The organism is Streptomyces sp. NPDC091371 (assembly GCF_040684275.1).
Taxonomy (GTDB): Bacteria; Actinomycetota; Actinomycetes; order Streptomycetales; family Streptomycetaceae; genus Streptomyces.
Genome location: NZ_JBFBFP010000016.1, coordinates 1 through 57671, shown reverse-complemented (window position 1 = coordinate 57671; position 57671 = coordinate 1). Strand labels below are relative to the sequence as shown.

The following is a 57671-nucleotide window of genomic DNA, read 5'->3' as shown; positions in this document are numbered from 1 at the left end:
GCAGCCGTTCGGCAGCGCTGCGAGACCACCCTGCCTGAAGTGCCGCAGGACCTGGGGGCGGCGGGCCGCTGACGCCGGGGCGTGCGTGTTCGGCCGCAGTGGGTCCGGCGGCGTAGGGTCGGCCCCATGCCGCCCGCCAGGAAGAAGCCGCGCACCTACGACCCCGCGAAGATCCGTTCCGCCGTCACCGCGCAGTTCGGGCACGTGGCCGACGCCGTGCGGGAGTTGACCCCGGAGCAGCTGGCGCGGCCCGCCGGGCTCGGCGAGTGGTCCGTGGCCGAACTCTGCGCCCACATCGCCTGGATCGCCGACTCGCTGGCCGGGGGCCTGGCCCGGCCGCCCGCCGCCGTCGCCGAGCTGTCGGCCGTCGAGTGGCCCTTCGCCACCTCCTCCCTCGCCGGGAAGATCTCCGAGGCGGCCCGGGAGACCCTGGCCGGCGCCCCGCTGCCCGAGCTCTACGAGCAGGCCGCCGCCCGGATGGCGCAGGCCCTCGCCGCGAACCCGGGCGACCGGGTGCTCGACCTGTGGATCGGGGACATGACCCTGGCCGACTTCCTGGTCACCCGGACCGTCGAGCTGGTGGTCCACACCGACGACCTCAACAGGGCCGCCGGGCTGGACGTCCCCATCGAACGGCAGGCGCTCGCCGCGTGCACCCGGCTGCTCGCCGACGCCTTCGCGCTGAAGGCGCCCGGCGGGTCGGTCGAGGTACGGGTGCCGCCCTTCGCGGTGGTCCAGTGCATCGAGGGCCCCCGGCACACCCGCGGCACCCCGCCGAACGTGGTGGAGACGGACCCGCTGACCTGGCTCCGGCTCGCGACGGGCCGTACGGGCTGGGCCGAGGCCCTGGACGCGGCGCAGGTCCGCGCCAGCGGCGAGCGGGCCGACCTCTCCGCGCTGCTGCCGCTGATGAGCTGAGGGGCAGAGGGGCAGAGGGGCTGCGGGATGGAACCGCTCCGGAGCCCGGCCCGTCCCAGGGGCATGCGTAGATTCCGGTACGTCCACGCCGGCGCGGCCGCTGCCGCCCTCGTACTCGTCCTCACCGGCTGCGGCCGCGCCGAGGAGGGCGGCACCGCCCCGCTCCCCGACGTCGAGGGGGCCTGGTCGGTCGAGTCCCTGACCACCGGCGGCCGGACCCTGCACGCGCCCGAGGCCGCCCGCGTCGACATCGGGCGGGACGAGGCCACCGGCAACTACGGCTGCAACGGCTTCACGGCGCGGCTCGTGCACGACGGAGTCTCCGCCCTGACCGTCACCCCCGGTGCCACGACCGCCATGGCCTGCGAGGACATCGACTTCGAGACGGCCTTCGCCAAGCTGTTCACGGGCCGGCTGACCATCGACCGGGGCCCCGACCGGCTCACCCTGAAGAGCGCCGACGGGAGCACCATCGCCATGACCCCGAGGCCGCCGGCCGCGGACGCGCCGCTCATCGTCACCGAGTGGACCGTCGACTCCACCGTCAACGGCGACACCGCGGCCTCCCTGCCCGCCGAGGCGGCCGGCAAGGCCCGGTTCACGATCGCCGACGGCACCGTGAGCGGCACCCTCGGATGCAACCGCTTCAGCGCCAAGGCCACCGTCGACGGATCCACCGTCACCTTCGGGCCGCTCACCTCCACCCGGATGGCCTGCGAGGGCCCGACGGGAGACGTGGAGCGGGCGCTGACCGACCTGTTCGGCAGCGGCCCGCTCACCTGGAAGACCAAGGAGCGCACCCTGACCCTCCTCGCCCCCGACGGCAACGGCCTCACCGCGACGGGGGCCTCCGCCGTGGAGTGAGCGCGGCCGCGGTCAGGCCGGGTACGGCAGCAGCCCCGCGTTCACGCCCTCCCAGGCCGCCCGCAGTTCGGCCAGCCGGGCCGGCTCCAGTGCGGCCTTGTCGGCCTGTTCGCGGACGTCGGCGGCCAGGTTGAACAGCTGGTCCCGGCCCGACTTGCCGCGGTAGTACTTCCAGTCGCCGCGGCGCAGCGCCCGCTCCCCGCGCACCCGCCAGAACAGGTTCCGCTCGGCGACCTTCTCGCCGCGCAGCAGGTACCCGGCCAGGCTCACCCCGTCGAGCGGGTACGCCCGGTGCGGGCGGGTCCCGGCCAGTTCCAGCAGGGTCGCCGTCCAGTCGGGGCTGAACACCGGGACGCTGCTGACCTGCCCGCCGTCCAGGCGCGCGGGCCATCGCACGATGTTCGGCACCCTGATCCCGCCCTCCTGGAGCGAGGCCTTGTTGCCGGAGAGGGGCCAGTTGTAGGAGAAGCGCTCGCCGCCGTTGTCGCTGGAGAACACCACGATCGTGTCGCGGGCCTGGCCGGAGCGGTCGAGGGCGCGCAGCACCTCGCCGATGGACCGGTCCAGGTCCTCGACCATCTCCTTGTACTTCTCGACCGAGCCGCCGTCCTGGTGCCACAGGGCGCGGCCCTCGCCCGCCTTGATCCGCCGGACGATCTCGGCGCTCGCCTCGGTGTCCCCGTCGGCGATCCACGGCCAGTGGGGGGTGGTGAAGTTGAGGTTGAGCAGCCACGGCTTGCCGCCGTGGTCGCGGGAGACGTACTCGCTGGCCCGCTCCGTGATGATCCGCGTGTAGTAGCGCAGGTCCTTGTACTCGGCGTCGCCCTCGTAGAGGTCGTACTCGCCGCCCAGGCCGAGCTTGGAGTAGTACTCCAGCGCCCCGCCGAAGTTCCCGAAGAACTCGTCCCAGCCGGACCGGGTGGGGCTGTAGTCCGGCAGGTAGCCCGCATGCCACTTGCCGATCAGCGCGGTGGCGTAGCCGGACTCCTTCAGCAGCGAGGCCAGCGTCGGGTGCGTCGGCTCCAGGCCCACCGACTTGTCGGCGATCGGCTCGGCCAGCCCGCCCTTGGTGCGGCCCGGGTAGCGGCCCGTGTAGAGGCTGAACCGGGTCGGCGAGCAGGTCGCGGACCCGGAGTAGGCGTCGGTGAAGCGGACGCCCTGCCGGGCGAGGCGGTCCAGGTTCGGGGTCTCGATGTGCGGTGACCCGTACGAGGACAGGTCGGCCCAGCCAAGGTCGTCCCCGAGGATGAACAGGACGTTCGGCCGCTTCGACTGCCGCCCCCGCGCGGCCCGGAACTCCCGCTCCTGGGGGCCGGCGTCCCGGTCCGCGGCGGCGGCGGGGGCCGCGCCCAGCCCCACCGCGGCGGTCGCCGCGGTCACTCCGACGGCGCCGCCGAAGGCACGCCGGGACAGCTTGTTCTCGTACGAAGACACAGGTACTCCAAGGCATGGCGGTGCCGCCGGCCGACGGGGGCGCGGAGCGGCGCACGGAGTCGGCGGCAGACGGCAGCGAAAGGCAGAAAGCAGGGGGAGGAAGGCAGCGGAGTCGGCGCGGCGCAGGCGTCGGGGCATGGCCCGGTTGACCGTTGGGGGTCAGGAAGGGGAAGTGCTCAGCCGAGGGTCGTTGCGTCGCGCCGCATGGCTACGCGCGACAGATGGCGCTCGCTACACGGACCAGGTCGACGTGGCGGCGCTCTACGAGGGTGACGGAACGGTCACCGAGAGGCTGCATGGGTCGAGAGCCTGTACGAGCACCCTTGTAGCTGTCAACAAAGCATCCGGATGCCGAGACACCACCCAAAGCGGAGCGCACCGTCACCCTCTGTGCTGTGAGATTTCCCGGCCGCCGCGAATTCGGACCAGTGGTCGATCTCGCCTACACTCGGAGGCGTGCCTCGTGGTGATGGACGACTCAACCACGACCTGCTCCCCGGCGAAAAAGGCCCCCAGGACGCTTGCGGCGTCTTCGGTGTCTGGGCTCCGGGTGAAGAGGTCGCCAAGCTCACCTACTTCGGACTGTATGCATTGCAGCACCGCGGACAAGAGTCCGCGGGAATCGCTGTGAGCAACGGTTCCCAGATCCTCGTCTTCAAGGACATGGGACTTGTTTCCCAGGTCTTCGACGAAACCTCCCTCGGCTCGCTCCAAGGTCATATCGCGGTCGGTCACGCCCGCTACTCGACCACCGGAGCCTCCGTCTGGGAGAACGCTCAGCCCACCTTCCGTGCGACCGCCCACGGCTCCATCGCCCTGGGTCACAACGGCAACTTGGTGAACACCGCCGAGCTCGCCGAGATGGTCGCCGACCTCCCCCGTCAGGACGGCCGTGCCACCCAGGTGGCCGCCACCAATGACACCGACCTCGTGACCGCCCTCCTCGCCGGCCAGACCGACGACGAGGGCAAGCCCCTGACCATCGAGGAGTCGGCCGCCAAGGTCCTGCCTCAGGTCAAGGGCGCCTTCTCGCTCGTCTTCATGGACGAGGGGACCCTCTACACCGCCCGTGACCCGCAGGGCATCCGCCCGCTGGTCCTCGGCCGCCTGGAGCGCGGCTGGGTGGTCGCGAGTGAGACCGCCGCCCTCGACATCTGCGGCGCCAGCTTCGTCCGCGAGGTCGAGCCGGGCGAGCTCATCGCGATCGACGAGAACGGTCTGCGGACCTCCCGATTCGCGGAAGCGAAGCCCAAGGGCTGTGTGTTCGAGTACGTCTACCTGGCGCGCCCGGACACCGACATCGCCGGCCGGAACGTCTACCTCTCGCGCGTCGAGATGGGCCGGCGCCTGGCCAAGGAAGCCCCGGTCGACGCCGACCTGGTGATAGCGACGCCGGAGTCGGGCACGCCCGCCGCCGTCGGATACGCCGAGGCCAGCGGGATTCCGTACGGCTCCGGCCTGGTCAAGAACGCCTACGTCGGCCGGACCTTCATCCAGCCCTCGCAGACGATCCGCCAGCTCGGCATCCGCCTCAAGCTCAACCCCCTCAAGGAAGTCATCCGGGGCAAGCGCCTGGTGGTCGTCGACGACTCGATCGTCCGCGGCAACACCCAGCGCGCCCTCGTGAAGATGCTCCGCGAGGCCGGCGCGGCCGAGGTCCACATCCGGATCTCCTCGCCGCCGGTGAAGTGGCCGTGCTTCTTCGGCATCGACTTCGCCACCCGGGCCGAGCTGATCGCCAACGGCATGACGGTCGACGAGATCGCCACGTCGCTCGGCGCGGACTCGCTCTCCTACATCTCGCTCGACGCGATGATCGAGGCGACGACCATCCAGAAGCCCAACCTCTGCCGTGCCTGCTTCGACGGCGAGTACCCGATGGAGCTGCCCGACCCGCAGCTCCTGGGCAAGCAGCTCCTGGAGAACGAGCTGGCCGGCGGCACGGACGCCGCCGACGCGCTCCGCCGCCCGTAGTCCGCGGCTTCCCCCGCTCAACCTGCGCCGGGCCCTGCCTTTTGAAGCTTCTCCCAGGGCCCGGCACCACATGCAGCAAACGACACGAAAGCTCTCTCCTGTCATGACAGAGAAGACCACCGGTGCCAGCTACGCGGCCGCAGGCGTGGACATCGAAGCGGGAGACCGCGCCGTCGAGCTGATGAAGGAGTGGGTGAAGAAGACGCAGCGCCCCGAGGTCCTCGGCGGCCTCGGCGGCTTCGCCGGCCTCTTCGACGCCTCCGCCCTCAAGCGCTACGAGCGCCCGCTGCTCGCCTCCGCCACCGACGGGGTCGGCACCAAGGTCGACATCGCCCGCCAGATGGGCGTGTACGACACCATCGGCCACGACCTCGTCGCGATGGTCATGGACGACATCGTGGTCTGCGGCGCCGAGCCGCTCTTCATGACCGACTACATCTGCGTCGGCAAGGTCCACCCCGAGCGTGTCGCGGCCATCGTCAAGGGCATCGCCGAGGGCTGCGTCCTCGCCGGAACCGCTCTGGTCGGCGGCGAGACCGCCGAGCACCCGGGCCTGCTCGGCCCCGACGACTTCGACGTGGCGGGCGCCGGCACCGGAGTCGTGGAGTACGACCGGCTGCTGGGCGCGGATCGCATCCGTACGGGGGACGCCGTCATCGCCATGGCTTCGTCCGGCCTTCACTCGAACGGGTACTCGCTCGTCCGGCACGTCCTCTTCGACCGGGCCGGGATGTCCCTGGAGCAGGAGATCGCGGAGCTCGGCCGGACCCTCGGCGAGGAACTCCTCGAGCCGACCAAGATCTACTCGCTGGACTGCCTGGCCCTCACCCGTACGGCCGAGGTCCACGCCTTCTCGCACATCACGGGCGGCGGCCTCGCGGCGAACCTGGCCCGGGTGATCCCGGACCACCTGCACGCCGCGGTCGACCGCACGACCTGGGCCCCCGGCGCGATCTTCGACCTGGTCGGCAAGGCCGGTCAGGTGGAGCAGCTGGAGCTGGAGAAGACCCTGAACATGGGCGTCGGCATGATGGCCGTCGTTCCGCAGGAGTCGGTCGAGGTGGCGCTGACCGCGCTGGCCGACCGGGGCGTCGACGCCTGGGTCGCCGGAGAGATCCTGGACCGCGGCGACCGTACCGAGGGTGCGACCCTCACCGGTTCCTACGCGAGCTGAGCAGCACCGAAACCCGGCCCTGGGCAATGCCCGGGACCGGGTTTCGGTCTTTGCTCTTGGTGCAGACGCCCTGGAGCGTCAAGCGCCGCGACGCTGTGCCGACGGACCGGACTCTTCGTCCTCGTCCTCGTCGTCATCGCTGTTGTACAGATCCGCGTACTTGGCGTACGGGTCGTCGTCGTCCAGATCGTCATCGACTTCGACCGGCTCGCTGATAGGCAGCGGCTCTGTCGGCGATGCGCCCAGCTCATTGGCCAGACGCGAGAGGTCAGTCCCGCCGCTGTTGTACTTCAGCTGGCGGGCGACCTTTGTCTGCTTGGCCTTGGCCCGGCCGCGCCCCATGGCTCGACCCCCTCGGTGACGGGGCTCGACGGCCCCAGAGTCTGACACGCGTTCATGGTTCGGAGCGGGCTCTCCGTGGAGAGACCGTCCGTAGGGGTTTAACGGTACCTGCTTCCGCGGCCATACGGTACGCCGCCCGCATGACGCGCCCCGGTGCAGAACCAACAAGGCGCCCCGTCCTCGCTGGTCAACCGCGATTTTAACGCTTTCCTGGCCCGCGACCCGCCGAAGTGCAGTGAGTTCTGTCTCCCCGCACCCCGGCGGGCGCGCCGAAGTGTGCCGGGAAGGGTCAGACCGCGCGGGCGGCGCGGGCGTCGGCCATCCGCTGCTCGGCGATCCGGTCGGCCGCGGCGGCCGGCGGGATGCCGTCCGACTTCGCGCGAGCAAAGATCTCCAGGGTGGTGTCGAAGATCTTCGTGGCCTTGGCCTTGCAGCGGTCGAAGTCGAAGCCGACCAGCTCGTCGGCGACCTGGATCACGCCGCCCGCGTTGACCACGTAGTCCGGGGCGTAGAGGATCCCGCGGTCTTCGAGGTCCTTCTCGATGCCGGGGTGGGCGAGCTGGTTGTTGGCCGCACCGCAGACGATCTTGGCGGTGAGGGCCGGCACGGTGTCGTCGTTCAGGGCGCCGCCCAGTGCGCAGGGGGCGTAGATCTCCAGGCCCTCGACGCGGATCAGCGCGTCGGTGTCGGCGACGGCGGTGACCTTGCCCGCGTACTTGCCGGTGCTGTGCTTGTCGAGGATCCGCTGCACGGACTCCTCGCGCACGTCGGTGATCACGACCTCGGCGCCGTCCTCCAGGAGGTGCTCGACCAGGTAGTGGCCGACCTTGCCGACGCCGGCGACGCCCACCTTGCGGCCGCGCAGGGTCGGGTCGCCCCACACGTGCTGGGCGCTGGCGCGCATGCCCTGGAAGACGCCGAAGGCGGTGAGCACCGAGGAGTCGCCCGCGCCGCCGTTCTCGGGGGACCGGCCGGTCGCCCAGCGGGTCTCGCGGGCCACGACGTCCATGTCGGCCACGAAGGTGCCGACGTCGCAGGCCGTCACGTAGCGGCCGCCGAGGGACTCCACGAACCGGCCGTAGGCCAGCAGCAGTTCCTCGGACTTCAGGACGTCAGGATCGCCGATGATCACGGCCTTGCCGCCGCCCAGGTCGAGACCGGCGAGGGCGTTCTTGTACGACATGCCGCGCGAGAGGTTGAGCGCGTCCATGACGGCCTCCTCGTCGGAGGCGTACGCGTGGAAGCGCGTACCGCCGAGGGCCGGGCCCAGGGCGGTGGAGTGGATGGCGATGACGGCCTTGAGGCCGGTGGCGCGGTCCTGGCACAGCACGACTTGCTCGTGTCCGCCCTGCTCCGTGCGGAACAGGGTGTGCAGGACGCCGTCGGTCATTTCGGTCACGGTGGTGACTCCCATGGAAGAGATGCGGCGGATTTCACGCCCGCCCTGCGGGTGGGGGAGGGCGTGCTGGGAGCAGCGTAAGACCTGCGGGGCACGCGGAGGTGACCTGTCCAGAGATCGGACCTCTTCCAGCGTACGAGGGGCCGCCCGGAGTACGCCGGGGCCGCCGGGGGGAGGACCACAGCGTGAGCGAAACCCCCGATCCCGCGCTGCCCTCCGTGCGCCCCGCGCCGACCGTTCCGTACGCCTCCTACCTGCGCGTCTACGAGCCCCTCGACGCCTTCCCCGAGGCGGAGCGCGCGCACTGGGCGGACTACGCCCGGCGCGGGGTGGCCCCGACCGCGCAGGACGAACTGCGCCGGTCGCTCACCGAATTGGTGCGGGTGCCCGTGGTGGGGGTGCCGGCCCACGAGAGCGCGGACGCGTTCACGGCGGTGGTCGACGGGGTGCTGCTCGTCTGCCCCTGGCGGACCAGGCTGCGCGGCTGGCTGGCGCTCCAGGAGCTGGTCGAGTGGTTCCCGCTCCCGGTGCTCGACGCGGCGCTGCCGCCGGCGGCCCGCCGGAAGGCCGCCGAGGAGTACGAGCGCTGGCGCGAGCGGAACCCGGACGCACGGCCGTGGATCCGCACCGGGGTGTGGCAGGTCCCGCTGCGCTGGTTCGTGCTGGTGGCCGACGAGGAGCGGGAGTACCTGCCGGGCGAGCTGCTGCGCTACCGGACGCCGATGGTGCAGGCGCGGCGCCGGCTCGCGCGGGCGCTGCGGACGCTGCGGGAGGCGGAGGGCGAGGGCTACGGGCCGCTCGCCGACGGCCTGGTGGAGGTCGGGAGCTGGCTGGAGGAGTTCCACCCGAAGTCGATGGTCGAACTGGACTACGGCGGACTGCTGCACGCCCTGCCGGCGGACCGGCTGGCGGCCGACCGGTCCGCGGGGGAGCTGGCGGCGGGGGTCGCGGCGCTGCGGGCGGGTGACACCAGAGGGGCTGCCGACGCTTATGAAGTGTTGGCGGACCGCTGGAGGGCGGTCCGGGAGAGACTGTTCGCGAATTAGTCCTTCCGGGGGGTCCGCGCGGTTTTCACGCTCCAGAGGGTCCGTACGTACCGCCGCGTATCGGTCGATCGGCCACAACCCGCAGATCAGGGGCCTGATCGTGGCATTCGGGACGTAGTGCCAGGACCTACGTCCCGATACGGGCCATTGGCCCAAGCGTGACGGACCGCACTAACTACACCCTTGCGCCCTTCCCCTACCCTCGTGCCAAAATAGGACAAGGAGTCCGGGGAGGGTTCCTTCCGCCCAACTAAGGGCGGAATGCTCGGCATTGCGCTCTACGGGGGGTCTGACGACTCCTGATTGTGCTGTGACTGATCGTCACAGTGGGGTGACTGTCCGTTATGGGTCGGTCCATCGGCTTCCGCCGCTGATGAACACCTCGGAGGGCAATTCCGTCGGTTTGGCCGTCGCGGCTGGACAGATGGTGTAGTTGTAGTGCCGAGGACAAGCCGTTCGTCCTATAACCGACTCGGCCCGCGTATGTCCATTTCGGGCAACGCGGGCCAAGGTGCAGAATTTAGAGGAAAGAACCGAGATGGTTCGGTTCTCCCGAGGAGGCCGCTCATGACCGCTCGCACCCCTGATGCCGAGCCGCTGCTGACCCCGGCTGAGGTCGCCACGATGTTCCGCGTGGACCCGAAGACGGTGACCCGCTGGGCCAAGGCTGGCAAGCTCACGTCCATCCGCACCCTGGGTGGACACCGCCGTTACCGCGAGGCCGAAGTTCGCGCCCTGCTTGCGGGAATTCCGCAGCAGCGCAGCGAGGCCTGAGCTTTAAGCAGCACCACGCAGTACCCCGCTTAGGGGGCACTCCCGGCAGTAGCCGGGGGAGGGTCTTTCTCGGGTCCCCCAATCCGATGAAACCCACATTGCTTCATACGACGGGTCCTGCCCCAACAGGATCAGGTCGTTCGATCGCGCTGGACTCCGCCGGGTCCAGCGCGATCTTTTTATGCCCAGGTCAGGGTGGAATCAGGCTGATGCGAGGGGCGCCGGCGGGTGGGTGCCATTGCACATATTAAATCGAGCGGGCGTAGGGGTGCGATAAAAGTGCGAGTCTCAAAAACTCGTACGGTGACTCCCGTCACAGATGATCACTCTTGTATTTCCGGCAATGCACCCCGTAAGGGGACGTGCGCCGCGGAGCGCTTCATGCGAACGAGGGATTCTCGGCGGGTACCCCGGCCGGTCCGGCGGCTCCAGGGCGCCGGGTGCCTCCACGGGCCCCCACGGGTCTGTCCGGCCGACTGCGGGGCCCCCAGGGCCCACTACGGGTCCCAAGGGCGGGCCGGGAGGCTCCTGGGTGGCGGCAAGGGCGTACGGGGCGTACGGGCGGTCGTGCCCGTCAACGCGTCAGGGCCCGCATCCCCTGGGGGGATACGGGCCCTGACGTTGTTGCGATCCTGACGGGACTTGAACCCGCGACCTCCACCTTGACAGGGTGGCGAGCTAACCAACTGCTCCACAGGACCTTGATTCGCAGCCGATTGGCGTGGCTGCGAAACAGACTGTACAGCAGCTCAGGGGGTGCGGTCGAACCCGCTCACCGGCCGGGTCACCGGGCCGACGGCGGGGCCGCCGCGTCCACCGCCTTCACGATGCGCTTGTCGGAGACCGGGTACGCCGTCCCGAGCGCGTGCGCGAAGTAACTCACGCGCAGTTCCTCGATCATCCAGCGGATGTCCGTGACCGAGGCCGGTACCGGCCGCCCCTTCGGCAGCTGCTCCAGCAGCCAGGCGTACTCGTCCTGCATCTCGTGGACCTTCTCCATGCGCGTGGTGTCGCGCTGGACGCCCGTGGGCATCTGCTGGAGCCGCCGGTCCGCCGCCACCAGGTAGCGCATCAGGTCCGGCAGCCTGCGCAGCCCGGTGAGCGTCACGAAGCCGGCCGGCATGAGCGCCGCCAGCTGCGTCTTCACGTCCTGGATGTTGGCCACCAGGGCGAGGCTGCTCGTGGACTTCAGCCGCCGCTCGCACGCCTGCCAGGCGGCCAGCACCTGCTGGACCTGGCTCACCGTGCGCACGGTGGTGTCCACCAGGTCGGCGCGGACCGCCTCGTAGAGCTTCCGGAAGCCCGCCTCGTCCCAGGCCGGGCCGCCGTGGTCGGCGATCAGCTTGTCGGTCGCGGCGGTGGCGCAGTCGTCGAACAGCGCCTGGATGGAGCCGTGCGGGTTCCTCGAGAGGGCCAGCTTCTGCTGGTTCGTCAGGTGGTCCGAGGCGAACTTCGCCGGGTTCACCGGGATGTTCAGCAGGATGAGCCGGCGCGTGCCCAGCCACATCGCCTGCTGCTGCTCGGCCTCCGTGTCGAAGAGCCGTACGGAGACCGCCGAGCCCTCGTCCACCAGCGCCGGGTACGCCTTCACCGGCTGCCCCGCCCGCCGGGTCTCGAACACCTTCGTCAGCGTGCCGATCGTCCAGTCGGTCAGCCCGGTCCGCTCCACCGACTCCCCGCCCGCCCGCTCGGCGGTGGCCGCGGCGGCCTTGGAGAGGGCCTGGCGGGCCTTGGGCTTCAGGCGCAGGCGCAGCGCCTCCAGGTCCTTGTCCTCGGCGAGGTTCTTGCGGCGCTCGTCGACGATCCGGAAGGTGATCTTCAGGTGGTCCGGGATCCGGGAGAGGTCGAAGTCCTCGGCGGAGACGGGCACCCCGACCATCCGCTGGAGCTCGCGCGCCAGGGTCACCGGCAGCGGCTCCTGCAGCGGCACCGCGGTGTCCAGGAATCGGGTCGCGAAGTTCGGCGCGGGCACGTAGTGCCGGCGGATCGGCTTCGGCAGCGAGCGGATCAGCTCGGTGACGACCTCCTCCCGCAGGCCCGGGATCTGCCAGTCGAAGCCCTCGTCGGTGACCTGGTTCAGCACCTGGAGCGGGATGTGGACGGTCACGCCGTCCGCGTCCGCGCCCGGCTCGAACTGGTAGGTCACCCGGAACTTGAGCTGCCCCTGCCGCCAGGAGTCCGGGTAGTCGGCCTTGGTGACCCCGGCCGCCTTCTCGGTGAGCAGCATCTCCCGCTCGAAGTCGAGCAGTTCGGGCTCGTCCCGCTTCTTGTGCTTCCACCAGGAGTCGAAGTGCGCCCCCGACACCACGTGGTCGGGGATCTTCTGGTCGTAGAAGTCGAAGAGGGTCTCGTCGTCCACCACGATGTCGCGGCGCCGGGCCCGGTTCTCCAGCTCCTCCACCTCGGTGAGGAGCTTGCGGTTGTCGGCGTAGAACTTGTGGTGGGTCCGCCAGTCGCCCTCGACCAGCGCGTTGCGGATGAACAGCTCGCGCGAGACCTCGGGATCGATCCGGCCGTAGTTGATCTTCCGTTGGGCGACGATCGGCACGCCGTACAGCGTGACCTTCTCGTACGCCATCACGGCCGCCTGGTCCTTCTCCCAGTGCGGCTCGCTGTAGGTGCGCTTGATCAGGTGCTGCGCGAGGGGCTCCACCCACTCGGGCTCCACCTTGGCGTTCACCCGGGCCCACAGCCGCGAGGTCTCCACCAGCTCCGCCGACATCAGGAACTTCGGCTGCTTCTTGAACAGCGACGAGCCGGGGAAGATCGCGAACTTGGCCGACCGGGCGCCCAGGTACTCGTTCTTGTCGGTGTCCTTGAGCCCGATGTGCGAGAGCAGACCGGCCAGCAGCGAGATGTGGATGCTCGTCTCGGGGGCGTCGGCCTCGTTGACGTGGATGCCCATGGTCTTGGCGACCGTGCGCAGCTGGGAGTAGATGTCCTGCCACTCGCGGATCCGCAGGAAGTTCAGGTACTCCTGCTTGCACATCCGGCGGAACGAGGACGAGCCGCGCTCCTTCTGCTGCTCGCGGATGTAACGCCACATGTTGAGGAACGAGAGGAAGTCGCTGGTCTCGTCCTTGAACCGGGCGTGGTTCTGGTCGGCCTGGGTCTGCTTGTCCGAGGGCCGCTCGCGCGGGTCCTGGATGGACAGGGCCGCCGCGATGACCATGACCTCGCGGACGCAGTTGTTCTTGTCGGCCTCGACGACCATGCGGGCCAGGCGCGGGTCCACGGGAAGCTGGGAGAGCTGGCGGCCCATCTGGGTGAGCCGCTTCTTCGGATCCTTCTCGGAGGGATCCAGGGCCCCGAGCTCCTGGAGGAGCTGGACGCCGTCGCGGATGTTGCGGTGGTCCGGCGGGTCGATGAAGGGGAACTTCTCGATCTCGCCGAGGCCGGCCGCGGTCATCTGGAGGATGACGGAGGCCAGGTTCGTGCGCAGGATCTCAGCGTCCGTGAACTCCGGGCGCGCGTTGAAGTCGTCCTCGGAGAAGAGCCGGATGCAGATGCCGTCGCTGGTACGGCCGCAGCGGCCCTTGCGCTGGTTGGCGCTGGCCTGCGAGATCCGCTCGATGGGCAGGCGCTGCACCTTCGTGCGGTGGCTGTAGCGGGAGATCCGGGCGTTGCCCGGGTCGATCACGTACTTGATGCCCGGGACGGTGAGGGAGGTCTCGGCGACGTTGGTCGCGAGGACGATCCGGCGGCCGGTGTGCTGTTGGAAGACCCGGTGCTGCTCGGCGTGCGAGAGGCGCGCGTAGAGGGGGAGCACCTCCGTGAAGCGCAGGTTCTTCTTGATGAGGGCGTCCGCGGTGTCGCGGATCTCGCGCTCGCCGGAGAGGAAGACGAGGATGTCGCCCGGGCCCTCGGCCTGGAGCTCGTCGACCGCGTCGCAGATCGCGGTGATCTGGTCCCGGTCGCTCTCCTCGCTGTCCTCTTCGAGCAGCGGCCGGTAGCGGACCTCGACCGGGTACGTCCGCCCGCTGACCTCGACGATCGGGGCGTCGCCGAAGTGCCGGGAGAAGCGCTCGGGGTCGATGGTCGCCGAGGTGATGACGACCTTGAGGTCGGGGCGCTTCGGGAGCAGCGTGGCCAGGTAGCCGAGCAGGAAGTCGATGTTCAGCGACCGCTCGTGGGCCTCGTCGATGATGATCGTGTCGTACGCGCGCAGCTCGCGGTCCGTCTGGATCTCGGCGAGCAGGATGCCGTCGGTCATCAGCTTCACGAAGGTCGCGTCCTGGTCCACCTGGTCGGTGAACCGGACCTTCCAGCCGACCGTCTGGCCGATCTCGGACTTCAGCTCCTCGGCGATGCGCTCCGCGACCGTGCGGGCCGCGATCCGGCGGGGCTGGGTGTGCCCGATCATGCCCCGGACGCCGCGGCCCAGCTCCATGCAGATCTTGGGGATCTGCGTGGTCTTGCCGGAGCCGGTCTCGCCCGCGACGATCACGACCTGGTGGTCGCGTATCGCCTCGGCGATCTCGTCCTTCTTCTGGCTGACGGGCAGGTTCTCGGGATACGTGACCTCCGGCATCCGCGAGGCGCGGCCGGCCAGTCGCTCGGCGGCCTTCGCGGCCTCCGCGGCGATCTCGTCGAGCACGGCCTGCTTGGCCTCGGGCTTGCGGATACGGCGGGCGCCTTCTAGGCGGCGGCCGAGGCGGTGCGCGTCGCGGAGGGAGATCTCACCGAGAAGCGTCTGCAGGGCGGCGAAGGAAGTAGACATACCTGATCGAGGATCTCACCTGGCCCCTCCGGGTGGCGAACGCATTTGTCGGGCGCACCCGTACCATTTCGGGACGAGTCCCCCGCCCCCCTTCCGTGAGAGGCCCCACGCATGCCGAGCAGGTCGCGCCGCGCCGTGCGGTCCCTGCCGGGGTTGCCGGGGCCTTCCCGCCCCGCCGGCTGGGGGCGGAGCCCACAGTTTCGGGAAGGGGCGGGGTGGGGGAAGGCTCCGCGCAGCGGCCCCGCCCGGCCCGCGCACGGGGTCCGCCGGGGCCGGCCGCGCGCCGGGGCGCCTCCTCGGGCTCCGAACGTTTCCAGGGGTCGGAGGGTGCGGGGTGGCCCAGTTCGGAGCCCTGCGGGGGCACCCCGCCGCACACCCGACCCCGGCGGGGCCGCCCGTCACAATCCGCCGTACACCCGTATCCGTAGTTCTGGAGCACGCACCCGTATGACTTCCGCCAGGAAATCCGTCCGGCCCTTCCTGATCCCCGCCGGGGTCGCCCTCGCCGCCGTCGCCTTCGGGCTCGTGTCCTGGCAGGCCACCGCCCCCGCGGAGAAGGGGGCCCGCGGGGCCGGCGCGTCCGCCGCGCCCCGGACCGACTCCGCCACCGCGCAGCTGAAGGCGCTCGCACGCCGCGAGGCCGGCGACGCGCTCGCCGTGGGCCGTGCCGACGCGCCCGTCGTGCTGATCGAGTACTCCGACTTCAAGTGCGGCTACTGCGCGAAGTTCGCCCGCGACACCGAGCCCGCACTGGTGAAGAAGTACGTGGAGGACGGCACCCTCCGCATCGAGTGGCGGAACTTCCCGATCTTCGGCGCGGAGTCCGAGGCCGCCGCCAAGGCCGCCTGGGCGGCGGGTCAGCAGGACCGGTTCCAGCAGTTCCACGCGGCCGCGTACGCCGAGGGGGCGAAGGAGAAGGGCTTCGGCGCGGAGCGGCTGCTGGAGCTGGCCCGCGAGGCCGGGGTCCCCGATCTGGAGCGGTTCAAGGCGGACTCGGCCGGGGAGCAGGCCGCGGCGGCCCTGAAGAGGGACCAGGACGAGGGCTACCGCATCGGCGTCACCTCCACTCCGTCCTTCCTGGTGGGCGGCAGGCCGATCGCGGGAGCCCAGCCGCTCGACGCCTTCGAGGCCGCCATCGCCCAGGCCAAGGCCGCGGCGAAGCAGTGACCGGCATCGGATACCTGGCCGCGCTGCTCGGCGGCCTCCTCGCCCTGCTCAGCCCGTGCAGTGCACTGCTACTGCCCGCCTTCTTCGCGTACTCGATCGATTCCACCTCGCGCCTGCTGGCCCGTACCGGGATCTTCTACGCGGGACTCGCGAGCACCCTCGTACCGCTGGGGGCGGCCGGTTCGTACGCCGGACGGTTCTTCCACGGCAACCGCGAGGCCCTCGTTCTCGCCGGGGGCTGGCTGATCATCGGGCTCGGGCTGGCGCAGATCCTCGGCCTGGGCTTCGCGCCGAGGCGGATCTCGGAGCTGTCCGGACGGATCCGGCCGACCACCGCCCTGTCCGTGTACGCGCTGGGGGCGGTCTACGGGCTGGCCGGGTTCTGCGCCGGCCCGATCCTGGGCAGTGTCCTGACTGTGGCGGCGGTCAGCGGCAGCCCCGTCTACGGCGGCCTGCTGCTGGCCGTCTACGCGCTGGGGATGGCCGTGCCGCTCTTCGCGCTGGCCCTGCTCTGGGAGCGGTTCGAGCTCGGCAAGCGGCGCTGGCTGCGCGGCCGGGCCTTCGCCGTGGGCCGCTTCGAGCTGCACACCACCTCGCTGCTGTCCGGGCTGTTCTTCGTCACCCTGGGCGCGCTGTTCCTCGTCTACGACGGGGCGAGCGCTCTGCCCGGGCTGCTGGACGTGGACGACTCGTACGCGGTGGAGGCGTGGGTGCGGTCGGTGGCGGACGCGGTCCCGGACTGGGCGGTGCTCGGGCTGGTCGTGGCCGGGGCGGCGGTCTTCCCGCTGGTGCGGGGGCGGCGGGAGTAACGCAAGAAGCCCCGTCCGAGGACGGGGCTTCTTCACGTGGTCGGGGCCGGGGTCGAACCGGCGACCTATCGCTTTTCAGGCGATCGCTCGTACCAACTGAGCTACCCGACCAGGGAACCGTTTCCGGTTCCAGCGATCCTGACGGGACTTGAACCCGCGACCTCCACCTTGACAGGGTGGCGAGCTAACCAACTGCTCCACAGGACCTTGCAATGTGCGAGACAAGTCTCGCACACGGTAATGCGTACCCCCAACGGGATTCGAACCCGTGCTACCGCCTTGAAAGGGCGGCGTCCTGGGCCACTAGACGATGAGGGCTAAAGACCCACCGGGCACTTTCCAGCGCGTCGGGGACGTGAGAAGCATATGGGATCCGGGGAGCTATCGCCAAAACGGTTTCCCCCGGAGGGACAATGGCCCGGTGCTGGAGATGACGCGCGAGGAGTTCGAAGAGCTCGTCGCAGAGGCCCTGGACCGCATTCCGCCGGAGCTGACGCGGCTGATGGACAACGTGGCGGTGTTCGTCGAGGACGAGCCGCCGGCCCACGACCCCGAGCTGCTCGGGCTGTACGAGGGGACCCCGCTGACGGACCGCGGCGAGTGGTACGCCGGGGTGCTGCCGGACCGGATCACGATCTACCGGAACCCCACGTTGCGGATGTGCGAGGACCGGGAGAGCGTGGTGGCGGAGACGGAGGTCACCGTGGTCCACGAGATCGCCCACCACTTCGGGATCGACGACGAACGGCTGCACGCCCTGGGGTACGGGTGACCCGACCGGTCCCCGGCGCCGAGGCGATCGACCCGGACGTCGACCTCCACGTGCCGGCGCAGCGCGCCGAACCGCAGGGCCGGGTGCTCGCGGCGGTGGCGGCGGGCGGGGCCGTGGGGGCTTCGGCGCGGTACGGGATCTCCCTGCTGTGGCCTGCCGGGCCGGGGGACTTCCCGTGGGCGACGCTGGGCATCAACGCGGCCGGGTGCGCGCTCATCGGCGTGCTGATGGTGCTGATCAGTGAGGGCGGGCGGTCCGCGCACCCGCTGGTGCGGCCGTTCGCCGGGGTCGGGGTGCTGGGCGGCTTCACCACCTTCTCCAGTTACGCGCTGGACTTCTCGCGGCTCCTGGACGAGGGCGAGGCCGGTACCGCGCTGGCGTACGCCGGGCTCACGGTGGTGGCGGCGCTGGGCGTGGTGTGGGCGGCGGCCGTGGTGACGCGGCGCGCGGTCCGGGGGCGGGCGCGCCAGGTGCCGGCGCGGTGAACTGGCTACTCGTGGTGGCCGGGGCGGCCGTCGGTGCGCCGCTGCGCTATCTGACGGACCGGGCGGTGCAGGCGCGCCACGATTCGGTGTTCCCGTGGGGGACCTTCGTGGTGAACGCGGCCGGCTGCCTGGTGCTGGGGGTGCTGGCCGGGGCGGCGCTGGCCGGAGCGGCCTCCTCTGGGCTGGTGCTGCTGCTGGGGACCGGGCTGTGCGGAGCGCTGAGCACGTACTCGACGTTCTCCTACGAGACCTTGCGGCTCGTCGAGCGCGGCTGGAAGTTCCTGGCCGCCGCGAACGTCGCGGCGTCGGTGCTGGTCGGGCTGGGCGCCGTGCACCTCGGGTCGCAGGTGGCCCGGCAGCTGTTCGCCTGAGGGCGTGTCCCATACGGGGCAAAGGGAGTTGGGCACATTGACCCGCTAGTGGACGCCGCTAGCGGACCCACTCTCAGGTTCCGGAGGTGCCCCGTGCGCCAGTTGTCCGCTCCCCTCCGACTGGCCGTCACCGCGCTCGCGGTCGCGGCCGCGGCGGGCTGCATGAGCGTCGGTCAGGACGAGGCGAAGCCAGGGCCCTCCTCCTCGGCGGACCGCCGGGGCGGCGCCCCGGCCGGAGGTTCCTCTTCCGGGAAGGGGGCCGGGGTGCACGGCAGCGGGCACGGCTCCAAGGGCGGTACGGGGAACCAGGACGGCAAGGCCGAAGCCGGCGGCAAGGCCTCCGGCGCGACCGGGGCCTCGCCCAGCCCGGGTGCGCCGAGCGGGCAGCCGGGGGTGCCCGCGCCGTCGGCCGGTGCGGGCGGCGGTGCGGGCGGCCAGGGTCCCCAGGAGCCGCCGACGGGCGGAACGGGTGGCTCCGGCGCCTCGGGCGGCTCCGGCGGGTCGGGGGGTTCGGCGGGCACGGGCGGCGGGCAGCAGTCGGCCAGCCCGACACCGCAGCCGCCGGCCACGACCCCGCCTGTGACGGAACCCACTCCGACTCCGACCACCCCGTCGCCGGAGCCCAGCGGCCAGCCCGGCCCGGCGCCGCAGGCCTAGAGCGGGGGCGGCCGCGCCCGCCCCTCCCCGAGGCGTCGGGCATCGTCGCAGGTCAGAGGTGATTTCCCTGGGGCGACTTGCCAGACCCCGGGGAGGGTGCGTATGGTTATAGATCGTTTGATCCCATTGCCCGGCGCCGAATCCGAAGAGCGCCGTGTGGCGCGTACTCTCCCTAGCCGTGGCTGACCGCATTGAGGCGGTCGATTTGCGATTCACGGAGTTTGGGCGCGTGCCGAGACTCCGGAAGGTTTCGCATTTCGCATGTCCATTTCCAGTTCTGACCACGCCGTCATGCCCGAGAACGACTCGAACGAGCTCGTCACCGACGAGATCATCGAGGCGCTTGAGGCCGACGTGACGACCGACCAGTCCATCGACGACGAGGCCGACAACGCCGCCGCCGACGCTTACGCGGACGACGAGGCCGAAGCCGACGACGCCGACGCCGAGCCCACGATCACCTTCGCGGACCTCGGTCTGCCCGAGGGCGTCGTGCGCAAGCTCGCGCAGAACGGCGTCACCACCCCCTTCCCGATCCAGGCCGCGACCATCCCGGACGCCCTGGCCGGCAAGGACATCCTCGGCCGCGGCCGCACCGGCTCCGGCAAGACCCTCTCCTTCGGTCTGCCGACCCTGGCGCGCCTGGCCGGCGGCTTCACCGAGAAGAAGAAGCCCCGCGCGATCATCCTCACGCCGACCCGTGAGCTCGCGATGCAGGTCGCGGACGCCCTCCAGCCCTACGGCGACGTGCTCGGCCTGAAGATGAAGGTCGTCTGCGGCGGTACCTCCATGGGCAACCAGATCTACGCCCTGGAGCGCGGTGTCGACGTCCTCGTCGCCACCCCCGGCCGTCTGCGCGACATCATCAACCGCGGCGCCTGCTCCCTGGAGAACGTCGAGGTCGCCGTCCTCGACGAGGCCGACCAGATGGCCGACCTGGGCTTCCTGCCCGAGGTCACCGAGCTGCTCGACCAGGTTCCGGTCGGCGGCCAGCGCATGCTCTTCTCCGCCACGATGGAGAACGAGATCGGCACCCTGGTCAAGCGCTACCTGTCCAACCCCGTCACGCACGAGGTCGACAGTGCGCAGGGCAACGTCACGACCATGACGCACCACGTCCTCGTCGTGAAGCCGAAGGACAAGGCGCCGGTCACGGCCGCCATCGCCGCCCGCAAGGGCCGCACCATCATCTTCGTCCGCACCCAGCTGGGCGCCGACCGCATCGCCGAGCAGCTCGTCGAGGCCGGCGTGAAGGCCGACGCGCTGCACGGCGGTATGACGCAGGGCGCCCGTACCCGCGTCCTCGCGGACTTCAAGGACGGCTACGTCAACGCGCTCGTCGCCACCGACGTCGCCGCCCGCGGCATCCACGTCGACGGCATCGACCTGGTCCTGAACGTGGACCCGGCCGGCGACCACAAGGACTACCTGCACCGCTCGGGCCGTACCGCCCGCGCCGGCAAGTCCGGCGTCGTGGTCTCCCTGGCCCTGCCGCACCAGCGCCGCCAGATCTTCCGCCTGATGGAGGACGCGGGCGTCGACGCCTCGCGCCACATCGTCCAGGGCGCCGGCGCCTTCGAGCCGGAGGTCGCCGAGATCACCGGTGCCCGTTCGCTGACCGAGGTCCAGGCCGACTCCGCGAACAACGCCGCCAAGCAGGCCGAGCGCGAGGTCGCCGAGCTCACCAAGCAGCTCGAGCGCCTGTCGCGCCGTGCCGTGGAGCTGCGCGAGGAGGCCGACCGCCTCGTCGCCCGCTCCGCCCGTGAGCGCGGCGAGGACCCGGAGGCCGCTGTCGCCGAGGTGGCCGAGGCCGCCGAGGCCGAGGTCGCGGCCGCTGCCGCCGCCGCTGCCGCCGAGATCGCCGCCCAGGAGCGCCGCGAGGAGAACCGCGCCCAGCGCGACGACCGCGGCAACTTCGAGCGCCGCGACAACCGCGGTGGCGACCGCGGCGGTGACCGTGGCGGCTTCCGCCGCGACGACCGCGGCGACCGCGGCGGTGACCGTGGCGGCTTCCGCCGTGACGACCGCGGTGACCGCGGTGGCGACCGTGGCGGCTTCCGCCGCGACGACCGTCCGTCCTCCGGCGGCTTCCGCCGTGACGACCGCCCGTCGGGCGGCTTCAACCGTGACGACCGCGGTGGCGACCGTGGCGGCTTCCGCCGCGACGACCGCCCGTCCTCCGGTGGCTTCCGCCGCGACGACCGCCCGTCCTCCGGTGGCTTCCGCCGCGACGACCGTCCCTCCTCGGGCGGCTTCCGTCGCGACGACCGCCCGTCCGGTGGCTTCAACCGTGACGACCGCGGTGGCGACCGTGGCGGCTTCCGCCGCGACGAGCGCCCGTCCTCCGGTAGTTACAACCGTGACGACCGCCAGTCCTCCGGCGGCTTCCGCTCCGGTGGCGGCGACCGCCCGTTCAACCGCGACCGTCGTGACGACCGTCCGTCCGGTGGCTTCCGCTCCGGCGGTGCCGGCGACCGTCCGTACGGCCGCCGCGACGACCACCGCCCCTCGGGTTCCGGTTCCACCGGCTCCTTCGGCGGCCGCCGCGACGACAAGCCGCGCTGGAAGCGCAACGGCTGACGGTCGGCCTGATCTGATCGCCTGACAGGGCCCCTACGACTCGCTCGTAGGGGCCCTGTCGCGTGCCGACAGGCCGGGCGGCAGATACCCGATCGGCTGACGGGCGCTCTGCGGCTATGCTCTGGGGTGAGCACGTGGAGGGCCATTAGCTCAATTGGCAGAGCAGTGGACTTTTAATCCATTGGTTGTCGGTTCGAGTCCGACATGGCCTACCGCTCCCAGGCCGAGGTTGACCCCTCTGACCTGCTACTCGGCGCCCCGACTGGTTTCGACCGGTCGGGGCGCTTCGTCGTTCCCGGCCCTGCGTGCGCGGCTCGTCCGCAGCCCGTCCGCAGCCCGTCCGCGGCCCGTCCGCGGCCCGTCCGGGACCGGTCATGGCCGGGCGCGGACGGCCGGAATCCATTGTCCGGAGGTCCGCCACAGGGAAATCTCCTCTCTTGTGAACCGCGCCGAGGTTGGAGAGACCATGCCGTCCCCGCTCATACGTTCCTTCTCGCAGCTTGAAACCCTGGACCCGAACCGTCCCGTCGTCACCCTGTTCAGCGGTGGCCTCGACAGCTCGTACCTCCTGCTGCGGCTGCGCCGCATGGGCGTCCGCGACGTGCACGCCGTCAGCGTCGACATCGGCGAGGACGAGTCGAGCCAGTACAAGCGCCAGGTGGCCGAGGCGCTCGGCGCGACGATCCACATCCTCGACCGGCGCGAGGAGTTCGCGGGCCAGTACGTCGCTCCGGCGATCGCGGCGCAGGCCGTCTACCTCGGCATCCACCCCGTCAGCTCCACGCTCAGCCGCCCGCTGATCGCCCGCAGCGCGGTCGACCTGGCCCGCGCCCTCGGCGCCCAGGCCGTCCTGCACACCGCCAACCGCTCGCAGAACACGCTGCGCCGGCTCAACGGCGCGCTGAACCTGCTCGGCTGGGAAGGCGCCTTCGGCAGCCCGTACGACCTCGACCCGGTCACCCGGGACGAGAAGCTCGTCGAACTGCGCTCCGCGGGGATCGACCTGCTCGCCGGACGGATCGTCAGCGGCGACTCCAACCTGTGGTGCCGCGAGTTCGAGTCCGGGATCCTCGACGACCCGGAGCGCCACGCGGTCCCGGAGGAGATGTACACCTGGAGCCGCACCACCGCGCGGCCCGGTGACTCCGAGACGCTGACGGTCACCTTCGAGCACGGCCTGCCGGTCGCCGTCGACGGGCTCCCGATGCCGCTCACCGAGCTGATCGACCAGCTCAACCAGCGGGTCGGCGCCTACGGCCTCGGCCGCTACTCCGGCCTGGAGCACCTCGACCACGGCGAGAAGGTGCTGGAGATCCGCGAGATGCCCGCCGCCCACTTGCTGCTGAGCAGCTACCGGCACGTCGAGAGCGCGTGCCTGGACGCCGAACTCATCCGGGAGAAGCGGCACCTGGAGCAGGTCTGGGTGCGCGAGGCGCTGGAGGGCCGCTGGTTCGGCGATCTGCGGCTCACCGTCCAGGCGTTCATCGACACCTGCGCCGCCCGCACCACCGGGTCCGTGACCTGGCTGCTGCGTACCGGCGGGGCGGACACCAGGGCCATCACCGCCGCCAAGCCGCTGTACCTGAGGGACCGCGAGGCCTGGGAGGAGCGGGCGATCGAGGTCGAGTCCGCGCCGTTCGCCCGCGCCGACACCCTGCTCACCGCCGTCTGAGTCCACGTCGGCCGGGCTTCCTTCTTCTCTTCACCGCCATTCCACGCATTACGGAGCTCACCCATGACCACTGCCGCTTCCACCACGCACCCCGTCGCGCTCGACGCCGCCGCCGCGCTCGCCGGCCCCGGCGGGCACCTGATGCCCTCCGCGGCCCTGTCCGACCTGGTCGACGCCGAGGCCGGCGACTGGGCCCGGTTCGCCGCCCACTGGGACGAGCTGACGCTCGACACGCACATGGCCGACGGCGGCACCTACCGCTTCCGCCGCTACGGCCAGTTCGAGCTGGACTCGGCCTCCGGTGAGCTCAGCCTGCTCCCGCACGAGCCCTACCGCCAGGAGACGGACGTCAATCCGCTCAACGGCGGTGTGGAGCGCGTGTTCGACCCGCTGACCGGCCAGTTCGTCGGCGACCCGCTGCTGCGTTCGGTCCTCGTCGAGCTGGGCCGGATCTTCACGGCGGTCGACGGTACGAAGACCTGGAACATCAAGCTCCACCCGTACCGGATCGTCGCGTCCGCCGACCAGCAGGGCCAGCCCGCGCCCGAGGGCCGCCACCGCGACGGCGTCACCTTCATCACCTCGCTGATGATCGGCCGTACCAACGTCACCGGCGGCGAGAGCGGTGTCTACACGGACGCAGGCGAGCACCTGCTCACCACCACCCTGTCCGAGCCCGGCGACCTCCTGCTCGGCGACGACCGCCGGACCCTGCACTCGGTGACCGCGCTCCAGCCGGTCGACCCCGACGCCGTGGCCCACCGCGACGTCCTGGTGATCGCCTACACCGCTCGCTGAGCCCGTTCTCCCCCCACACCCGAACCACCCCTAGGAGTCGTCCCGATGACCGCCACCGCTGCGGCCCGCCGTGCCTGGCTGACCGATCTGCCCGTCCTGCTGGTCGCAGTGGTGTGGGGATCGAGCTACCTGGCCGCCAAGGGGGTCACCACCACCCAGACCGTGCTGGCCGTGCTGGTGCTGCGGTTCGGGGTGGCGGTGCCGGTGCTCGTCGTCGCCGGGTGGCGCAGGCTCCGCGCCCTCAGCGGGGCGCAGCTGCGCGGCGCGGGGATCCTGGGGCTGATCCTGGCCGGGATCTTCCTGCTGGAGACGTACGGGGTGGTGCACACCTCGGCGACCAACGCGGGACTCATCATCAGCCTCACGATGATCTTCACGCCGATCGCGGAGAGCCGGATCCGGGGGACCGCGCTGCCGCGTTCCTTCATGGCGGCGGCCGGTCTGTCGGTGGTGGGCGTACTGCTGCTGACCCAGGGGGCGGGATTCAGTACGCCCTCGCTCGGTGACCTGCTGATGCTGGGCGCGGCGCTCGCCCGTACGGTCCACGTCCTGGCCATGTCCCGGATGAAGTCGGTGCAGGGCGCGGACTCGATGTCGATGACCACGATCCAGTTGGGCAGCGCGGTCATGGTGTTCGCCCTGCTGTCGCTCTCGCCCGGCACGGGCGGCACCCCGTGGGCGGCCGCCGCCGCGTTCGACGTCTCCGACTGGCTGTGGCTGCTCTACCTGTCCGCGTTCTGCACGCTCTTCGCCTTCTTCACGCAGATGTGGGCGGTGCGCCGGACCTCGCCGTCGCGGGTCAGCCTGCTGCTGGGCACCGAGCCCGTGTGGGCCGCCGTGTTCGGCATCGCGCTGGCCGGGGACCGGCCCGGGCTGCTCGGGCTGGTGGGCGCGCTGCTGGTGCTGGCCGGCACCGCCTGGGGCCGCAGGGCCGCCGACGGGCAGCCCGCGTCCGGCGCCGACGGGGCGTCAGTCGTCGAGCCAGCCCAGGCGGACCGCGCACACGCCGGCCTGGAACCGGCTGGCCGCTCCTAGCCGTTCGGTCAGATCGGAGACGAGGCGGCGGACCGTGCGCTCGGACACCCCGAGCTTGCGGGCCATCGCCTCGTCCGTCAGTCCGCCCTCCAGCATCCGCAGCAGCTCGCGGTGCCGGCCGCTGGGCTGCCAGTCGCCCTCGGTGCCGGGGGCGGCCGTGCTCGTCGTGCTGCCCGCGTCGCCCAGTACGCTCGCGGCCGCCCAGCAGTGTTCGAAGATCCCGCGCAATACGCCGACCAGCGTTTCGCTGCGCAGCACCACGGCGGCGATGTCCCCGTCCACGGGCTCCGGTGCGGGCACGATGGCCAGCGAGCGGTCCACCACGATCAGCCGCAGCGGCAGCGTGTGCGCGGTACGCACCTGGGCCCCGGCGGAGTTCAGCCTCCGCAGGTACGAGCTCATGTGCGGCACGGCGGCCGCCGAACCCAGATGGATCGTGCGGATCTGCACTCCGCGGCCGAGCGCCAGCCGGTCCCGCTCCAGGCCGGCCTCGATCATCTCGGCGGGCAGTGCCCGCCCCGGGTGCAGGGAGAGCACCTCGCGCTCGACGCGCTGCGAGGCGTCTTCCAGGGCTGCCGAGACGTTGGCGGCCCCGCTGACGACCTCCATCTGTACGGAGGACAGCTCCCGGGCGTGCACGGGCTGGAAATCGGCCACGACCTGGGCCAGCGCGGCCCGGGTCTGCTGCACGGCGGAGAGCAGGGCTCCCGTGTGCTGCTCCTCCTCCAGCAGGAGGTTGCGCAGTGCGGTGTCCGGGGCCAGTGCCGTCCAGCCGTTGCGGGTCTCGGGCGAGGGCACGAACAGCCCGAGCCGGTTCAGCAGGCGCAGGGCCTCGGCGAACTCGGTGTCGGCCCAGCCGCGTTCCGCGGTGACGGTCTCCGGCTGCCAGGACGCGTCGTCCAACGCGATCCGGTACAGCTCCTGGGCCCTGGCCCGTGCTTCCACCCCGCCCCCTCGGCTGTGCCAACCACCCCCCGTGGTTCACACCCGCGATCCTAGGAACGGGTCCGGGACACGGCCACCGGGGTCCGGCATGCGGACATCCGCTCAGGTGGGGGCGGTCCCCTGGCCCCGGACGTGTCCGCCCCCGGCCATGGCCGGTCCCGGAACTTCGCATCCGTAGCCGCTGGTGAGGCCGTCGCAGCATGCTGATCCCACACCGATCGAACGCCTTACCGGGGGGTCTCCATGTCTCGTTTCCACGCTCGCGTCCGCGCCGCTCTGCTCGCCGTGATCGCCACCACGTTCGTCCTGGGCGGCTCCGCTACGGCTTCCGCGGCGGAGCAGCCGCCGGCCGCCGCGACCGACTCCTTCATCTGGGGCTGACCGTGACCAGGCGACCGGAAGTGGCGGTCGTCGCCCCGCTGACCGGTCCGCGGGCCGCCTGGGGAGCGGTGCTCCTCGGCCGGGTCGAGCGGGCGAAGGCGGAGCATCCCGCCGCCGCCGACTGGCACGTGCACGACGAGGCGGCGGGGGTCGCGGCCACCGTCGTCGCGGGTGACTACGCGGCGGTGGTCGGACACAGCGATCCGGCCGGGGGCCGGCTCGCGGCCGAGGCCTACGAGGCGGCGGGACTGACCTGCCTGCTGCCCTTCCTGCGCGCCGGGACCGCCGCGCTCAGCTGGGCACCCGACGACGAGTCCCTGGCACGGGTGATCGCGGAGGGAGCGGCCGCACTGGGGGCGGCCGCTCTCGCCACCGTTCACGACGAGGGCCCGCGCTGGGCGGAACTGGCCCGGAGGGTCGCCAAGGAGGCCGCCGCCCGCGGCCTGGCGGAGGTCCCGGCCGGGGGCCCGGGGGAGGCCCTCGCGGTGCTCGCCCCGCAGGAACGCTGCCTGCGCCTCACCCGTGCGGCGGCGCCCCGGGGGCCGGTTCTGATTCCGGTCGACTGCGGGCTCGGCTCCTTCACCGCGCTCGCCGCGCACACGGCCGGCCTCGAAGTCTGGGCCGTCCACGCGCAGGCCTGTGCGGTACGACAGGCCGACAGCGCGGTCACCGCCCTCGCGCGGACCCTGGCCGAGTCCCCGGGCCTGCGCGGCCGGGAGCTGACCGAGGCCGTACGGGCGAACTCGGGCGTGCTGCTGGCCGCCGGGGGCGGACCGCTGGGCGACGGCTGGCGGATCTCCCGGCCGCGCGAGGTGTGCCCGGGGCCCGTACGGCGCTGAAGCGCCGCTGCGCCCGGACGCCCTCCCGGCGTCCTCCCCCGCCTGGCGCAGTCGCCGCCGAACTTCCTGCGGCACCTGTCGGCGCCCCGTCCGGTCCTCCGGTGGGGCGCCGTGTCGTTTCCGGGGCCCGGGAGCGAGCCGATGGTCCGTCATCAGCCCGCCGGCTGAAGGTGCGGATCCGGCCATGGTGCCCGTCCAATGGGCGGAGGTGGCCTTTCAGCCTCAGTCCTCCCAGGGAGTGCCATGAGTGAGACGTCCCAGCGGTCGGGCACCTCGCGTGCCCGGCGGATCGCCGCGAGCGTCGCATCGACGGTCCTGATCACGCTCACCTGCCTGCTCGTCCCGGTCTCGCTCCTCACTGTCTGGGTGCACGACATCGTGCTGGACACCGACAGGTACGTGTCCACGGTCGCCCCGCTCGCCTCGGACCCGGCGATCGAGCAGGCCGCCGCACACCGCATCACCGAGGCGGCCGACGTGCGGGTCGACGGCTCGAAGGTCACGGCGGACCTGGCGAAGTGGCTGGAGGCCCAGGGACTGCCGCCGCGCGTCGGTACGGCCGTCAAGGCGCTCGGCCCGCAGCTGGACTCGGCCGCCGACGCGGCCGTGTCCAAGGTCGCGACCCGCTTCGTGGAGAGCGACCGGTTCGAGAAGCTCTGGACGACGGCCAACCGGGCGGCCCACAACGCCGTGGTGCACGCGCTCACCGGCCAGGGCCGCGGCGCGGTCGACGTCGAGGGCGGCACCGTCACCCTCGACGTCGGCGAGGCCGTGGAGAAGGTCAAGGAGGAGCTGGTGGATGCCGGCCTCTCCCCGGCCGAGAAGATCCCCGACGTCGACAAGCAGATGGTGCTCTTCCAGTCCGACAAGCTGGAGAAGATCCGCAGCACGGTCCACCTCCTGGACGTCCTCGGCAACTGGCTGCCCGTCATCACCGTGCTCCTCGGGGCGATCGGGGTACTGCTCGCCCGACGCCGCCGCCGGGCGCTGGTGACCACGGCCCTGTGCGCGGCCGCCGCCTGCCTCGTCGTCGCGATCGCCCTGGTCGTCGCCCGCCGCTACTACCTCGACCACCTCCCGGAACAGGTCCAGTCCCCGGCCGCGGCCGCGTCGGTCTTCGACACCCTGGTGCGGTTCCTGAGGGTGAGCCTGCGCACCGCGATGGTCCTGGGGGTCGTCGTGGCCCTCGGCGCCTACCTGTCCGGTGCGGGCCGGCTGCCGCGCGGCGTGCGGGGCAAGGCCGACTCCGCCGCCGACTCCGCCGCCGGCTGGGGTGCTGCACACGGGGTGCACACGGGGAGCGTCGGCAGGTGGGTGGAGGCCAATCGGCGCGCCCTCACCGTGGGCGTACTGCTGGTGCTCGCGCTCGTGTTCGCGCTGTGGAACCACCCGACGGTGCTCACGGTCCTGCTGCTGGTGCTCATCCTGCTCGCCGTGCTGGCCGTACTCGCGCTGCTGGCGGCCGGCGGCCGGAGCGATGCCCGGACCGGCAGCCCCGAAGGGCGGTAGGGGCGTACCGTCACGACGTCGGGCGCGGCGGGCCGTCGGGAGTGCGGAGCCAGCGGGCGGGCAGGGGCTCGTGCGCCACCACGTACCCGACGGAGATCGCCAGCGTGATGACGACGAACATCGTGATCAGCCAGGACAGCAGGACGAAGACCGAGCCGAGGCTGCCGAACTCCTGCAGGCTGCGCTCCACGGCGCCGGGCATGTACACGCGTGACGCCAGGGTCAGCAGCTGTTGCCCCACCCCGGCCAGTACCGCTCCGGGCAGCAGTGGCAGCCACGGGACACGGGCGCCGAGCAGCAGGTGCTGGGTCCACCACCACAGCAGGATGGAGCTGGTCGCGGCGAGGAGGAAGCCGCCGACCCAGCCCGTGCCGAAGGCGTCCTGCACCGGCCCCTGGAAGAGCAGGGCGGCCAGCCAGACGCTGAGCCAGGCCACCCACCGCCAGGCCGCGAGCCGGGCCTTGGCCTTGGGCTGGTGCCAGGCGCGCTCGCAGGTCCGCTGGAGGGCGCGGCTGCATGCCGTGGCCGAGGCCAGGGTCACGAGGCACCCGACCGCGCCGCTGCTCGCCACGGCAGCGCCGCCGTCGGCGGAGTACACCGACCGCACCTGCTCCAGCGAGGCGTCCTGGAGCCCCATCGTGGTGCGGATGGACGAGACGAGCTGTTCCTGGACCCAATCGGGGGCGATCGCGCCGATGACGAACAGGGCGGGGATCGCGCCGAGGAAGGCCTGGGCGGCCAGCCTGGTCGCAGAGTCCACCACGTTGACGTACGCGAGCTGCTCGAGGAGCCGGCCGAGCAGCGGGGTGTGCTTGCGCATCCAGTCGGGCACCGCGAGCTTTCGCGTCCCGGATTTCAGTAGAGGCACGTGGGGACTCCTCATGAGGCTCGGCTCGGCTCGGCACGGCTCGGCTCGGGCCGGCTCCCGGCGACTGTGACCACCTTGCACGAGGAGAACGACAGAAAGGGGTATATCCGACATTTCGCGACGATCTGGCACCGTCACCTTCTGTCCCCGGTGAGGAGTCTCCACGAGCTCACGCGCTGACCTGGGGACATCCGCCCGGGCGGCGAACCGGGCCACTCGGGTGGATCATCGAGGGAGCGGAAAGGAAGTGGTCCATGACGCAGCCGCGTGCTCGGTCCGACCAGCCCGACAGCGGTCCCCAGCCGCAGGCGGCGGACGTGCTGCGGAAGATCCTCCGCAGCCCCGGCTATCTCAAGGCCCTCGCTTTCTGCGCCCTCGTCGGCATCCCGGTGTCCCTCGCCTCCTTCTGGCTCCTCGTCACGCTCCGCGAGCTGCAGCACACGCTCTGGGAAGACCTCCCGCAGGCAGCGGGCTGGGACACCGCGCCCTGGTGGTGGCCGCTTCCCCTGCTGCTCGTCGCCGGCGTGGGCGTCGGCCTCGTCGTCACCCACCTGCCGGGCGGCGGCGGGCACATCCCCGCGGCCGGCATGCAGATGGGGGGAAGTTCCTCCGCCGCGCTGCCCGGGGTGCTGCTCGCCGCGTTGCTCGCCCTGCCGTTCGGCGCCGTCCTCGGCCCCGAGGCCCCGCTGATCGCCCTGGGCGGCGGCCTCGCCCTGGTGTTCCGCGACCTCGCGCAGATGCCGGCGACGCCGCAGAGCACCGCGCTGCTGGGCGCCGCCGGAGCCGCGGCGGCCGTCTCCGCGATCTTCGGGAATCCGCTGGTCGCCGCGGTGCTGCTGATCGAGGTGGCGGGCGTGGGCGGGCCGCAGCTGTTCGCGGTCATGCTGCCGGCCCTGCTCTCCAGCGGGATCGGGTCCCTTGTGTTCACGGGCCTCGGCCGCTGGACGGGGCTCTCGGCCGGTGACCTCACGCTGAACCTGACCGGCCCGATCCCGCGGCTGGACGCGGCGGACGTGCTCTGGGCGCTGGTCATCGCCGTGGCCCTCGCCCTCTTCCTGCACCCCGTACAGGCCGGGGCCCGGCTGCTCGCCTCGTACGTCGCCGGGCGACCCCTCGTACGGACCGTCCAGGGCGCGCTGGGCGCCGCGGTCTGCGCCGCCCTCTACGCGCTGGCCACCGGCCGCTCGCCCGCCGAGGTCGCCTCCTCCGGCCAGGCCACCATCGGGGAACTGGCCTCCGACCCGCATTCCTGGAGCGTGGGCGCGCTGATCGCCGTCCTGCTCTTCAAGGGCATCGGCTACGGGCTCTGCCTCGGCAGCCTGCGCGGCGGCCCCATCTTTCCCGCGCTGTTCCTCGGCGCGGCGGCGGGCGTCCTGCTCGCGCCGCTGCCGGGGTTCGGCGTCGTGCCCGGTATGGCGGCGGGCATGGCCGCGGCCGCGGCGGCCACCCTGCGGCTGCCGGTGAGCAGCGTGGTCCTGGTGGTGCTGCTCCTCGGCAGCGCCGCCATGATGCCGGTGGCGATCCTGGCGGCCGTGGTCGCCTTCGTCGTCACCGGGTTGCTGCCTGCCAGGCCCATCAAGCCCGAGGCGGCCGCGGAGCCCGCAGCCGCCGGACCCCCCGCGCCCGCGCCGTAGTCCCCTTGGCCTCGCGGTCGGCTTTAGGGCTCTGAGCTGCTGTGATGTGGGTTTTCCGGTCGGCGGGGCGGTTAATTGGCGGAGTACTCCTCCCGGATGGCGTAGAGTTGTGTTTACCGACGCGGGGTGGAGCAGCTCGGTAGCTCGCTGGGCTCATAACCCAGAGGTCGCAGGTTCAAATCCTGTCCCCGCTACTCAGTACGAAGGCCCGGTTCCCGGATGGGAATCGGGCCTTCGTCGTGTTCCCGTCGTGTGCGCGCCCGTTCCCCTTTCACCCGTACGGCCTCCGCCGGGTCGCCGAACGGGCTCCCGTACCGCCAGCCTTGAGGGGGCGAGGGACCCGGCGGCAGGAGAGCGGCGTGGTGGGGCTGGGCCGGCAGGGCGACGACGGCGACCGCGCGGGCGGAGCGGGGAACGGGCTGGTGGCGCGGCTCCTGCGGGCGCTGCCGGTCGCGCTGATCGGGCTCGGCCTCGTCTTCGACCTGACGACCCCGCCCAGTTTCACCGGATCCCCCTTCTTCTCGGCGGCCCCCCTGGTCGCCGCCCCCCTCCTCACCCTCCGGGGCACGGCCCTGATCGGCGCGCTCGCCTCGCTCACCGTGTTCCTGCTGCACATCCACCACGGCACCACCTGGAAGGTGGCGGCGCTCACCGAGCTCGCCACCGTCATCACGGTCTCCGGGCTGGCGATCCTGATCAACCGGGTGGTGCGGCGCAGCGGTGAACGGCTCGCCTCCGCGCGCGAGATCGCCGAAGCCGCGCAGCGGGCGGTGCTGCCGACGCCCGCGGAGCGGATCGCGGGGCTGTCCGTCTCCGCGCGCTACGAGGCCGCCCGCGCCGACGCCTTCATCGGCGGGGACCTGTACGCGGTCCAGGACACCCCGTACGGAGTGCGGCTGGCGGTGGGTGACGTACGGGGCAAGGGGCTGGGGGCGGTGGAGGCCGTCGCGGTGGTCCTCGGCGCGTTCCGGGAGGCGGCGGAGACCGAGCCGACGCTGGAGGCGGTCGCGCTGCGGCTGGAGCGGGCGCTGGCCCGGGAGGGCGCCCGGCGCGACAGTCTGGACGCGGTCGAGGGGTTCACCACGTGCGTGCTCGGCGAGATCCCGGCCGGGGCGGAGCTGCTGCGGCTGCTCAACCGGGGCCATCCCGAGCCGCTGCTGCTGCACGCGAACGGGGAACCGGCGGTACTCGCCCCGGCGGAGCCCGCCCTGCCGCTCGGCATGGGGGAGCTGGGCGGCCTGCCGGGCAGGGCGCGGGAGTGGGCCTTCCCGGAGGGGGCCACCCTGCTGCTGTACACGGACGGCCTGACCGAGGCGCGGAACGTGGCAGGCGATTTCTACGATCCGGCGGCCCGGCTGCGCGGGCGGATCTTCCCCGGCCCGGAGGAACTGCTCGGCGCGCTCAGCAGCGATGTGCGCCGGCACACGGGCGGCGGGGCGACGGACGACATGGCGCTGCTCGCGGTGGGCCGGCCGGGGCGGGGGCAGCCGAAGCGGCGGAGGACCGTACCGGTGGTGCGCCGCCAGGGCAGGGTGTGACGCTGCGTAGGGGGAGGGGCGCTCTCAGCGAGTGAATTGACGGACCGTCAGGTTCCGGATGTGGCGGAAGAGGTGGGGTGCTGGGCCGAATATTGTCCGGCTTGGGCCCTGTCTGTACTGAAAAGCCTTGGCCAAAGACGGTCGGTGGGTGGCCGATTGGTAGGAACGATCAATCGCAACAGCTTGGAATCACTCCCCTGCGTCTATTACCTTTCGATAACGCAGCGCGGTCGTCCCAGCCGTCGCAAGAGACGGCGCCGTGCGCGTGCGTGTCAATGAGGAGTGTGCCCCGGTGGCCTCCAACTTGCCTGCCCCTGAAGGCATCGAGAACCAGGAGCCGCCCACCGCGGGTGCCTGGGGCGAGTGGAATCCCACCGAGGATTCGGTCCGTCCCGTACGGGGCAAGCACCGCGTCGCCCGGCAGCGCGGGGGACTCGCGCGCAGCTCCACCGTGCTGGGCGTCGGCGTCATCGCGGCCGTCGGGGCGAGCGGCATCGCCACCGCGCAGGACCGGCCCCAGGTCGCGATATCCCTGCCCGCGCTGCCGGACCTGCCCTCCCTGCCCGAGGTGATGGACGGCGACTTCTCCGGTGGCGGGGGCGCCGCGGACGACACGCGCCGGGCGGCCGCCGAGGGCGCGAAGACCGGGATCATCCCGCAGCAGGCCGACCGCCGCGCGGACGCCGGCGAGGTGCTGCGCAACCGCATCCTCCAGCAGGCCGAGTCCCAGCAGGACGCCGCCGAGGCCAAGGCGCAGGCGCAGGCCGAGCAGGCCGCGCGGGACGCCGCCGCGCAGGAGGCCAAGGCCAAGCTGGATGCGGCGCAGAAGGCCGTCGAGGACGCGAAGGCGGCCGCCGAGGCCAAGGCCGCGGCCGAGGCCAAGGCCGCCGAGGAGGCCGCCGCGGCCAAGGCCGAGCAGGAACGCCTCGCCAAGCTGGCCGGGAGCTACTCGCTGCCCACCTCCGCCTACACCCTCACCTCGCACTACGGGGTGGCCGGCTCCATGTGGTCCTCCGGCTACCACACCGGCCTCGACTTCGCCGCCCCCACGGGCACCCCGGTCAAGGCCGTGGCCGCCGGCAAGATCACCTCGGCCGGGTGGTCCGGGGCCTACGGCTACCGGATCGTGCTGGAGCTGGAGGACGGCACGGAGGTCTGGTACTGCCACCTCTCCTCGATGTCGGTGACCTCCGGCTCGGTCGGCGCCGGAGACACCATCGGCCGCGTCGGCGCGACCGGCAACGTCACCGGCCCCCATCTGCACCTGGAAGTGCGCAAGGGCGGCTCGACGGTGGACCCGCTGGCGTGGCTGGAGTCCAAGGGCCTGAACGTCTGAGGTCCGGCGCCTCGCTCCGGGGACCGGGCACGCCGGCCGCGGGGGTCGCCCGGGGGCCGAACGATGGCGGAAGCAGCTCCTCCAGGACCGCCGCCCGGGCCAGCGCGGGACCGGCCGTCGCCCGCCGCAGCCACAGCCGGTCCAGCAACTCCCGCTCCCGCCCGGCGAAGTCCGGCTCCCGCGCCGGGCCGCCGCGGCGCGCCCGGTTCCGCAGCAGGGCCAGTTCCGTCGCGTCGTCCTCGTACCGGGCGACCGCGCGGCCGGCCGCCCGGCCCCCGCTGCGCCGGGCCAGCGTCCGGGCCAGTGACCGGGCCGGCATCGAGGTCAGCGCCGGGACCTCCGCCGGCGAGAACCAGCCCGCCGCCGCGTACGCCGCGAGCTCGCGGGCGACGGCGCGCAGCCGGCGCCGCCTTATCCACACCGCCAGCCACACCAGCAGCGCGAACACCGGGACCATCACGCAGCCGTAGACCACGTAGAACCCGTACTCCCCGAACCGCGAGGAACTGTTCCACAGCGCGTGCGCGCACATGGCCGCCGCCAGGCCGAGCAGGGGCAGGGCGAACCGGTGGGAACGGCGGACGCTGAGCGCGGCCGCGCCGAAGCCGAGCCCGGTGAGGACCGTGAACAGCGGGTGCGCGAACGGCGACAGCACGATCCGCACGAAGAAGGTCGCCGCGGTCACCGAGTCCAGCACGCCGGTGCCTTCGGCCAGGTCCTCGCCGAAGGCATTGCCGAGATAGAGGATGTTCTCGGTGAAGGCGAAGCCGGTGGCGGTGAAGCCGGCCACCACGAAACCGTCGGCCGGGCCGGTGAACCGCGGTCTTCGGAACACGAAGACGAGGAGCAGGGCCGCCGCCTTGGCGCTCTCCTCCACCACCGGGGCGATCGCCACCGAGCCGAGCGTGTCGGCGTCGGCGGGATCGGCGGTGGCCGCGGCTATCCACTCGGTGGCGAAGCTGTTGGCCAGTATCGCGATCAGCGCCGCGGTGCAGGCCCCCCAGCCGAAGCAGAACAGCAACTGCGCCCAGGGCGCGGGCGCGGCCCGGCCGAGCCACCGGAACGCCGCCATGAGCGGCGCGACCGGCAGCAGGGCCAGACCGAGGCCGACGAAGAAGCCGGGGGTGCCGGTCTGCTCCCGCACGAGTTCGAGGATCGCGATCCCGGTGGTGGCGAGCAGGGCGACGAGCACGCCCGTGCGGACCGTGCCCGACGGGCGTGCGAGCACATGGGGGAGCGCTCGTAACGACACATGATGACCCTACAGAGTGGGTCTGACACGAGGAGTGACGTTGTCAGTTCTTGGCGTTCTCGGTGCGACGGAAGAGCAAGTCGTGCACGACATGGCCCTTGTCGAGGCCCTGCCCCTCGAACCGGGTGAGCGGCCGGAAGTCCGGGCGCGGCGCGTACCCGCCGTCGGCCTGCGTGTTCTCGAAGTCCGGGTGCGCGGTGAGGACTTCGAGCATCTGCTCGGCGTACGGCTCCCAGTCGGTCGCGCAGTGCAGCACGGCCCCGGGGGCCATGCGGGTGGCGGCCAGCGTGAGGAACTCGGGCTGGATCAGCCGGCGCTTGTGGTGGCGGGCCTTGGGCCAGGGGTCCGGGAAGTACACGCGGATCCCGGCCAGGGAGTCCGGCGGCAGCATCTCGCGCAGCAGGATGATCGCGTCGCCGTTGGCCACGCGCACGTTCGTCATCCCGCCCCGCTCGGCGAGGGCGAGCAGGTTGCCCTGCCCCGGCGTGTGCACGTCGGCGGCGAGGATGCCGGTGCCGGGGTCGGCGGCGGCCATCTGCGCGGTGGCCTCGCCCATGCCGAAGCCGATCTCCAGGACCACGGGCAGGCCGTCGAAGAGCTTCTCGAGGTCGATGACCTCGTGGCCGTCGATGTCCAGCCCCCAGGTGCCCCACAGCCGCTTCAGGGCCTCGCCCTGACCGGTGGTGACCCGGCTGCGCCGGGGCTGGAAGCTCCGGATCCGCCGCTCGTGGTGCGAGCCGGCCGGGTCCGGCGAGGGCCCGTCGGGGAACCGGGGCTCGGTCCGCCACTTGGGCGGCACGTACGAGGACGCCTCCGGCGCGGGGGCGTCCGGGAGGCTGGGCGGCGGGGGGTTCAGGGACTCAGACACAATGCCGAGATTCTACGACGGGGGGCATGACCCGGCCGCTCGGCCGGGCACGGCACCGCATCCGGGGGTGCTGCCCCCGGCCCCCCGCGCCTCAAACGCCGGCGGGGCTGGATTTTCGCGAACCGGCCGCGCCTGGCGGACGGCATCAGCCAAATCCAGCCCCTCCGGCGTTTGAGGAGCGGGGTCTGGGGCGGAGCCCCAGGTCTTTGGCGGCGGCCCGCGCCCCGCAGGGGTCAGGCCGCGCGGAGCATCCGGAGGGCGCGGGCGGCGATCTCCCGCCCGATCGGGAGCGACGCGGTGGCCGCCGGCGACGGCGCGTTCAGCACGTGCACCGTCCGCGGCGCCTCGCGGATCAGGAAGTCGTCCACGAGCGTGCCGTCCCGCAGGACGGCCTGCGCGCGGACGCCGGCCGACGCGGGGTGGAGGTCCTCGGGGGACACGGCCGGCAGCAGCCGCCGCACCGCCCGGGTGAAGGCCGGCTTCGACAGCGAGCGGTGGATCTCGCCCGCCCCGTACCGCCAGTGCCGCGCGGCCATCCGCCAGGAGCCCGGCCACGCCAGTTCGGTGGCCACGTCCCGCGGCCGGACCACGGACCAGCCGTACCCCTCGCGGGCCAGCGCGGGCACCGCGTTCGGGCCGACGTGGACGCCGCCGCCGATGCCCCGGGTCAGGTGCACCCCGAGGAAGGGGAACGCCGGATCGGGCACCGGGTAGACCAGCCCGCGCACCAGATCCGGCCGGGCCAGGTCGTAGTACTCACCCCGGAACGGCACGATCCGCATTCCCGGGTCGTCCCCGGCCAGCCGGGCGATCCGGTCGCACTGCAGGCCCGCGCAGTTCACCAGGATCCGCGCGCGCACGACCAGCCCGGAGGTGGTGCGGACGGCCACGCCGGAGGGCCGCCGCGAGATCAGGTCCACCGCGCCGCCGTAGACGATCTCCGCGCCGGAGGACTCCGCCAGCTGCTCGCTCACCCGGCCGTAGTCCACGATCCCGGTGCTGCCGACGTGGATCGCGGCCAGGCCGCGCACCTCCGGCTCGTACTCCGAGATCTGCGCCGGGCCGAGCTCGCGCACCGGAATGCCGTTCTCCCGGCCGCGCTGGACCAGGGCGTGCAGGCGCGGCAGCTCGTCCCGCTCGGTGGCGACGATCAGCTTGCCGGTCACCTCGTGCGGAATGCCGTGCTCCGCACAGAACTTGACCATCTCGGCCGCACCGCTCACCGCGAAGCGCGCCTTGAGGGACCCCGGCCGGTAGTAGATCCCGCTGTGGATCACCCCGCTGTTGCGGCCCGTCTGGTGCCGCGCCGGACCGGCCTCCTTCTCCAGGACGACCACCCGCGTCCCCGGAGCCAGCCGCGACAGGGCATGCGCCGTCGACAGGCCGACGATCCCGCCGCCGATCACCAGCACATCGCAGTCCACGCCACCGCCCACGCCCACGCCGACACCTCCCACCCCTGCATACTGCACCCCGCCACCGACAACGGGGCCACGAGGGCCCCCGGTGCCCACCCCTATGCCGGCGTCACCAGCAGCGGCCGGGCCCGCTCGCGCAGCTCCGCGACGCGGGGCTCGTCCCCGTACGGTTCCAGGCGGTGCAGCAGGTCACGTACGTATTCGGTCGTCCGCGCCGAGGAGATCCGGCCCGCCACCTCCACCGCCCGGGTGCCCGCCGCGCACGCCGCGTCGAGGTTCCCCGACTCCAGCTCGGCGACCGCGCTCACCACCAGCCGCAGCCCGTGCGAGCGCACGAACTCCTCGGTGGGCCGGGACAGGGCCTGCTCCGTGAAGCGCCGTACCTGGCGGGGGAGCCGCAGGTCCCGGTAGCACTCCGCCGCGTCCGCCGCGAAGCGGTCGTACGAGTAGAAGCCGAGCCAGGTCGGATCCGCGTCGCCGTCCCGCGCCCGCTCGAGCCAGCCCTCCGAAGCCCGCAGCGCGGCCCCGGCGGCCGACGAATCGCCCGCCTTCGCGTGCGCGCGCGCCTCGACGAGGCGGAAGAAGCTCATGGTGCGGGCGGTGGCCAGGCCCCGGTTGCGTTCGACGGCGGCCTGCGCGAGGTCCACGCCCTCCTCCGGGAAGTCCCGGTAGGTCGCCTGGAGGGACATCGAGGCCAGGACGTACCCGCCGAGCGGCACGTCGGCGGCCGCGCGGGCCAGGCGCAGCGCCTGGATGTAGTACCGCTGCGCGGCCTCCTGCTGGCCGGTGTCGAAGGCCATCCACCCGGCCAGCCGGGTCAGTTCGGCGGTCGCGCCGAACAGCGCGCGGCCCACCTCGTCGCTGTACGAGCCGAGCAGCAGCGGTGCCGCGTCCACCCGCAGGCATTCGGGGACCATCGAGGAACGCCAGTCCCCGCCGCCGTACTTGGAGTCCCAGCGGCGCGCGTCCTCGGCGGCCTCGCGCAGCTTGGTCACGTCGCTGTGGCCCACGCGCTGGGCGTGGTCGCGCGGAGTTTCGGGCCCGGGCTGGGCGGGCACAACGGTGGACGGCGGTTCCGGTGCGGGGCCGCGCGGGCTCGGCGGTTCCTGTGCCGTCGACCCGTCAGCCGCTGGAGCCGTCACAGGAGCGGTCGGCGCGGGGGCAGGCCCCGGCGCAGGCCGAGGTCCAGTCGCCGTCGCCACCGCAGCAGCCCCGGTCAGCGCATCCGGCGCCGCCGGACCGGGCTCCCGTCCCACCGAACCGTCCGCAGGAGATATCAGCCAGCGCGAGGCGGGCGTCGCGTACGCCGCCACCGAGAAGGACCCCGCGAGGGACTGCCAGATCCCGCCGCCGCCCCGCCGCCCGGCGAAGTCGAGCCGGTAGAGGTCGGTGGCCGAGCGCACCGCCGCGCCGACGTCGCGCGGGAAGGCCAGGCCGACCTCCGGCGCGGGGTCCGCGTCGGCCAGGCCGATCTCGTGGAGCGGCACGGGCCGGCCCAGCTTCGCGCCGATGGCGGCCGCGATCAGGTGCGGGGCGGCGCCCTGCGGCACCATCCCCTTCGACACCCACCGCGCCACCGAGGTCTTGTCGTACCGGAGGGTCAGGCCGCGCTGCGCGCCGAGGTCGTTGACCCGCCGGGCCAGCCCGGCGTTGCTGATGCCCGCGAGGGCGAGGACGGCGCCGAGCTTCTCATTGGGCTCGCGGAGCTCCCTGGACATGCGCCACCCCTCGTCACACGCGGAACGCACACAACGCATACGCCGCCGGGGCATAGGCGCCCGGCATTTCGTAAACCCAGCGTAGTTCCCCGCCTCCCAAGCGTTAAGGCCTCTACTTCCGTATGGCGGGATTGTTGTCCGTTTGCACAGTCCGGTCCGGGCCCGGGTCCGGGGCGCACTCGCCGGTGCGTGCTCCGCCCGTGTGGCCGTGCGCCCGCCCGTGCGCTCTGGCCGGTCCGGGGACCCGGCGATTCGATGTGCGGTGCGTGGGTCGGCCCGCTGCGTGAACCGGGCGGGCCGGGGGATGCCGCTGCCTCAATCCCCGCGGGTGGCGGTCCGGTCCGGGGGGTGGGTTCCGCCTCCCGCGACCGCGCCCGTGCTCCGCCGAGCCCGGGCGCGGGGGCCTGCGGCGGTACTCGGTACGCCCGAAGAATGGCCGAAACCGACCTATGGGACGGTGGGAACGGAACGTCAAATACCGCGTGGCCGGGGCGTGTTCGTTTGCATGTGCGCCCCCTTTAACCACTCTCGCACGCCTGTCCCGTGGCAGCATGGACCCGAGCCACCCGGGGTCCCGCGGCCGCGCCCTCAGCGCCGACCGTGCTGCCCGTGCCCCGGTCATGTGCCCACAGGCTGGGGAGGCGGCGGTGCGCTGGTTGGTGGGTTGGAGCAGTATCGCCGCGAGCTTCGGCACGGCCGGCCGGGTCTCGGGCGCGAACGGCCATGGCGGTCACGGCGGCTACGGGCCCAACGGCCGGACCGCCCACGCCCCCGCCGGCGCCCCCCTGCACGGCGGCATCGCCGACGCCTCCCACCCCGGCGACCCCGGCGAGGACGCCGACCGCACCGTCCAGCCCGTCGGCGCCCAGCTCCTGTGGGGCGACCCCGACCCGCTCTGGGCCGTCGGCGACTGGCGCCCCGACGAGATCCGCACCCTCACCGCCGAGCCGGCCGACCCCTTCACCCGGCTCGCCGTCCTCGGCTGCTGCGGCGCCACCGACGCCGAACTGCGCCGCGCCCTCTACGCCGCCCGCGGCGGGGCGCTGCGCCACCTCACCCAGTGGTCGGGCAGCTACACCGCCGTCGTGCAGGCCGGCCGCCGGATCACCGTCGTCGGCGACCTCGCGGGCGCGCGGCCCGTCTTCTACACCCCCTGGGCCAGCGGCACCGCGTACGCCACCGCCGCACTCCCGCTCGCCGACCTCATCGAGGCACAGCTCGACATAGGCCACCTCGCCGCCCTGCTGGCCTGCCCCGACAGCCCCGAGGCACTGGGCGACGGCACACCGTACGCCGGCGTCCGCCGCATCCCGCCCGGCCACGCGCTCATCCTGCGCGAGGGCTCCCGCGAGATCACCGGCTACGAGCCGGTCGCCTCCCTCGCCGTGGCCGCGCCCGAGGCCGACGCCGGGCGCGCGGTGGAGGGCGTACGGGAAGCGTTGACGGCCGCGGTGCGCGCCCGGCTCACGGCGCCCCGGCATGCTCCCGACACCCTGCCGCCGTACGATCCCGGCCCCGTGCCCGGCATGGGCCCCGCCGACCGGCGCGCCGCCCGCGGCGCCCCGGCCCCGGGCGTGGGCGCCGACCTGTCGGGCGGCAGCGCCTCCGCGACCCTCGCCCTGCTGGCGGCCGGCCTGCCGGGCGCGCCGGGCACCCTGGCCGGCTCCGCCGGGGCGCGGCTGCTGGCCGTCACCTTCAACGACCTGGCCACCCCGCAGGGCCGCGAGGCCGAACTGGAACGGGCCCGCGCCATCGCCGCCGACCCGCGCCTGCACCACGTCGTGGTGGCCGCCGCCGAGGAGGCCCTCCCGTACGCCGACCTCGACGGCCCCCTGACCGACGAACCGGCCCCCTCCCTGGTCTTCGCCGCCCGCGAGCGCCGCCGCCTGGCCGCGGGCAGCGCCGACCACTTCACGGGCCACGGCGCCCGCCAGGTACTCGACGCCCACCCGGCGCGCATGGCCGACCTCCTGATGGACCGCCGGCGCCGCCACCTGCTGCGCCCGGTCGCGGCCCTGGCCCGTTCGGCCTCCGCCTCGGGAGCCTCGGGCGAATCCCTCCTCGTGCCGCTCACCGTGTACTCGGCAGCCCGCAGACTTTCTCGTACGACGTACCGCGCGGGCATGGAAGCCGCCGCGGCCCGGCTCCGCGAGGGCGGGGTCACCGAGAGATCCACCGGTCCGGTGGACGCTTCCCTCGCCGCCCTGACCTGGTCCCGCCCGGGACCCGCGGCGGGCTGGCTCACCGGGGAGGCGCTGGCGGAAGTATCGATCCGCCTCACGGCCGCCGCCGGCCGCCCCCCGCTCTCCCTGCGCCCCGGCGAGGCCCGGGCCCGCTCGGTCCTGGCCCGCCACGCCGCCGACCACCGGGTCTTCGAGCAGGCCGTGGAAGTCCGCAGCCAGCGCCTGCACGCCCCCTTCCTCGACAACCAGGTCGTCCGGGCCGCCCGCGCCCTCCCCGAATCCCTGCGCGTCCAGCCCGGCGCCCGGGCGGAGATCCTGCGCAGCGTCCTGTCCTCGGCGGGCGTCCGCGAACTCCCCCCGGGCTGGGGCGCCACCGCCCACACCCCGAACGAAACGGCGACCCGCCTGGGCCTGCGCGCCGCCCTCACCTCCCTCCTGGACCTGTTCTCCTCCCCGCTCCTCGCCGACGCCGGCCTGATCGAGGCCCGGGTCGTCCGCCAGGCCCTCCTCGACGCGGCGGACGGCCGCCCGGTCCCGCTGGACGGCCTCGCGGAACTCGTCTCGATGGAGCTCTGGCTGGGCCGCCTGCTCGCCCGCCGCGGCACGTGCTGGACGGGCACCTCGACGGCCCGCCGCCGGGCGGTCCCGGAGGGCGTCCCGGTCCACCGCCCGGCGCTGTCCTGACCGGATGAGGGTGTTCAGGCGGCGATCACCAGGGCGGTCGCCACGGCCGGGCCGAAGGCACCGCCCAGCAGGTAGCAGAGGCTGAACAGGCCGATGGCGGTGGGCCGCTGGGGCTCGGGGGCGCTCGACGCGGCGTACGTCGACAGCACGGCGTTGGCCCCGGTCGCGGCGAACACGCTGCCCAGGGTGGCCGCCAGCAGCAGCGGGCCCCAGCCGGCGAACGCGGCGAGGAGCGCGGCCAGCGCGCCGGTCCCGGCCAGTACGGCCCGTACGGCCGCACGCCCCATGCGCGCCGAACCCGCCGCCAGCAGCCAGGACAGCGCGGATCCGATGAGCAGGGCCACGAGCTGGCCGGCGCCGGCCGCGCCGCGGTCCCAGCCGGCCCGGTCGGAGAGCAGGCCCGGCACGGCGAACAGCAGGGTGAAGTAAGAGGACGACAGCACCAGCGCGAGCAGCGCGGAGCCGACGAAGACGGGCCTGCGCAGCAGGGCGAGCGGCACGAACCCCTCGGGGCGGCGGCGGACGTGCAGCGCGAGGGCCGCCGCGGCGACGGCCGCGGACCCCAGCGCGGCGACGGGCGCGTGGGGAAGCATGACCAGCGCGGTGACCAGCGCCGTCAACAGGGCGGCGCCGCGGGCGTCGAGCCTGCCCTGTGCGGGGGCGGGGGCGGGGGCCAGGGCGGTGGCGTACTTGGTCACCACGGGTACGGCCAGCAGCGCGACCACCGACACCGAGAGGGAGAGCCGCCACGACACGGCCTGCGAGAGCTGGGCGCCGAGGAGCGGGCCGGAGGCGCCCAGGATCCCGAAGCCGGCGCTGATGACGCCCATCCGGCGGGCCGTGCCGGCCAGGTTCATGGCGCAGGCCACCAGGCCCGCGCTGCCCGCCGCCTGTGCGGCCCGCCCGAGGAGGGTGAGCGGCAGCCAGGGCGAGGCGGCGACGAGAAGGGTGCCGGACAGCAGGAGGAGGCTGCTGAGGTGCAGGGTCGGGCGCAGGCCGCGGCGGCGGAGCAGGCCGGCCAGCAGGGGAGTGCCGACGGCCATGGACCAGGCGAAGGCGGCGACGAGCCAGGCGGCGGTCGAGGTGGCCACCCCGAGCGAACGGGCCATGTCGGGAAGGATCAGCACGGGGGCGTTGGCGCCGGCGGCCATGGGGGTGGCCAGGAGGGCCAGCCAGAACACGGGGACGGCCGCGGCGCCGCCGGTCCCGATCTTCGTGCCGGCCGGGCCGGCCGTCCTGGCCGTCTCGGCCGTGGTGGTGGTCTTGGTCGTCTGCATGGTGGCCCCCGCTCCATCCATCTCAAGGTTCATAATCTCAACGTTGAGATAAAATCAGAGCCACCCTCTCAACGTCAAGTGTCTTAACGTTGAGATATCCTCGGTGGGGGCGCGCGGGGAGAAAGAGATGAGGACGCGACATGAGCGACGCAGTGGACGCGATCGTGGGCCAGTGGACGAAGGAGCGCCCCGACCTCGCGGCCGGGCTCTGGCCCATCGAGGTGCTGGCCCGGATCCAGCGGATGAACCGGATCCTGGAGAAGCACCTCAAGTCCTTCGCGGCCGAACGCGACCTGGAGTTGGGCGAGCTCGACATCCTCTTCACCCTCCGCCGGTCCGGCCCCCCGTACGCGCTGACCGCCGGCGCCCTCATCCCGGCCGCCATGGTGACCTCCGGCGCGATCACCAACCGGATCGACCGCATGGAGGCCAAGGGCCTGGTCGAACGGGTCCGTGACGGCCAGGACCGCCGCTCCGTCCGGATCCGGCTGACGGACCACGGCATCACCCTCACCGAGGCGATGATGACGGACCACCTGCGCCACTACACGGAACTCGTCACCCCCCTGGACCCCGCCACCTGCGCCACGGTCGCCCAAGCCCTGCGCACCCTCCTCGAGGCCAACGGCGACACCTCGATCACGTAGGGCGTGTCCGGCGGATCAGGGCCGGAAAGCCCGGGCCGCCCGGCACCGCGCCTCGCCACGTTGTCGCCGGTCGCCAATGCTCCGCAGCGGCTCCCTCCCCGCCCTGCGATACGCGGCGCCAGACGACCCGGGCTCTCCGGCCCTGATCCGCGGGACACCCCCTGGCCCCGCCCCGGCCCCGAAATCTGCTGCCGCAACCCTCTTCGGCCAGGCAGAATTGACCGGTGCGCTACCTCATCCTCGGCATCACCGAGGCGCGCGACGAGACCGGCGCCCACCTCACCATCGGCGGCGCCCGGCTGCGCGCCCTCCTCACCGCCCTCGCGCTCCGCGCCGGCCGCCACGCCTCCGTCGCCGATCTGGTCGACGACGTCTGGGGCGACGGCCCGCCCCGGGACGCCCCCGCCGCCCTCCAGGCCCTCGTCGCCCGCCTGCGCCGGGCCCTCGGCGGCCGGGACACCGTCACCGCAGACCCCGCCGGCGGCTACCGCCTCGCCGCCGCCCGCGACGACGTCGACCTGCACCGCTTCACCCGGCTGGCAGCCCAGGGCGGCCAGGAGCTGGCCGGCGACCCGGCGGCCGCCGCCCGCACCCTGCGCACCGCCCTGGAACTGTGGCGCGGACCCGCCCTCGCCGACCTCCCCGAGCCCGGCCGCACCACCCATGCCGCCGCCGCCGAGGCCCGCCGGCTGGGCGCGCTGCGCACGCGCATCGAAGCCGACCTGCGCAGCGGGGGCACCGCCCCTGCCGGGCTGCTGCCGGACATCGAGGCGCTGATCCAGGAGTTTCCGTACGACGAAACGGTCCGCGCGCAGCAGCTCCGCGCGCTACGCGCCGCCGGTCGCCCGGCCGACGCACTCGCCGCCTACGAGGGCACCCGCCGCGCCCTCGCCGACGCCCTCGGCACCGACCCCGGCCCCGAACTCGCAGCCCTCCACGCCGAACTCCTCCACCCGCACCACCCCCCTCACCCCGCACCCCCTCCCAACCCCGCCCCCGCCCCCGGCACAGGCCCCGCTCCGGAGCCCGGCCACGCTCCCGCTCCCAGCCCCGGCTACGTCCCCGACACCAGCCACGCCGCCGGCCCCGCCCCCGCTCCCGCGCCCGGCCCCGGCCCCGAGTCCCGCCACGCGCCCGGCCCCCGCCCCGCGCCCGCGCCCGGCCCCGAGTCCCGCCACGCTCCCGCTCCCAGCCCCGGCTACGGTCCCGACGCCAGCCATGCCGTCGGCCCCGGCCACGCTCCGGAGCCCGGCACAGGCCACGCTCCCGAGTCCGGCCTCGCCCCCGAGTCCCGCCACGCTCCCAGCCCCGGCTACGTCGCCGACACCAGCCATGCCGCCGGCCCCGGCCACGCTCGCGAGCCCGGCCATGCTCCCGCGCCTGGCCCCGGCCACGTGCCCGGCCCTGGCCATGCTCCCGCGCCCGGCACAGGCCACGCTCCCGCGCCCGGCCAGGCCGCTGGCCTCGGCCACGCTCCCGCGCCCGGCCAGGCCGCTGGCCTCGGCCACGCTCCCGCGCCCGGCCAGGCCGCTGGCCTCGGCCACGCTCCCGGCCCCGGCCCCGGCCACGCTTCCGCGCCCGGCCACCCCGCCGGCCCCGGCCATGGCTCCGCGTACGCCCCCGGCGCGTCGCAGGAGCCCCACCCCGGCCACGCTCCCGGTTCGGCGTACGGCCTCCACCCCGGCCCAGCCCACGAGCCCGACCCCCGCCCCCGGCCAGCGCCAGCGCGCCCGCACCCCCGACCGACGGAGGCCACCCGTGGCAACCTCCGCCCCCGCCTCACCTCCTTCGTCGGCCGCGAGCCCGAACTGGCCGCCCTGCGCGAGGACCTGGCCCGGCTGCGCCTCGTCACCCTCACCGGCCCCGGCGGCTCCGGGAAGACCCGCCTCGCCGAACACGCGGCCGCCGCCCACCCCGAGACCGGCTGGGTCGTCGAACTCGCCCGCCTCGACCACCCCGCCGCCGTACCCGGCGCCGTCCTCAGCGCCCTCGGCCTGCGCGAGAACTCCCTGGTCGCCCGCGACAACGCCGCCCCGGCCGACCCGGCGACGCAGCTCGTCGAGCACTGCGCGCACCGCAGCCTCCTCCTCGTGCTCGACAACTGCGAGCACGTCATCGGCGCCGCCGCCGAGCTCGCCGAGCGCCTCCTCACCCACTGCCCCGGCGTACGGATCCTCGCCACCAGCCGCGAACCCCTCGGCGTGCCCGGCGAGACCCTCCGACCGGTCGAACCCCTGCCGCCGGACCACGCCCACCGGCTCTTCGCCGAGCGCGGCGCCTCCGCCCGCCCCGGGTTCCGCGCCGACGACGACCCGGCCGCCGTCGCCGAGATCTGCGCCCGCCTCGACGGCCTCCCGCTCGCCATCGAGCTCGCCGCCGCCCGGCTGCGGCTGCTCACCCCGCGCCAGATCGCCGACCGGCTCGACGACCGCTTCCGGCTCCTGACCAGCGGCGCCCGCACCGTGCTGCCGCGGCAGCAGACCCTTCGGGCCGTCGTCGACTGGTCCTGGGACCTCCTCGACGAGCCCGAGCGCGCGGTACTGCGCCGGCTGTCCGTGTTCGCCGGCGGCTGGGACCTCGCCGCGGCCGAAGCGGTCTGCGCGGACCTTCCGTACGAGGCCGCGGACGTACTCGGCTCCCTCGTCGACAAGTCCCTCGTCCTGGCGGAGCCGGAGGACCCCGGGGGCCCCGCCATGCGCTACCGCATGCTCGAAACCATCCACGAGTACGCCACCGAGCGCGCCGCAGCCCACCCCGCGGCCGCCCGCACCGCCGCCCGCCTCCACGCCGCGCACTACCTCGCCTTCGCCGAGGAAGCCGAGCCGCTGGTCCGCTCCGCCGCCCAGATCCCCTGGATCCGGCGCGTGGAGACCGAGCTCGACAACCTTCGCGCCGCGCTCCACACCACCACGACCCCCGCCACGGCCGACGAACACGGTCCTGGCGCCGGGCAGCGCCTCGTCCTCACCCTCGGCTGGTTCTGGTGGCTGCGCAACTACCGCACCGAAGGCGCCGAGTGGACCTCCCGGGCCCTCGCCGTCACCCCCGCCGACCCGCCCGAGGGCTCACCGGCGTACTGGTCCTTCATGCGCCTCCAGGTCCTGCGCATGTTCCTGCTCGCAGAGAGCAACGGCGCCGAGAAGTTCCGCACCCCCGAGTACCGGGACCTCGCCGCCCGCATCAAGGAGGCCTTCCGGCGCGGCGACTCCCCGGAGGCCACCACCTTCCCCGGGATGCTTTGGCCGGCGACCGCGTTCCTCACGGGAGACGCCCTGGAGTTCCCCTCCCACCTCGACGAATCGGTCGCCAACTGCCGCCGCCACGGCGGCGACTGGGAACTCGGCATCACCCTCATGCTCCGCACGCACGTGGCGATCGACCTCGCCGGCGGCCTGCCCACCGTCGACGCGGACCTCGCCGAGCTGCACGAGATCGCCCAGCGCGTCGGCGACCGCTGGACCCGCGCCCAGGTCGCCAGCGCCGCGGGCGAAGTCGCCATCTCGCGCGGCCGGTACGACGTCGCGCGCGCCGAGTACGAGGAGTGCCTGCGCCTCGCCCGCGAGGTCGGCGCCCACGTCGAGGCCCCCTTCGCCATCGCCCGGATCGCGGAGACCGCCTTCTGCGCCGGGGACTTCGACGGAGCAGAGCGGCTCCTCGCGGAAGCCGACGCCGAGGCCGACCGCTTCGGCGGGATCTACGACGTCAGCACCTTCGCCCGGCTCCTGTCGGCCATGCTCGCCCTCCAACGCAGCGACACCGCCCGCGCGTGGAGCGAGTGCGCGCGGTCCCGAGCCGAGGCCGCGCGGATCACCGTGCCCGCACAGCTCACCGCCGGGCTGGACACCATCGAAGCCGTCCTCACCGCCCACGAACAGGGCCCGGACGCCGGTTTGGCGGTGATCGGGCCCGCCCTCGCGGTCGCCGTCGCCGCGCGGTGCGCCGAGCGCTTCCTGGCCGGCATGGCGGAGGCGGCGGCCGTGATGCTCGCAGACGCGGGCCGGGCGGCCGAGGCCGTACGGGCCCTCGCGGCGGCCACCGCCTGGCGCGCCGGCCATCCGCGCTCGGTGCCCGAGCAGACCGCCGTGGACGGGCTCCCGGCCCGCACCCGCGCCCTGCTAGGGGCGGCCCGCCACACCGAGGAGGAGGCCGTGGGCGCGGCGCTCTCCCCGGGCGAGCTGGTCACGGCGCTCACCGGCAGCTGATCACGGCGTCGGCCCAGCTGGCGAGCGTCGGCAGCCGGCCAGGCCCGGCCCGCTCCACCACCAGGCGCAGCGACGACCGCCCGGACAGCGAGACGTTCACCGACGCGGGCCCGTCCTCGTACCCGAGGGCGTCGGACCGCCACAGCCGCTGCTCGTCCCCGTACACGGAGAACCGCACCTGGCCGTTGGTCAGCGCCGACAGGCCGTCCACCCCGACCCGCGCGGAGAAGGTCGTGCACTGCCGGTTGAGCTTGATCTGCACCGAGGAATGGGAGTTCACGGTGATCCCGTGCTCGAACCGCCGGTCGCCGAGCCGCAGTCCCCAGCGCTGCCACACCCAGCTGCTCTGCCGGGCCGGCAACTCCGGGCCGTCGTGGTCCCCGTACGCGGCATAGTCCAGCCGGGCCAGCGCGAACGCCTCCGCCGGCTTCGGCTGCGTCGGCGGCTTGCTCGGGGGCGGTGTGGGCGTGGGCCGCTCCGGGCTCGGCGAAGGGGAGGGAGACGGGGACGAGGAGGGCGTCGGCGCGGGGGGAGCGACGGCGGCCGGCGGCCTCGGTGTCGGCTTCGCCCCCGGCTGCGGAGGTACGGGGCCACGCGCGGGCGGGCCCGGCTCCGCCGGGGGCGAAGGCGAAGGGGAGGGCGGGGCGGCGGCGTCCGGCAGCGCGGGCGCCGCGACCGTGGGCGTCGGCTTCGCCTGGGCCTGCGGCTCGACATCGTCCCCGGCCAGCGCGAACACCACCCCGGCCGCCGCGGCCACCGCGATCCCGGCGGCGATGGCGGCCTTGGCGGGCAGCCCCAGCCCCTCGGACACCACGGCCCCACCGACCCCCGACGCAGCCCCGCCCCCGGCCCCGGCAGCACCCGCACCCGCGGCCCCGGCCCCGGCGGTCGACCCACTGGCACCGGCACCGGCAGCGGCCGCCGCAGCCCCGGCCCCGCCGGCGGCGACGGCCCCACCGGCCACCACCCCGGCCGCCTTGGCCGCGTACCCGGCGGCGAACCACCCGATGACCGCCACCGGAAGCAGCGCCGGAATGCCCGCGTTGACGTCCTTGAGCTCACCGGCCGCCAGCCGGCACTTCGCGCACTCCTCCAGGTGCCCCCGCAGCCCCCGCTCCGCCCGCATCCGCAACCCGCCGCGCGCATAGGCGCCCAACCGGTCCGCGTACCGCGCGCAGTCGCCGCCCTCACTCAGCGCCGAACTCACATGGGCCTGCAAATACGCCTGCTTGAGCCCCTCCCGCGCCCGACTGGCCAGCACGGCGGTCGCGTTCGCGCTCAGCCCGAACAGCGGCGCGATCGCACTCGGCGAAGCCTCCTCCACGGTGGTGTGCCACAGCACGGCCTGCCACCGCTCCGGCAGGCTCCGGAAGGCCTGCATGGCCAAGGACTGCTCGGCCTCGTGCATCGCCCGGACGTCCGCGCCCAGTTCGAGGGTGTCGTCGCCGGACAGCCCCGACAGTCCGCCGCCGCCCTCCGTGCCGGCCCCGGCGGCGGCCTGCTCGGCGAAGACGGCGAAGTCCTCGACGAGCTGCTCCCGTTTGGCGGTCTTCGTCCAGGCGGCCGCGACCCTGCGCACGGTCGTCAGCAGATAGGCCCGCACCGACTGGTCCGGCCCGGCCCCGCCCCGTACCGCCTGCAGCGTCCGCGCGAACACCTCGGCGGTCAGGTCATCGGCAGTGTGCCCGTCCCGGCAGCAGGTCCGCGCGTAGCGCCGTACGGCATCGGCGTGCCGGCGGAACAGCTCCTCGTACGCACCGTCGTCACCGGCCCGCATCCGGGCGATCAAGTCACCGTCGGACGGCGGCAGCTCGCCGCCGGTACCGCCCGGCTCGCGCTGGGCCGGCACCTGTCGTGCGGGCAGACCGCCCGCCACGACGTCGCCGCCGGCGCCACCGAGTGACTCTTCCCGCCCGTCAACGCTCATCTCGGAGGCCCCCGAACGACACACTCAACCGGTCCACCGATCAAGCGTGTCACACGGTGGAGGCGCGCCGGACCCGTCTCCACACCTTCCACTCGTCCGGGCACATTTCAGCAACCCTGCGACAAAACCTCACGGACATCAGCCCGGAAGCCCCACCAGAGCGATCAGCGAAGCAACGCCTCCGGCACCACCGTCAGGCACACCCACCGTCAGGCGCACCCGCCATCCGGCACTCACGCCATCCGGCACTCACACCGTCCGGGAGCGCAGCCCCTCGAGCAGGATGTCGAGCAGCCGCGTCGAAGCCGCCGCCTGGTGCGCCGGATCGGGCAGCGCCGGCGCCGCCGTCGCTATCACCAGCAGCACATCGGCCACCGTGACGTCACCGCGCAGCTCACCGGCCTCGCGGGCCCGCTCAACGAGCTGCCCCACGACCTCCAGCAGCGCGCCCGCGCCCGCGTCGTCCGAGGGCTCGTCCCCGGCGGTGACGCGTGCGGCCGCGATCCGGGCCTCCGGAGCCGCACCTGCGGCCCCGCCGGCCGCCTCGGCAGCCTGGCGCTGGTGCGGAACCCGCGCCTCCTCCGTCTCCTCGGCCACGGCCTCCTCGGCCGCGCCGACCCGCAGCACCTGCGGCGGCAGCAGCCGCCCGGCGCCCGAGGCCACGGAGGTGCGCAGGAAGCGCGAGAGGGCCTGCCAGGGCTCCTCCTCCTGGCCCAGCGCCGTCCGCGCCTGCTCGGTCAGCCGCGCGGTCTCCTCCTCGGCTATCCGCCGGACCAGCACGTCCTTGCTCGGGAAGCGCCGGTACACGGTGCCGACACCGACTCGGGCACGGCGCGCCACGTCTTCCATCGGAGCCCCGTAGCCCAGCTCGCCGAAGACCTCGCGGGCCGCCCGCAGGACGTGCTCCAGGTTGCGCTGGGCATCGACGCGCAGCGGCGTGGACCGGCCCACGCCGTGCGTGGTGGCGCCGTTCGCGAGCACGCGACCGTTGCTGTTCTCGACCGAAAGTGCGGTCGCAGAACCATGGAAATCGGAAATGTTCATATGTTTCCCCCGGTAATCATTTGTCTCCCCCCGGAGACACTCCCCGCCTTCATGCCGAGTGGGTCACGCGGGCCACGGTCTCAGGCCCGGTCCTACTCACTCGACGAGATACGAACATAGTTGAGCCAGAGTCAATTCAGAAGAGGCAGCCCCGGACGGAGCACCGCCCGATCGGAGCATTCACCCCCACTTTTCCCCCACACACTCCCGGAATCGTGCATTCCGCACCCCCTGACCTGCGAAGTTCCACCCCTACCCAAGGTCCGCTTCGACCCCACCCCGGCACTACCTCCGGTCACACAATTTGCCGGGCCTGTGGACAAACTCCCGGCCACGTTGCGTCATGGGATGGTGAAGGCTGCTAACTCCCGGGGCACGGCCCCCGGTACCCCGCCCCGCACGCGCATCCTGATCGTCGGCGGCGGCTACGTAGGCATGTACACGGCACTCCGGCTCCAGAGAAAGCTGAGATCCGGCGAAGCCGAGGTCACGGTGGTCACCCCCGAGCCCTACATGACGTACCAGCCCTTCCTCCCCGAGGCGGCCGCCGGCTCGATCTCCCCGCGCCACGTCGTGGTCCCGCTGCGCCGCGTCCTCCCCGCCTGCCGCATCGTCATCGGCCAGGCCCGCCACATCGACCACGCCAAGCGCACCGCGACCGTCACCACACTCGCCACCGAGGACGAGGGAACCGGCCCGACCGAGATCGAGTACGACGAACTCGTCCTCGCCCCCGGCTCGATCTCCCGCACCCTCCCCATCCCGGGACTCGCCGACTACGCCATCGGGTTCAAGACGGTCGAAGAAGCCATCGGCCTGCGCAACCACGTCATCGAACAGATGGACATCGCCTCCTCCACCCGCGACCCCGCCCTCCGCGACGCAGCCCTCACCTTCGTCTTCGTCGGCGGCGGCTACGCGGGCGTCGAAGCACTCGGCGAACTCGAGGACATGGCCCGCTACGCGGCGCGGTACTACCACAACATCAAGCCCGAGGACATGAAATGGGTGCTGGTCGAGGCCAGCGACCGGATCCTGCCCGAGGTCGGCCCCGACATGGGCGTCTACACGATCCGCGAACTGCGCCGCCGCAACATCGACCTGCGCCTGGAGACCCGGCTCGAATCCTGCGAGAACCGCGTCGCCGTCCTCAGCGACGGCGCCCGCTTCCCCACCCGCACCGTCGTGTGGACCGCGGGCGTCAAACCGCACCCGATCCTCGCCGCCTCCGACCTGCCCAAGAACGAACGCGGCCGCCTCGACTGCACCTCCTTCCTCACCGTCAAGGGCGTCGAACACGCCTGGGCGGCCGGCGACGCCGCCGCCGTACCCGACATCACCGCCCCGGAGCCGGGCGGCGAATGCGCCCCCAACGCACAGCACGCGGTCCGCCAGGCCAAGGTCCTCGCCGACAACCTGATCGCCGCCCTGCGCGACGAGGTGCTCACCGAGTACGCCCACAAGTACGCGGGCTCCGTCGCCTCCCTGGGCCTCCACAAGGGCGTCGCGCACGTCTACGGCCGCAAGCTCAAGGGCTACCCGGCCTGGGTCATGCACCGCGTCTACCACCTCAGCCGCGTCCCCACCTTCAACCGCAAAATGCGCGTCCTCGCGGAATGGACCCTCTCCGGCCTCTTCAAGCGCGAGATCGTCTCCCTGGGTTCCCTCGAACACCCCAGGGCAGAATTCGAACTGGCCGCAGGTGGCGGCCCCAAGAACCCACCCCCGAACCCCGCCCCCAACCCCCCGCAGGACAGCCAGGGCTGACGTTGTCAGTGCGGTCGGCCACACTGGACGTGTGACCATAGGTGGGCTCACACCTGCACAGAGTGACATCGTCCAGCCCGCGACCGACCACCCCGACGAGCGACACAGCGACCACTTGCGACACCACGAGGCTTGAACGCAGTGAACTTCACGCGCTGGAGCGCCCGGTTCCCCGGAACGCAGCGCCGCGCCGCCGCCCGGACCGAACACGCCGCCGCCCAGGCCAAGAGGGGTGAAGGCTCGGTCCCGGCCGCCCGCGGCGGCCGCGCCGACCCCGGAGCCGACCGCTCCGCGCCCACCGCGGACGGCGGCCCCGCCGACCCCACGGTCTCCGGCACCGGCTCCACCCCGGCCCGGCGCACGGGCGTCCCCGTCGCGGTGCCGTCCCTCGACGAGCTCTCCGTCCGCGAGGTGATCGGCCGGCTCCCGGCCCTGGTCGCCCTCGTCCACGGCCCCGACCACCACGTCGCGTACGTCAACGACGCCTACACCGCCGGCTTCGGCGCCCGCACCCCCGGCGCCCCCGCCCACGAGGCCCTCCCCGAACTGGGTGACCTCGGCCTCCTGCCGCTCCTCGACCAGGTCCAGCGCAGCGGCAAGCCCCGTACCGCCAAGAACCGCACCGCACCCGGCGGCACCAGCACGTACACGGTCACGTGCACCCCGGTCGACTTCCCCAAGCCCAAGCCCAAGCCCAAGCCCAAGCCCAAGACGCAGCCCAAGCCCGGATCCGAGTCCGAGTCCGACAGCGAGACCGAGTCCGAGGCCGGCACCGAGGCGGAGGCCCACACCGGCGTCCTGATCCACCTGGCCGACGTCACCGACCACGCCGAAGCCGTCGAACGCCTCCGCGCCAGCGAGCGCCGCCAGCGCGAGGCCGCCGTCACCCTCCAGCGCTCCCTCCTCCCGCAGGAGCTGGAACAGCCCGACGACCTGCGCGTCGCCGCCACCTACCAGCCGGGCGGCACCGAGGCAGCCGTCGGCGGCGACTGGTACGACGTCATCACCCTCGGCGCCGGCCGCACCGCCCTCGTCATCGGCGACGTCATGGGCCGGGGCGTTCGCGCCGCCGCCGTCATGGGCCAGCTCCGCACGGCGGTCCGCGCGTACGCCCGCCTCGACCTCCCGCCCCACGAGGTCCTCCAGCTCCTCGACGGCCTCGCCGCCGAGATCGACGCCAGCCAGATCGCCACCTGCGTCTACGCCGTCCACGACCCGAGCGAAGGCCTCCTGGCCTACGCCTCCGCCGGCCACCTCCCGATCCTCGTCCGCGACGAGGACGGCACCGTCCGCAGAGCCGCCGACCCCACAGGCCCGCCGCTGGGCACCGGCGGCTGGCTGCACACCTCGGGCACCATCGCGCTCGGCCCCGGCTCCACCGCCGTCCTCTACACCGACGGCCTGGTCGAGCGCCGCGGCGAGGACATCGACGAAGGCGTCGCCGCCCTGGAACGCGCCCTCTCCGGCGCCCAGGGCACCCCGGCCGTCATCTGCGACCGCCTGATGCGCGCCCTCGGAGTGGACGCCGACCACGACGACGACGTCGCCGTGATGGTCCTCCAGCAGCCCGCCCGCACCGGCGCCGACGCCGAGCTCTTCCACAACGCCGCCCTGGAACTCCTCGGCGGCATCGAAGCGGCCCCGCGCGCCCGCGCCTTCGCCCAGGGAGTCCTCGCCTCCTGGCGCTTCCCGGTGGAACTGTGCGACCTCGGAGTCCTCGCGGCCAGCGAACTCGTCGCGAACTCCCTCCAGCACGGCACCCCGCCGATGCGCCTGCGCCTGCGCCGCACCGACCGCCGCCTGATCATCGAGGTCACCGACGGCGACGACCACCTCCCGCGCCGCCGCCGCGCCGAACCGGCCGACGAGACGGGCCGCGGCATCTCCATCGTCGCCACCATCGCCTCCGCCTGGGGCTCCCGCCGCACCCCGGGCGGCGGCAAGGCCGTCTGGTGCGAGTTCGCCCTGCCGGACAAGTAGCCGGACACACGGAAGGCCCCGGTCCACCAGGACCGGGGCCTTCCGCACATCAGTACGTCCTACGCCTCACACGCGCGCGGGCTCCGAAGCGGCAGCCGACACGGGGGCACCGACAGCGGGCCCGCCCTGCGCCACGATCTTGCTCGCCAGCGACGGGTTGTCCTGCTCCGCGGTCAGCTGCTTGCCGAGCCGCAGCGCCAGCCCGGCGATCCCGAGCGACACCAGCACGAAGACCCCGATGTAGAGCATCGGCACGCCCGCCCCGAGCGGCACCCCGAGCGGCCCGAGCGCCAGCGCCATCTGCTTGACCAGGGCGAAGGCCGAGTTGTACTGCCCGACCGAACCCTCCGGCGCCAGATCGGCGACCAGCGGCGCGACGGTGGGGGACAGCATGGCCTCGCCGATGCCGAAGAGCGCGTACGTCGTGATGAACGCACCGGCGGCCATTACGGCGCTGCCGTGCCCCAGTCCCGAGAACCCGGCGATGACCCACGCCACGGTCCAGATCAGCCCCACGAGCGCGATCACGCGCGACCGCCGCCGCTTCTCCACCAGCCTCAGCACCACGAACTGCGCGAGCACGATCGCCCCGGTGTTGGCGGCGAGGGCGAACCCGAGGGTCGAGGGGGAGATCCCGGCGGCCTCGGTCCCAAACGCAGCCAGACCCGACTCGAACTGCCCGTAACAGGCGAAGAACAGCACGAACCCCAGCAGGCACAGCTGGACCATGGCCTTGTGCCGGAGCATCCGCTTCCAGCCGCCGCCCCCCTGCGCCGGAGCCTTCGGACGGGCGTCCTTGAACCCGGGCGCCTGCGGCATCCGCACGGTGGCGATGACCCCGGCCAGCACCAGGAACATCACGGCCTCGATGCCGAACAACAGGATGAAGCTGCCGGGCCGGTCCTTGTCGACGATGAGCCCGCCGATCAGCCCGCCGATGCCGAGCCCCAGGTTCTGCATGAAGAACTGCAGCGCGAAGGACCGCGTCCGGGTGGCCGGCGTCGAGCACCACACGATCATCGTGGCCAGCGCCGGCTGCATCACGGCCTGCCCGGCGCCGAGCGTCAGGGCGGACAGCAGGATCGGCACGACGCCGGTGGACAGCCCGAGGGAGAGCGCCCCCACGGACGCGGCCGCGGCGGCGGCCATGACCACGGGGACGGGACCACGTCGGTCGATGACCCGACCGGTGAAGGGCAGCGCGACGAGAGCACCCAGGGCGAACGCCACGAACGCACTCGTGGCGGCCATGGAGCCCAGATCCCGCACCTGCGCCACATAGATGTAGAGGTACGGAACCGTGAAGCCGATGCCGAACGCGGTCAACGCGTTCCCGGCCTGGATCCGCCGCATCGCAGCGCCCATCACCTTGGTCACTTCTCACCTGCCTTGTAACTGAAGACCGAAAGACTTCATCTCTAAACTTCGATCCTTAACTCTACACATCGAAGGAGTTAGACGCCAACGGGCTCGTGCGATACTTCGACCCATGGGTGACACCCCCGACGGCACTACGCCCGTCCACGAGCCGAGCCTCGACGAGCAGATCGCCGTCTACCAGCGAGAGTTCCGGGACCTCGACCCGCAGGTAGAGAAGGTGGTCTCGGCCTTGAGCCGTCTGAACCGCCGCATGAACGTCGCGTACGGACGCCAGACCGCGGCCCTGGGCATCAGCAACGCGGAGTGGGAGGTCCTCAAGGCCCTCGTCATCTCCGGAGCCCCGTACCGGATGGGCCCGAGCGAGCTGGCGAAGCAGCTGGGCCTCACGCCGGCGGCGATGACCCACCGGATCGACCGCATGACGGCGGAGGGCCTGGTCACCCGCGAGCGCGACGAGTCCAACCGCGTCCGCGTGATCGTGGAGCTCACGGACGCGGGCCGCAGCAAGTGGCTGGACGCGATGCGCGCAGCCACGGTCTTCGAGGAGGACCTCCTCCAGGACCTCTCCACGGCGGAACGCGGGGTACTGGGCGACATGCTCACCCGCCTCCTGGACCGCGTGGAGGACCTCCAGTCGCCCAGCTGACCCGGGGTTGACACGGCCCGGGCGAGTCCGTAAGGTTCTTCGAGTTGTCCCAGAGCCGGAAGGTTTTGGCGACAACAAATCCCGCCGCCTCGTTGCGGCACCCAACTCTGCGCGATCTCCCGCTGGGAACGCATTCGGCATGCCCGAATGAATTTCCGAAGGCCGATTATGAATCGTCCGGGAAATCCACTAGAGTTCTGGGAGTCGGAAGGGCCCAACAGCCCGGAAGACAAAGCCCGCTGACTGGGAGTCAGGCCCGAAAGAGTCTGATAGAGTCGGAAACGCAAGACAGCAGAACGAAAGCCCGGAGGAAAGCCCGCGAGGGTGAGTACAAAGGAAGCGTCCGTTCCTTGAGAACTCAACAGCGTGCCAAAAATCAACGCCAGAAGTTGATACCCCGTCCACTTCGGTGGATGAGGTTCCTTTGAAAAAGACCTGTGAGGTCGCCTTCGGGTGATGCTCGCAGGCAACAACACAGCGAGGACGTTGTGGTCAGTCGGTCATATTCCGACCAAGACTGGCCCGCTCTTTCGTGTGTGTGCACCGGATTACCGGTAAACATTCATGGAGAGTTTGATCCTGGCTCAGGACGAACGCTGGCGGCGTGCTTAACACATGCAAGTCGAACGATGAAGCC

At 72.9% G+C, this 57671-nt stretch carries 44 protein-coding genes, 6 tRNA genes and 1 rRNA gene (1 of these 51 running past the window's edge); 32 read left to right on the top strand and 19 right to left on the bottom strand.

The annotated features are described in order from the left end of the window. From AB0O21_RS19275 to AB0O21_RS19265, 3 genes are all read left to right on the top strand, one after another. Positions 1-72, top strand: the end of a protein-coding gene (locus AB0O21_RS19275) for a hypothetical protein (protein WP_365172336.1). 504 nt of this gene lie to the left of the window's left edge; the window shows 72 of its 576 coding nt (coding positions 505-576); the start codon falls outside the window, past its left edge; the stop codon is at positions 70-72. A 54-nt stretch (positions 73-126) separates the two neighbouring features. Next, positions 127-918, top strand: coding sequence for a sterol carrier family protein (locus tag AB0O21_RS19270; protein ID WP_365172335.1), 792 nt, complete (start codon positions 127-129; stop codon positions 916-918). A gap of 63 nt (positions 919-981) precedes the next feature. Further along, on the top strand, positions 982-1782 hold the full coding sequence (locus tag AB0O21_RS19265) for an META domain-containing protein (RefSeq protein WP_365172334.1): 801 nt from the start codon (positions 982-984) through the stop codon (positions 1780-1782). A gap of 12 nt (positions 1783-1794) precedes the next feature. Here the strand turns inward: AB0O21_RS19265 and AB0O21_RS19260 are convergent, their stop codons facing one another. Together AB0O21_RS19260 and AB0O21_RS19255 are read right to left on the bottom strand one after the other, a co-directional pair. Further along, positions 1795-3216, bottom strand: coding sequence for a sulfatase-like hydrolase/transferase (locus tag AB0O21_RS19260; RefSeq protein ID WP_365172333.1), 1422 nt, complete (start codon positions 3214-3216; stop codon positions 1795-1797). Between the two features lie 208 nt (positions 3217-3424). Continuing rightward, the gene (locus AB0O21_RS19255; protein ID WP_365172332.1) at positions 3425-3514 is read right to left on the bottom strand and encodes a putative leader peptide; all 90 of its coding nucleotides are present in this window, start codon (positions 3512-3514) and stop codon (positions 3425-3427) included. 158 nt (positions 3515-3672) lie between these two features. Here AB0O21_RS19255 and purF point away from each other — a divergent pair, with 158 nt between their 5' ends. Together purF and purM are read left to right on the top strand one after the other, a co-directional pair. Then, the gene (gene purF, locus AB0O21_RS19250) at positions 3673-5190 is read left to right on the top strand and encodes an amidophosphoribosyltransferase (protein WP_365172331.1); all 1518 of its coding nucleotides are present in this window, start codon (positions 3673-3675) and stop codon (positions 5188-5190) included. A gap of 103 nt (positions 5191-5293) precedes the next feature. Next, positions 5294-6364 carry a phosphoribosylformylglycinamidine cyclo-ligase gene (purM, locus tag AB0O21_RS19245; protein WP_365172330.1) on the top strand — a complete coding sequence of 357 codons (1071 nt, stop codon included), beginning with the start codon at positions 5294-5296 and terminating at the stop codon, positions 6362-6364. 78 nt (positions 6365-6442) lie between these two features. Here the strand turns inward: purM and AB0O21_RS19240 are convergent, their stop codons facing one another. Beyond that, entirely contained in the window at positions 6443-6706 is a 264-nt protein-coding gene (locus AB0O21_RS19240) for a DUF3073 domain-containing protein (protein WP_365172329.1), read from the bottom strand. A gap of 289 nt (positions 6707-6995) precedes the next feature. Next, on the bottom strand, positions 6996-8105 hold the full coding sequence (locus AB0O21_RS19235) for a Glu/Leu/Phe/Val dehydrogenase dimerization domain-containing protein (RefSeq protein ID WP_365172328.1): 1110 nt from the start codon (positions 8103-8105) through the stop codon (positions 6996-6998). Between the two features lie 185 nt (positions 8106-8290). Between AB0O21_RS19235 and AB0O21_RS19230 the strand changes: the two genes are divergently transcribed. Together AB0O21_RS19230 and bldC are read left to right on the top strand one after the other, a co-directional pair. Continuing rightward, a complete protein-coding gene (locus tag AB0O21_RS19230; RefSeq protein WP_365172327.1) occupies positions 8291-9151 on the top strand; it encodes a hypothetical protein in 861 nt (286 codons plus the stop codon). 567 nt (positions 9152-9718) lie between these two features. After that, positions 9719-9925, top strand: a complete 207-nt coding sequence (gene bldC, locus AB0O21_RS19225) for a developmental transcriptional regulator BldC (RefSeq protein WP_003949541.1) — start codon at positions 9719-9721, stop codon at positions 9923-9925. Positions 9926-10552: 627 nt separating this feature from the next. Here bldC and AB0O21_RS19220 read toward each other — a convergent pair. Together AB0O21_RS19220 and hrpA are read right to left on the bottom strand one after the other, a co-directional pair. Beyond that, positions 10553-10626, bottom strand: a tRNA-Asp gene (locus tag AB0O21_RS19220). A gap of 83 nt (positions 10627-10709) precedes the next feature. Then, entirely contained in the window at positions 10710-14645 is a 3936-nt protein-coding gene (gene hrpA, locus AB0O21_RS19215; protein ID WP_365172326.1) for an ATP-dependent RNA helicase HrpA, read from the bottom strand. Between the two features lie 447 nt (positions 14646-15092). Between hrpA and AB0O21_RS19210 the strand changes: the two genes are divergently transcribed. After that, complete coding sequence (locus AB0O21_RS19210; RefSeq protein ID WP_365172325.1) at positions 15093-15812, top strand: thioredoxin domain-containing protein; 720 nt, start codon at positions 15093-15095, stop codon at positions 15810-15812. Then, positions 15809-16621, top strand: a complete 813-nt coding sequence (locus tag AB0O21_RS19205; protein WP_365172324.1) for a cytochrome c biogenesis CcdA family protein — start codon at positions 15809-15811, stop codon at positions 16619-16621. The genes AB0O21_RS19210 and AB0O21_RS19205 overlap by 4 nt, the downstream gene beginning before the upstream one ends. Positions 16622-16658: 37 nt before the next feature. Here AB0O21_RS19205 and AB0O21_RS19200 read toward each other — a convergent pair. The 3 genes from AB0O21_RS19200 to AB0O21_RS19190 form a co-directional block, all read right to left on the bottom strand. Next, positions 16659-16732, bottom strand: a tRNA-Phe gene (locus AB0O21_RS19200). 22 nt (positions 16733-16754) lie between these two features. Further along, positions 16755-16828: transfer RNA gene (locus AB0O21_RS19195), tRNA-Asp, on the bottom strand. A gap of 38 nt (positions 16829-16866) precedes the next feature. Then, positions 16867-16939 (bottom strand) — tRNA-Glu (locus tag AB0O21_RS19190). A 103-nt stretch (positions 16940-17042) separates the two neighbouring features. On the opposite strand from AB0O21_RS19190, the gene AB0O21_RS19185 reads away from it, so the two are divergent. From AB0O21_RS19185 to AB0O21_RS19145, 9 genes are all read left to right on the top strand, one after another. Next, positions 17043-17393: a metallopeptidase family protein gene (locus AB0O21_RS19185; protein WP_365172323.1), complete on the top strand. Its 351-nt coding sequence runs from the start codon at positions 17043-17045 to the stop codon at positions 17391-17393. Continuing rightward, on the top strand, positions 17390-17878 hold the full coding sequence (locus AB0O21_RS19180; RefSeq protein WP_365172322.1) for a CrcB family protein: 489 nt from the start codon (positions 17390-17392) through the stop codon (positions 17876-17878). The genes AB0O21_RS19185 and AB0O21_RS19180 overlap by 4 nt, the downstream gene beginning before the upstream one ends. Then, positions 17875-18249: a fluoride efflux transporter CrcB gene (crcB, locus tag AB0O21_RS19175; RefSeq protein ID WP_365172321.1), complete on the top strand. Its 375-nt coding sequence runs from the start codon at positions 17875-17877 to the stop codon at positions 18247-18249. Before AB0O21_RS19180 ends, crcB begins: the two co-directional genes overlap by 4 nt. Before the next feature lie 93 nt (positions 18250-18342). After that, complete coding sequence (locus AB0O21_RS19170) at positions 18343-18906, top strand: hypothetical protein (protein ID WP_365172320.1); 564 nt, start codon at positions 18343-18345, stop codon at positions 18904-18906. Between the two features lie 261 nt (positions 18907-19167). Further along, positions 19168-21486, top strand: a complete 2319-nt coding sequence (locus AB0O21_RS19165; protein WP_365172319.1) for a DEAD/DEAH box helicase — start codon at positions 19168-19170, stop codon at positions 21484-21486. 139 nt (positions 21487-21625) lie between these two features. After that, positions 21626-21698, top strand: a tRNA-Lys gene (locus AB0O21_RS19160). A gap of 254 nt (positions 21699-21952) precedes the next feature. Next, positions 21953-23158 carry an argininosuccinate synthase-related protein gene (locus tag AB0O21_RS19155; RefSeq protein ID WP_365172318.1) on the top strand — a complete coding sequence of 402 codons (1206 nt, stop codon included), beginning with the start codon at positions 21953-21955 and terminating at the stop codon, positions 23156-23158. Positions 23159-23221: 63 nt separating this feature from the next. Then, on the top strand, positions 23222-23956 hold the full coding sequence (locus AB0O21_RS19150) for a 2OG-Fe dioxygenase family protein (RefSeq protein WP_365172317.1): 735 nt from the start codon (positions 23222-23224) through the stop codon (positions 23954-23956). Positions 23957-24001: 45 nt separating this feature from the next. Continuing rightward, on the top strand, positions 24002-24991 hold the full coding sequence (locus AB0O21_RS19145; protein WP_365172316.1) for a DMT family transporter: 990 nt from the start codon (positions 24002-24004) through the stop codon (positions 24989-24991). Here AB0O21_RS19145 and AB0O21_RS19140 read toward each other — a convergent pair. Next, positions 24926-25936 carry a helix-turn-helix transcriptional regulator gene (locus AB0O21_RS19140; protein WP_365172315.1) on the bottom strand — a complete coding sequence of 337 codons (1011 nt, stop codon included), beginning with the start codon at positions 25934-25936 and terminating at the stop codon, positions 24926-24928. The genes AB0O21_RS19145 and AB0O21_RS19140 overlap by 66 nt on opposite strands. Before the next feature lie 243 nt (positions 25937-26179). Here AB0O21_RS19140 and AB0O21_RS19135 point away from each other — a divergent pair, with 243 nt between their 5' ends. From AB0O21_RS19135 to AB0O21_RS19125, 3 genes are all read left to right on the top strand, one after another. Then, positions 26180-26317 (top strand): hypothetical protein, encoded by a 138-nt coding sequence (locus tag AB0O21_RS19135; protein ID WP_365172314.1) that lies wholly within the window; start codon positions 26180-26182, stop codon positions 26315-26317. Positions 26318-26319: 2 nt separating this feature from the next. Beyond that, positions 26320-27156: a hypothetical protein gene (locus AB0O21_RS19130; protein ID WP_365172313.1), complete on the top strand. Its 837-nt coding sequence runs from the start codon at positions 26320-26322 to the stop codon at positions 27154-27156. A 243-nt stretch (positions 27157-27399) separates the two neighbouring features. Then, positions 27400-28665 (top strand): hypothetical protein, encoded by a 1266-nt coding sequence (locus tag AB0O21_RS19125; RefSeq protein ID WP_365172312.1) that lies wholly within the window; start codon positions 27400-27402, stop codon positions 28663-28665. 10 nt (positions 28666-28675) lie between these two features. Here AB0O21_RS19125 and AB0O21_RS19120 read toward each other — a convergent pair whose 3' ends face one another. Beyond that, positions 28676-29533, bottom strand: a complete 858-nt coding sequence (locus AB0O21_RS19120; protein WP_365172311.1) for a YhjD/YihY/BrkB family envelope integrity protein — start codon at positions 29531-29533, stop codon at positions 28676-28678. Between the two features lie 254 nt (positions 29534-29787). On the opposite strand from AB0O21_RS19120, the gene AB0O21_RS19115 reads away from it, so the two are divergent. From AB0O21_RS19115 to AB0O21_RS19100, 4 genes are all read left to right on the top strand, one after another. Next, positions 29788-31167 carry a chloride channel protein gene (locus tag AB0O21_RS19115; protein ID WP_365172310.1) on the top strand — a complete coding sequence of 460 codons (1380 nt, stop codon included), beginning with the start codon at positions 29788-29790 and terminating at the stop codon, positions 31165-31167. A 120-nt stretch (positions 31168-31287) separates the two neighbouring features. After that, positions 31288-31361: transfer RNA gene (locus AB0O21_RS19110), tRNA-Met, on the top strand. 225 nt (positions 31362-31586) lie between these two features. Further along, positions 31587-32705, top strand: coding sequence for a PP2C family protein-serine/threonine phosphatase (locus AB0O21_RS19105; RefSeq protein WP_365172432.1), 1119 nt, complete (start codon positions 31587-31589; stop codon positions 32703-32705). A 304-nt stretch (positions 32706-33009) separates the two neighbouring features. Continuing rightward, a complete protein-coding gene (locus AB0O21_RS19100) occupies positions 33010-34041 on the top strand; it encodes a M23 family metallopeptidase (protein WP_365172431.1) in 1032 nt (343 codons plus the stop codon). Here AB0O21_RS19100 and AB0O21_RS19095 read toward each other — a convergent pair. The 4 genes from AB0O21_RS19095 to AB0O21_RS19080 form a co-directional block, all read right to left on the bottom strand. Next, the gene (locus tag AB0O21_RS19095; protein ID WP_365172309.1) at positions 33950-35293 is read right to left on the bottom strand and encodes a PrsW family glutamic-type intramembrane protease; all 1344 of its coding nucleotides are present in this window, start codon (positions 35291-35293) and stop codon (positions 33950-33952) included. The two genes, AB0O21_RS19100 and AB0O21_RS19095, sit on opposite strands and share 92 nt — an antisense overlap. Positions 35294-35336: 43 nt before the next feature. After that, positions 35337-36092 carry a tRNA (guanosine(46)-N7)-methyltransferase TrmB gene (gene trmB, locus AB0O21_RS19090; protein WP_365172430.1) on the bottom strand — a complete coding sequence of 252 codons (756 nt, stop codon included), beginning with the start codon at positions 36090-36092 and terminating at the stop codon, positions 35337-35339. 302 nt (positions 36093-36394) lie between these two features. Continuing rightward, complete coding sequence (gene lhgO, locus AB0O21_RS19085) at positions 36395-37633, bottom strand: L-2-hydroxyglutarate oxidase (RefSeq protein ID WP_365172308.1); 1239 nt, start codon at positions 37631-37633, stop codon at positions 36395-36397. A 44-nt stretch (positions 37634-37677) separates the two neighbouring features. Next, positions 37678-39297, bottom strand: coding sequence for a sporulation protein (locus tag AB0O21_RS19080; RefSeq protein ID WP_365172307.1), 1620 nt, complete (start codon positions 39295-39297; stop codon positions 37678-37680). A 647-nt stretch (positions 39298-39944) separates the two neighbouring features. On the opposite strand from AB0O21_RS19080, the gene AB0O21_RS19075 reads away from it, so the two are divergent. Then, positions 39945-42164 (top strand): asparagine synthase-related protein, encoded by a 2220-nt coding sequence (locus AB0O21_RS19075; protein ID WP_365172306.1) that lies wholly within the window; start codon positions 39945-39947, stop codon positions 42162-42164. Between the two features lie 14 nt (positions 42165-42178). On the opposite strand, the gene AB0O21_RS19070 is transcribed toward AB0O21_RS19075, so the two are convergent. Continuing rightward, a complete protein-coding gene (locus AB0O21_RS19070; protein WP_365172305.1) occupies positions 42179-43441 on the bottom strand; it encodes an MFS transporter in 1263 nt (420 codons plus the stop codon). 140 nt (positions 43442-43581) lie between these two features. Between AB0O21_RS19070 and AB0O21_RS19065 the strand changes: the two genes are divergently transcribed. Both AB0O21_RS19065 and AB0O21_RS19060 read left to right on the top strand, forming a co-directional pair. Then, the gene (locus AB0O21_RS19065) at positions 43582-44088 is read left to right on the top strand and encodes a MarR family winged helix-turn-helix transcriptional regulator (RefSeq protein WP_365172304.1); all 507 of its coding nucleotides are present in this window, start codon (positions 43582-43584) and stop codon (positions 44086-44088) included. Positions 44089-44312: 224 nt separating this feature from the next. Next, on the top strand, positions 44313-48290 hold the full coding sequence (locus AB0O21_RS19060; protein WP_365172303.1) for a BTAD domain-containing putative transcriptional regulator: 3978 nt from the start codon (positions 44313-44315) through the stop codon (positions 48288-48290). Here the strand turns inward: AB0O21_RS19060 and AB0O21_RS19055 are convergent. Then, the gene (locus AB0O21_RS19055; RefSeq protein WP_365172302.1) at positions 48277-50217 is read right to left on the bottom strand and encodes a sigma-70 family RNA polymerase sigma factor; all 1941 of its coding nucleotides are present in this window, start codon (positions 50215-50217) and stop codon (positions 48277-48279) included. The two genes, AB0O21_RS19060 and AB0O21_RS19055, sit on opposite strands and share 14 nt — an antisense overlap. A gap of 249 nt (positions 50218-50466) precedes the next feature. Beyond that, on the bottom strand, positions 50467-51261 hold the full coding sequence (locus AB0O21_RS19050; protein ID WP_365172301.1) for a helix-turn-helix domain-containing protein: 795 nt from the start codon (positions 51259-51261) through the stop codon (positions 50467-50469). A 348-nt stretch (positions 51262-51609) separates the two neighbouring features. On the opposite strand from AB0O21_RS19050, the gene AB0O21_RS19045 reads away from it, so the two are divergent. Continuing rightward, positions 51610-53028 (top strand): NAD(P)/FAD-dependent oxidoreductase, encoded by a 1419-nt coding sequence (locus AB0O21_RS19045; protein WP_365172300.1) that lies wholly within the window; start codon positions 51610-51612, stop codon positions 53026-53028. Positions 53029-53169: 141 nt separating this feature from the next. Then, positions 53170-55008, top strand: coding sequence for an ATP-binding SpoIIE family protein phosphatase (locus AB0O21_RS19040; RefSeq protein ID WP_365172429.1), 1839 nt, complete (start codon positions 53170-53172; stop codon positions 55006-55008). Between the two features lie 66 nt (positions 55009-55074). Here AB0O21_RS19040 and AB0O21_RS19035 read toward each other — a convergent pair whose 3' ends face one another. Then, positions 55075-56373, bottom strand: a complete 1299-nt coding sequence (locus AB0O21_RS19035; protein WP_365172428.1) for an MFS transporter — start codon at positions 56371-56373, stop codon at positions 55075-55077. Between the two features lie 124 nt (positions 56374-56497). Here AB0O21_RS19035 and AB0O21_RS19030 point away from each other — a divergent pair, with 124 nt between their 5' ends. Together AB0O21_RS19030 and AB0O21_RS19025 are read left to right on the top strand one after the other, a co-directional pair. After that, on the top strand, positions 56498-57034 hold the full coding sequence (locus AB0O21_RS19030) for a MarR family transcriptional regulator (protein WP_365172299.1): 537 nt from the start codon (positions 56498-56500) through the stop codon (positions 57032-57034). 561 nt (positions 57035-57595) lie between these two features. Then, positions 57596-57671, top strand: a 16S ribosomal RNA gene (locus tag AB0O21_RS19025); the annotation flags it as partial.

Excerpts from the sequence above, each read along its gene's own strand:
- AB0O21_RS19270 (WP_365172335.1), top strand. The coding sequence starts at position 127 with ATGCCGCCCGCCAGGAAGAAGCCGCGCACCTACGACCCCGCGAAGATC.
- AB0O21_RS19265 (WP_365172334.1), top strand. The coding sequence starts at position 982 with ATGCGTAGATTCCGGTACGTCCACGCCGGCGCGGCCGCTGCCGCCCTC.
- AB0O21_RS19255 (WP_365172332.1), bottom strand. The coding sequence starts at position 3,514 with ATGCAGCCTCTCGGTGACCGTTCCGTCACCCTCGTAGAGCGCCGCCAC.
- purM (WP_365172330.1), top strand. The coding sequence starts at position 5,294 with ATGACAGAGAAGACCACCGGTGCCAGCTACGCGGCCGCAGGCGTGGAC.
- AB0O21_RS19240 (WP_365172329.1), bottom strand. The coding sequence starts at position 6,706 with ATGGGGCGCGGCCGGGCCAAGGCCAAGCAGACAAAGGTCGCCCGCCAG.
- bldC (WP_003949541.1), top strand. The coding sequence starts at position 9,719 with ATGACCGCTCGCACCCCTGATGCCGAGCCGCTGCTGACCCCGGCTGAG.
- hrpA (WP_365172326.1), bottom strand. The coding sequence starts at position 14,645 with ATGTCTACTTCCTTCGCCGCCCTGCAGACGCTTCTCGGTGAGATCTCC.
- AB0O21_RS19210 (WP_365172325.1), top strand. The coding sequence starts at position 15,093 with ATGACTTCCGCCAGGAAATCCGTCCGGCCCTTCCTGATCCCCGCCGGG.
- AB0O21_RS19165 (WP_365172319.1), top strand. The coding sequence starts at position 19,168 with ATGTCCATTTCCAGTTCTGACCACGCCGTCATGCCCGAGAACGACTCG.
- AB0O21_RS19155 (WP_365172318.1), top strand. The coding sequence starts at position 21,953 with ATGCCGTCCCCGCTCATACGTTCCTTCTCGCAGCTTGAAACCCTGGAC.
- AB0O21_RS19150 (WP_365172317.1), top strand. The coding sequence starts at position 23,222 with ATGACCACTGCCGCTTCCACCACGCACCCCGTCGCGCTCGACGCCGCC.
- AB0O21_RS19145 (WP_365172316.1), top strand. The coding sequence starts at position 24,002 with ATGACCGCCACCGCTGCGGCCCGCCGTGCCTGGCTGACCGATCTGCCC.
- AB0O21_RS19135 (WP_365172314.1), top strand. The coding sequence starts at position 26,180 with ATGTCTCGTTTCCACGCTCGCGTCCGCGCCGCTCTGCTCGCCGTGATC.
- AB0O21_RS19125 (WP_365172312.1), top strand. The coding sequence starts at position 27,400 with ATGAGTGAGACGTCCCAGCGGTCGGGCACCTCGCGTGCCCGGCGGATC.
- AB0O21_RS19115 (WP_365172310.1), top strand. The coding sequence starts at position 29,788 with ATGACGCAGCCGCGTGCTCGGTCCGACCAGCCCGACAGCGGTCCCCAG.
- AB0O21_RS19080 (WP_365172307.1), bottom strand. The coding sequence starts at position 39,297 with ATGTCCAGGGAGCTCCGCGAGCCCAATGAGAAGCTCGGCGCCGTCCTC.
- AB0O21_RS19070 (WP_365172305.1), bottom strand. The coding sequence starts at position 43,441 with ATGCAGACGACCAAGACCACCACCACGGCCGAGACGGCCAGGACGGCC.
- AB0O21_RS19065 (WP_365172304.1), top strand. The coding sequence starts at position 43,582 with ATGAGCGACGCAGTGGACGCGATCGTGGGCCAGTGGACGAAGGAGCGC.
- AB0O21_RS19055 (WP_365172302.1), bottom strand. The coding sequence starts at position 50,217 with ATGAGCGTTGACGGGCGGGAAGAGTCACTCGGTGGCGCCGGCGGCGAC.
- AB0O21_RS19050 (WP_365172301.1), bottom strand. The coding sequence starts at position 51,261 with ATGAACATTTCCGATTTCCATGGTTCTGCGACCGCACTTTCGGTCGAG.
- AB0O21_RS19045 (WP_365172300.1), top strand. The coding sequence starts at position 51,610 with ATGGTGAAGGCTGCTAACTCCCGGGGCACGGCCCCCGGTACCCCGCCC.
- AB0O21_RS19035 (WP_365172428.1), bottom strand. The coding sequence starts at position 56,373 with ATGGGCGCTGCGATGCGGCGGATCCAGGCCGGGAACGCGTTGACCGCG.
- AB0O21_RS19030 (WP_365172299.1), top strand. The coding sequence starts at position 56,498 with ATGGGTGACACCCCCGACGGCACTACGCCCGTCCACGAGCCGAGCCTC.